The following is a 56,726-nucleotide window of genomic DNA, read 5'->3' as shown; positions in this document are numbered from 1 at the left end:
CTCCACCACGGAACTGCGGTCATCAATGACGAGCCAAGGGGCCAAACCATCGGCTTTCATCTCCGCCAGAGCCCGGCGTTTGACCTCCGGATCACTGGCCTCGTCCTGATCCTCGGCCCGCAGGTAAATGCCATCAAACGGCAGGTCATGTTTGCGCAGCCAAGCCATCGTATGCTCGGCCCAACCCGCCGGTCGGCCGGAACAGATCACAATGGTCTCGCCGCTGCCTTTCAACCGGCGCAACAGCGTGGCGACAGGCGCAATCAACGGCGCGTCGGCCATGGCGTCATGAAACTCATCCCATTGCTTCTCAATCCCGTGCACGAGATGCCCGAGTTTCCCGGCATCGAACTCCGCCAAAGTCCCATCCACATCGAAAACCACACAGGGTTTGCCGAGGTTCGTCATAGCTCTGTCTCCTTGAAAATTTGACCCGACCGCGTGAACAACAGCGGCGTAGCATTGGGCGGCCGCGAGCCGACATGCCCTGTGGTCCAAAGCACCCGCGCGGCACGGATGACGCCGGAGTGACAGACCAGAACGGGCAAGGCGCCCTCGCTCGTGTCACAAATCTCGACAATCGCCTGCGCCACACGCGACAGCATATCGGGCCAGCTTTCGCCGCCTTCGGGCGTGGCCTCGCGATCCGGCTGCTCGCTCAAGGGCTGCCCCTCAAAAAGACCCCAATCCCGCTCACGCAAGCCGTCATGCAGGTCATAAGGCTGGTTGGGAAAGGCCAACTCACAGGTCTCGCGCGCCCGCGACATCGGACTAGTGTAGAGTACGATGCGCTCCGGCCACATGCGTTTGGACAGATCACGCGCCTGATCTCGCCCCCGTTCTGTCAGCAACACATCCGTGCGCCCGGCGATGATCTCATCGGCATTGGCCGTGGTCTCGCCATGGCGGATCAGGCAGAAACTTTTGGCGGGCAGAACACTCATAGTCGCACCGGATCGTGAAGGAAAATCTCCACGTCAAGATCCTCGACCAGATAGTCCTCTGGCTGGGCACAAAAGGCCGGCGCAAAGCGTTTTGCGCCCAATCGGTCAAGCATCTTGATCTGATCGCGCAGCGGTGGATGTACGTTCCAACGCTGAAAATACCCGCCAGGCACGGCACAAATTCCTCGGGCATGGGCGGTCATATGGCCGGTGAAAACGACATGCGCATCGCGTCCCAAACGCCCGCTTTCATTCCACGCCCGCACATAGCCCCAAGCCGCGCCGCCATCGGCATTCGGCGTGTCGCAAATGAGAAACCGCGCCTGTTCCATCGGGCCACGGTTCAGAAGCGGCGCGATCTCTTGCACCTCTGGGCTCAGGGTCTGACTGGCCAGCGCAGCACGCAAAGCGGACTGACACTCCGGGTCAAGCATGACGCTTTCCGTGCCATAGCGCCGGATCAGATGCAGCGCCATTTCACCGGCGCGTCCCGATGGCGGCACAGGCAAAAGCACTTGGCCATGCAGCCCATCAAGCAAAGCATCCAACGCCGCGAAACGCTCAGATTGAGGCACATCATCGAGGTGATAGGAGCAATCCAAAATGGCCGTCGCGGCGGGCGGCGGCAGATCGAGCGGGAACCAATCGGATTCTTCCGACCAATCGCCGGAATAGAACAGCCCCTCGCCCAGATCGAAATGCATCCAAACCCCGCCCATCGCATGACCATTACGCCCGGTGGTGAGTTTGACGCCGTGGATGAGGCTTTCACCGTGTTCGGGCAGCAGATGCACCTTGGCGGCGGGCGGCAGAGCCTTAGCAGTCTGCGCCGTCGCGTAGATCGGCAAGCCCGCCTCCACCGCATAGGACGCACCCCCGATATGATCGATGTGGTCATGAGTGATGAACACCGCCTCAGCGCCCTTGAGCCACTCGGGGTTGAAATGCGCATTCGCCTCGGGACCAAACCCGCAATCCAAAAGCCAGATCCGGTCGTCGATGGTGAGTTGCATGCAAGCGGGGCCCTTGTCCCCGATGCCGGAAAGAAGTCTTACGCTTTGCATTTAATCCTCGGAGAACGCCCAGGGGGTGGTGATGGTGAGCCCAAGCTGCGCGCCCACATCGAATTTCGCCCGCGTCTCGGCCAGCAGCCGAGTACCGCAGGCGGACACGGTTTCGAGGAGGTATTTGCCGCCCAGATAGGTGACCCGCGCCACCTTGGCGCGCAGATCGCCGGTCTCGGAAATCGATAGATTTTCAGGACGAAGACAGACATGGCTGACTTGGGACTGCGCATCGCTTTTGACGGCGATGCGTGTGCCCAGAATATGCGCGTGCAGTTGGATTTCATCGTGTTCAATCGCCTTCACAGGCACCACGGTGCCACGCCCGACAAATTCGGCGACAAAGCGGTTTTTCGGACGTTCATAGAGCGTCTGCGGTGTATCAAATTGCTGGATTAGACCCTGATTCATCACCGCGATACGATCCGCCATTGCCATGGCTTCGGCCTGATCATGAGTCACATAAACCATGGTCGCGCCGGTGCGTTTGTGGAAATCGGTGAACACCTCCTGCATTGACGCGCGCAGCGCGACGTCGAGATTGGCGAGCGGCTCATCCAGCAACACCGCGTCCGGCGCGGAGACCAGACAGCGCGCCAGAGCCACCCTTTGGCGCTGACCGCCAGACAGATCGGAGGGCATGCGATCTGCGTACTCGGTCAATCCGGTGGCGGCCAATGCGGCGTCCGTTTGCGCGGCGATCTCAGGTTTCGTCAGTTTGCGGATTTCGAGCGGATAGGACACGTTACGACGCACCGGCATATGCGGCCAGAGCGCGTAAGACTGGAACACAAAGCCAATGTTGCGCTCTTCGGGCGGGACCATTTTCGTTGCCGTCGCTACTTCCCGCGCGCCGATACGGATCGTGCCCGAACTGGGCATGTCGAAGCCCGCAAGCAGACGCAAAAGCGTTGTCTTTCCACACCCCGATGGACCCAGAAGGGCGATGAATTCGCCGTCTTCGAACCGGGTTGTGATGTCCTGAAGCGCAGGGGTGCCTGCGAAAACCTTCCCCAGAGACGTGATGTCTATGTCTGCCATGGAACCACTCCTTTCGGAAAACGACGCGAAAACAGCTGGATTAGGGTCATAAGAGCGATGACCACAAAGACGATGGTCATCGCCAGAGCGCTTGCCATCGCGGTTTCGCCGCTGTCGTCGAGATTGAAAATCACCACGCCCAGGGTCTCGGTGCCCGAAGACCACAACAGCGCGGAGACGGTGAGTTCATTGAACGCAGTGAGAAACACGAGGATTGCTCCGGCTGCTGCGGCGGGTGCCGAAAGCGGCAGGATCACATCACGCAGGCGCTGAAACAGACCCGCTCCCACCGATTGCGCGGCCTCGGCCATGGCCGGGTCGAGCTGTTTCAGGCTGGCTTGAACCGGGCGGAACATCACCGCGAAGAAGCGCGCGAGATAGGCAAGGAAAATGATCCAGATTGTGCCGTAGAGTGTCGCCTCGGTGAAAGGCAGCTTGATCAGAAGAAGGATCATCGCGATCGAGAGGACCACGCCGGGAAGCGCGTAAGGCAGGTCGAGCAGGCTGTCGAAAAGGCGCGAAAGGCGCGTGGGATGGCGCTCCATGAGCCACGCAAGCGGCAGGCAGATGATCATCAAAACGACAGCGGCCCCCAGCGCAAGGCTGAACGAATTGGCAAAGGCGCGCGCCGTCACGGGTTGGCGAAACAGAACTTCGCCCCATGAGGCAAACGTCATCGTGTCGAAGCGCAAAGGCACGCCGTAGGCGGGCACCAGTGAGGTCGCCAAGAGGCCAAACATCGGCAGGACCAGGATGACAAAGACCACAGCCCAGAGCAGGATTTCTACCGGCAAACGTGCCGAACCCAGCGGAATAGCCAGCGGACGGGAGGTCGAACCGACGAGATACACGTTCTGCCGACCTTGGAAAAATCGTTGCAGGAGAATGCCGACAATCGCCACCGCACCAATCAGCATCGCCAGCACGGAAACCTCGGCCAGCACTGTCGTGCCCATGCCCGCGAGCTTTTGATAGACCAGCGTCGGCAGCGTCACATAGCCCGCCGGAATGCCCAGCATCGCAGGGATGCCGAAATTGCCAAGCGCTGTGACAAAGGTGATGGCGGTGCCCGCGGCGAGACTCGGCAACGTCAGTGGCATAACCACCTGCCACCACGTCCGAAAGCCCCGCGCGCCGCTGATCCGAGCGGCTTCGACCACCTCTTGCGGAATGGCGCGCAGCCCCGCACGAAGCGTCAGAAAGATGATCGACATATGCTGAATGCCGAGCAGCAGAATGATGCCTTCGGGCGAATAAAGTGGCTGCGGCGCGCCCAAGGGCGGGGCAATGCCGAGGGTCTTCAACAGGACCGAAGACGGTCCCATGATTTGTGTCCAGGACAGCGCCGTGATCTGCGGCGGGATCATCATCGGGATCATCAGGCAAAAAACCAAAGCCGCCTTGGCGCGCAAATCGGTGAGCGCGACAAGAAAGGCAAAAGCCGCTCCCAAAACCACGGAGACCAAGGTGCCAAGACCCGCTGTGATCAGCGAATGTTTGAGCGCGTTTAGGGTCGAATCCTGCGCAAGAACGGATTTTACGAGCGACAGAGAGGGCGCGCCCTGATCCGTGACGCCCTCTATAAAAAGCCGCAGAACGGGTGCGAGCGTCAGGCAAAGCGCGAGGATCAGAATGGCGGAAAGCAGCCGGTATTCGGACCGGCTGCCTCCTTTTTGTAGGGCGGATTGCATTATTCTGCGCCGAACAGTTCGGTAAATTTCGCCTTGTTCTCTTCGGCATTGGCAAGCGCGTCAGCCGGGTCGAAGGCCATCAGCTTGATGTCTTCGCGCGCCGGGAAGCCAGCGGGGACGCCCATGCCATCACGCGCCGGGATGTAGCCCATGTCGAGAACCAGTTCCTGACCTTCTTGGCTCAGCACGAAGTCGACGAATTTCTCGGCGCCCTCGACGTTTTTGGCAGAGGACAGGATCGCGACCGGCTCGGTCACATAGGACACACCTTCCTCGGGGAAGACGAATTCAACCGGGGAGCCGTCCGCTTTGTTGCGGATTGCAAGGTAGTCAACGACCATGCCATAGGGCTTCTCGCCAGCGGCGACGGCTTTGAAGATGCCGCCATTGCCGCCCTGAGCGCGGGCCTCGTTGGCGGCGAGTTTGCCGTAGTAGTCCCAGCCGAGGTCCTGATCGCCCGTGAGCGTGGCAAGATGGATCAGCGCAGCGCCGGAATAGAGCGGCGACGGCATGGCGATCTGACCTTTGATCGACGCATCTTCGAGGTCTTTCCAAGAGGTCGGAGCGGTTTCAATACCGGTGTTGTAAACGATGCCGGTGGTGATCAGCTTCGTGGAGTAATAGTAGCCCTCCGGCGAGTAGAGCGCCGCGTCATAGTTGGTGGCTTCGGGCGATTGATAGGCGTGCAACAGACCCTCTTGCGCCATGCCCTCGAGCGTCACGGTGTCGGCGATCAAAAGCACGTCGGGTTGCGGATTGCCCGCTTCGATCTCGGCGAGCAGGCGGGCCATCAGTTTGGTGGTGCCGTCGCGCACCCACTCGACTTCGGTGCCGGGATTGGCGGCCATGAACGCATCGACAGTCTGCTGTGCATCGGCGTTCGGTTGCGAGGTATAGATGGTGATCGTGTCTGCCATGGCCGTGCTGGCCATAAGGGCAAAAGCGGTTGTGGTGAGGACGGTCTTCATGGGGCTCTCCTACGGTTTGGCCTGAAGATTTCGCTTTCGTTCGAAAGCATTGGACAGGGGTCTTATTTCCGCACCGAGCAACAATTTTGTGACAAAAACTTAACTTTTTTAATGATATTGCGCGAAAAAACGAAGCCGCCTAACCTTGATAAAACTCAAAGTCATTTTCGAAGGAAAATCATGAGACGTTTGGATTTGGGGGATCGGCGCGATCGTATCATCGCGCTTCTGTCGGAACACAGGGAGCTCTCTGCGGCGGAATTGTCCGACCGTCTGGGCGTGTCGGTTCAAACCATTCGCACGGATTTGCGCGATCTAGATGAGGCGGGATTGGTCCAGCGCCGCAACGGTGCCGCACGCCTCAGACAGCAAAGCGAAAACATCGGCTACCTGCCGCGTGAAAGCCTCTCACGCCAGGAAAAACAACGCATCGCCTTGGCCGCAAAGAACCTGATCCCGGATGGCAGCCGCGTGGCCTTGGGCACAGGAACCACGGTGGAACAGTGCGCACGGATGCTGGCCTCGCGCGAGAACCTGTTCATCGCCACCAATAGCATCCACGCCGTCTGCGCCCTGCAATCCGCGCCGGGGGTTTCGGTGGAAATGGCGGGCGGCACGGTGCGGATGCGGGACCTCGATTTGATCGGCGTGGCATCGCTTGAGTTTTTTGCAAACTACCGTGTGGATTTTGCGATTTTCAGCTGTGGCGGGCTGTCCCCAACGGGGGCCGTCATGGATTACAATTCCGAGGAAGTGACCGCCCGCAAAGCCATTTCCAAATGCGCCAAAACGACGATTCTAGTGGTGGATCGCGAGAAATATGATCTGGATTTGGCCTGTCAGCACGGGCGTCTTTGGGACTACAACATCGTCGTAACCGGTGCCCAGATCTCAGAGGATGTAAGACAAGCCTGCGACGCGCATCAGTGCCGGATCATTCAAGTTTGAAGGCCCTCCCCGAAGCACATCGGAAAGGGCCCTTTTTACTCAATGCTTGTGAGCCGCTTCGGCAAGCTCCGCCTCGACAGCTTCGTCGATATGCATGTCATCTTCGGAAATCTGACCTGCATTTGGATCGTTAAAGACTGTCATATCGACCTTGCCCTCACCTTTGGCGACGATGGTCGTGACAACCGCATCACCCGTGATGTTCACGGCGGTCCGGATCATATCCATGAGACGATCGACGCCCAAAATGAGTGCGATGCCCTCGATCGGAAGGCCCACCTGACCCAACACCATAGTAAGCATGACAAGGCCCACACCCGGGACACCAGCGGTGCCGATAGAGGCCAAGACGGCCATGGCGATTACGGTCAGATAGCCCGTCACGCCGAGATCAATGCCGTAGACATTGGCAAGGAAAACGGTCGCAACACCCTGCATGATCGCCGTGCCGTCCATGTTGATCGTCGCGCCGAAAGGCACACAGAAGGAGGCCACAGAGTTATCGACCCCCATGCGCTCCGTCACGGAGCGCAAAGTGACGGGAATCGTCGCGTTTGAAGACGCCGTGGAAAATGCGAAAAGCTGCGCCGGACGAATCTTGGCCATGAAGGTGAAGGGGCTCATTCCTGTGAACAGTTTGAGCATGATCATCAGGGTGACGAAAAGATGCAGGAACAGCGCGCCCGTCAGAGTCAGAACATAGGCCAAAACCGGAACGAACAATTCGATGCCTTGCTCGGTAAAGGTCTTGGCGATCAACACGAAGACACCGATGGGGGCAAAGCTCATGACGATGGTCACGACCTTCATCATCACCTCGTTCATATATTCGCAGCCCTCGACAAAGCCTTTCGAGCGATGCCCGAGCATCAGAACGGCAATGCCCAGAATGATCGTATAAAAGATGATCTGAAGCATCTCCCCGCTGGCGAAAGCTGCAACCGGGTTGGTCGGCACGATGGCGGCGAACACATCCCACACGGTGGGCGCCTCGCGGCCCGTGATGCCACCAGTATCGACGCCGGTCATATCAAAACCGTTCCCCGGCCCGATAATCAGCGCAAGGATAATGGCGATCCCGATCGCCAGAGCCGTGGTCATCAGGTAAAGTCCAAAGCTTTTGCCACCGACGCGCCCCAAAAGACGAATGTCTCCAATGCCCGTAACACCGGTCAAAAGCGAAAAGAAGACCAACGGTACGACGAGCATCTTGAGCGCGTTAACGAACATCTTGCCGATCATCGCGAACAACCCGCCGATGATATGCGTGTTGATAAACGCGTTATCGACCATGTTCAAAATCACGCCGAGGATCACCCCGGCGATCATCCCGATCATAATTTTGGCCGTAAGTGACAGCTTTTTGCCATCCCCTCCCGCGCCTTGATGTGTGTCTGTAGAAGTCATTTTTGTCCCCTTACAAAGTAAGCTATGACCAAGCGTCCCATAAAAACCCGTATTTTCCAAAGACCTTCGCAGGGAAAAATCAGATCGACATCCCCCTCATCGCATTGATTGCCCAAAGAAGTGACATCGGCTAAAGCAAGGGCAACGTGAGGAGCCCGCCATGAGCATGAACACATTCGGACATCTTTTCCGCTTCACCACCTGGGGTGAAAGCCACGGACCCGCTTTGGGCGCCACGGTCGATGGTTGCCCTCCGGGCATTGAGGTCAGTGAGGAGATGCTTCAGGTCTGGCTCGACAAACGCAAACCCGGCACGTCGAAGTTCACCACCCAGCGGCGCGAGCCCGATCAGGTGGAAATCCTCTCTGGTGTGTTCGAGGGCAAGACCACCGGCACGCCGATTCAGTTGATGATCCGCAACACGGACCAGCGTTCGAAAGACTACGGCGAGATTGCGCAGGCGTTTCGTCCCGGTCACGCCGACATCACCTATTTCCAGAAATACGGCATCCGCGATTATCGCGGCGGCGGGCGGTCTTCGGCGCGGGAAACTGCGGCGCGCGTTGCCGCTGGCGGGGTCGCTCGGGCAGTTTTGGCCGAGTTGGTGCCTGATCTGGAGATCAAAGGCTATATGACTCAGATCGGCCCGCATGGCATCGAGGGTCCGCGCGACATGGCCGAGATCGACAACAACCCGTTCTGGGTGCCCTCTGCCGCGACCGCGGACACATGGGCCGACTACCTCGGCGAAATTCGCAAAAACGGCTCCTCCGTCGGCGCAGTGGTCGAAGTGGTGGCCAAGGGCCTGCCAGCGGGCCTCGGTGCGCCGATTTATGCCAAGTTAGACACTGATTTGGCCGCCTCGATGATGTCGATCAACGCCGTCAAAGGGGTGGAAATTGGCGAGGGGATGAACTCCGCCTGTCTCACCGGCGAAGAAAATGCCGATGAAATCCGAATGGGGCCGAACGGGCCTGAGTACGGGTCTAATCACGCGGGGGGGATTCTTGGTGGGATTTCCACGGGTCAGGATGTCGTCGTGCGCTTCGCCGTTAAACCGACATCTTCTATCCTGACGCCGCGCAAAACAGTGACGAAGGCTGGCGAAGACACCGATCTGATCACCAAGGGCCGCCACGATCCTTGCGTCGGTATCCGTGCTGTGCCTGTGGGCGAGGCGATGATGGCCTGTGTGCTCCTCGATCATCTGCTGCTGCATCGCGGTCAAGTCGGCGAGGGGCTCCGCGGTCACATTGGCTGAGCTTCTCGCAATCTTAGGCATCACATTCCCGATCTTCGCCATGGTCGCCATCGGCTATGCGACGGTCACAAAGGGCGTTTTTCGCCCGCAAGACATGAGCATTCTCGGCGGCTGGGTGATGAATTTTGCCCTGCCCGCCTTGGTTTTCGGCGCCATAGCATCGCGTCCGATTTCAGAAGTCGTCCACTTCGATTACATCTCCGTCTACCTGTTTTCCGGCCTTTTGACCGCAGGGCTGATGTTTCTCTGGTTCTCCATTGCCACCGATCCGGGACGGCGCGGTGTGGTGATGATGATTTCCTATTGCCCGAACACAGGCTTTATCGGCTATCCGATGTTTCTCATGCTGGTCCCCGACCATGCCGGGATCATTCTGGCGATGAACTTCCTCGTCGAAAACATCATCTTTGTCCCCCTTGCGCTGATGGCCATCGAAGCCGGCAAGCCGCGTGAAGATCGCAAAGGCAACGCTCTTCAACAATTCGGGCAAGTCCTGAGAAACCTGATCAAACGCCCGCTGATCATCGCCATTATCCTTGGCTTTGTCATTTCCGCACTTGGCCTGTCCCTACCCGGCCCGGTTCACAAACTCATCGATCTGGTGGCGGGCTCCGCCTCCGCCGTCGCACTTTTTGTCATTGGTGGCTCGCTTGTGGGACTGTCTTTTGAAGGCAACCTGCGTCTGGCCGGTCAGGCCGCCGTGGGCAAGCTGGTCGTCATGCCCCTTTGCACTGCGCTTGTGATCTTTCTGGTCGCGCGTTTTGGCATCACTCTGGACCCGGACCTGCGAACAGCTGCACTAATCTCCGCGGCGCTTCCGACCATGGCCATCGCCGCCCTGTTTGCCCAAGAGGTCGGACGCGGCGCGCTGGCCTCTCTGTCAATCCTCGTCAACACGCTTGCGGCATTCATCACGCTCAACATCGTGCTGTTTCTGGTGGTTTAGGGTCTGTTTCCACTTCGCAATACAGGACCCGCCAGAAACGAACCGGAAACGAAAAAGGGCCGCGACCAGCGCGACCCTTTTGAACAATCAGTCAGAAAGACTTAGCCGTTCACGCTGTCTTTCAGCGCTTTTGCGATGGTCATTTTCACGACCTTGTCGGCTTCTTTCTTCATCTGCGCACCGGTCTGCGGGTTACGCACCATGCGCTCCGGACGCTCACGGCAATAGATTTTGCCAACGCCGGGAAGAGTCACAGCGCCACCGGCGGAGACTTCTTTGGTGATGAGGGAGGTGATCGCCTCGAGCGCAGCGCCAGCGGATTTCTTGTCAGAACCCATTTCTTCGGCGAGTGCAGCCACGAGCTGGGTTTTGGTCATCGGTTTCGTCATGTCTGTATACTCCTCGTACGCCCCCCTTCGATTTGGGGGTTATTGCGCATTTCTAAGCGAATATTGAGGGTGCGCACAACGCCTAGTGTACTGATCTGAAGCTTTTTCCCGGATTTTGAGCGAAAAAACCCTCATTAAAGGAAGGCTGTCTCCTCGAAAGAGCGCAATTTCCGGCTATGAATGCGTTCAATCGGCATTTCGCGCAACAGTTCCATGGAGCGAATGCCAATCAAAAGGTGCCGGGAGACCTGCGATTTATAGAAATCCGACGCCATCCCGGGCAATTTCAGCTCACCGTGGAGCGGCTTGTCCGACACACACAGAAGTGTCCCATAAGGCACGCGGAACCGGAACCCATTCGCTGCGATCGTCGCACTTTCCATATCGAGCGCAATGGCCCGCGATTGCGACAGGCGCTGCACCGGACCGGATTGATCGCGCAGCTCCCAGTTGCGGTTGTCGATCGTCGCCACAGTGCCCGTCCGCATGATGCGCTTGAGTTCATAGCCTTCGAGTTCGGTCACCTGCTCCACCGCGTCTTCGAGAGAGGTCTGAATCTCTGCCAGAGCCGGGATCGGCACCCAGACCGGCAAGTCGTCATCCAGCACGTGGTCTTCCCGAAGATAAGCATGGGCAAGCACAAAATCCCCGAGCCGCTGTGAATTGCGCAGACCGGCGCAGTGCCCGACCATGATCCAGGCATGCGGTCGCAAGACAGCGATGTGATCCGTCGCGGTTTTCGCATTCGACGGCCCAACGCCAATATTCACAAGCGTGACCCCCGATCCATCCGCCCGTTTAAGGTGATAGGTCGGCATCTGCGGCATCTTGGACGTCGGCGGGATCTCTTCACCAGCCGAAGTGATCTCGACATTTCCGGTGGAAACAAAGCTGGTGTAACCGCTCTCCGGATCGGCAAGTTGCGCGCGCGCATAGGCCTCAAATTCGGAGACGTAGAACTGGTAGTTGGTGAACAGCACATGGTTCTGGAAATGGCAGGCATCCGTCGCCGTGTAATGCGACAAGCGAGCCAGAGAATAATCAATGCGCTGCGCCATGAACGGCGCCAAGGCCCCCGAACCATCCGTATGGGTATAGTCAAAACCGTTGACAATATCATCGTGGGTCGTCGTCAAATCCGGCACATCGAAAATATCGCGTAGCGGATAAGCCATCGCGCCCTCCTGCGGCACGGTGATGTTCTCGTCATTTGCCACCGCGAAATGCACCGGCATCGGCGTGTCCGAAATGCCGATCTGCACCATCACGCCATGGTTGCGCAGGATTTGGGAAATCTGCTGTTCGAGATAATTGCGAAACAAATCCGGCCGCGTGATCGTCGTCGAATATTCGCCCGGCTTGGCCACGTGCCCGAAAGACAGGCGGCTGTCCATCGTCGCATAAGAGGTCGTAACCACGCGAATTTCCGGATAATAGGCTCGATACCGCGCCTCAGGCTCCGCGCCACCGGCGATGAGCGAAAATTTCTCCGTCAGGAACGAACAGGCCTCTGAATAAAGCTCCTCAAGATAAGCAACCGCAGCGACCGGATCGCCAAAACTCCGGGTTTCTCGCGCGGGCGCTGTTTCGAGGATCAGGCTTTTCAAACTGCTGTTCATTTTTATATCCTTTTCGCAACAAACGGTGCTCAACGCCCCAGACGACCCCATTATCGCCTTCCGCTTGCAATCTTGTGTCAGCCCCCTCACTTGAGACCAACTCCGACAGAGACGCAAGGCCCGGCATCAGGCCGAGAAAGAGATCACATGACCCGCCCCAAACTGTTTTCCTTTGGACATGGCTATAGCGCGCAAGCACTCGCACGACGTCTGATCCCGCAAGGCTGGGACATCATTGGCACCACGCGTAACCCGGCAAAGGCACAGCAGTTTGACACTGACGGCGTCGAGCCACTTTTGCTTGAAATAGACCCTATTCCAGCCCAACTCGGTCACGCGACCCATCTTTTGATTTCTGCGGGCCCCGATACCGAGGGCGATCCGTTTTTGCGTGACTATCGTGAACAGTTGATTGAAGCCGCGCCCAATCTACAGTGGGTTGGCTACCTGTCGACCACGGGGGTCTATGGCGACCACGGCGGCGATTGGGTCGATGAGACCACGCCGCTTACCCCTGGCACCAAACGTGGCAAAGCGCGAATGCAAGCCGAAGCCGATTGGCAGGCGATTGCGCAGGATTTGGGTCTCAATCTCTCTATTTTTCGCCTCGCGGGCATCTATGGCCCGGGCCGCGGCCCATTTGCCAAAGTCCGCAACGGCACCGCGCGCCGGATTGTGAAACCGGGTCAGATTTTCTCGCGCATCCATGTCGAGGACATCGCGCAGGTACTTGAAGCCTCATTAGAAAGACCCCAATCCAGCGGAATTTATAACGTCTGCGACGATCTCCCCGTGCCACCCCAAGAGGTCATTGGCTATGCCGCCAAACTTTTGGGCCTGCCTCTGCCGCCCGAGGAAGACTTTGAAACCGCCGAGATGACATCTATGGCCCGCAGCTTTTATGCCGAAAGCAAAAAGGTGCGAAACGACCGGATGAAACAGGAGCTGGGCGTTCAGCTCATATATCCGGACTATAAAACCGGGCTAAAGGCGCTTTTGGCGCAGGATGAATAGCTGAATCAGTGACTGTCCTGCCAAGACCGCCGGTGATCCAGAACCGTGATGGCATAAAGTACAACACCGCCAAAGGTCAAAGCCGCCCCGACATAGCCCGCCGAGGGAAATCCATAGCCCTTGGCAATGTAGATCGAGGCAACATAGGGCCCCAAAGCATTGGCCGCATTGAACGCCGCATGGTGCAACGTCGCTGCCAGCGCCTGCGCATCGCGGGCGACGTCCATGAGCCGGGTTTGAAGTAGGATCGGATAGCCATTCGCCACCCCCATCGCCAAAACCATCGCGACCATGGCATAGGGCATATCAGCGATCCGCGGGAACAGTGACAGCAAGGCGATATTCACGATCAGCGTCGCAAAAACCGCAAAGTTCAGCGCCCGGTCCGCCGCCCATCCGGCAACAAGAGTACCAAGCGTCATGCCAAACCCCATGAGACCCAAATACAGCGGAATTGAGGCTTCCTTAACCTGCGTCACTTCAATCAGCGTAGAGGCGAGATAGGTGTAAAAGGCGAAGAAACCACCAAATCCGATGGCACCGCTCAACAGCGTCAATAGCACCTGCCGGTTCTTGAGCGCGCTGAGTTCGCGCAATGCGTTCGAATTCGTGTCACGCGCGGTTTCCGGCGCGAAGATCAGGATCATGACCCCGGTCACAGCCGCCAAAACACCGACCAGAGCGAAGGCCCAACGCCACCCGATGGTCTGCCCCAACACATTGGCGACAGGCACGCCGACGATGGTCGCAATGGTGAGGCCAAGCATCAACCGCGCCACCGCCTTGCCACGCTGGTTCGGCCCCTCAAGAGAAGCGGCCATCAAAGCCGCAACACCGAAATAGGCGCCGTGCGGCATACCACTCAAGAATCGCGCCAAAAGCATGATCTGATAGGTCGGTGCCAATGCGGAGAGAATATGGGTGAGGCAAAACATCACCATCAACCCGATGAGCAAGACCCGCCGTTCAATCCGCGCCGCCGCCACCGCAATAAGCGGCGCGCCGACGACAACCCCCAGAGCATAGGCGGAAATCAAACGACTGGCCGTCGCCTCATCAATGCCGAGCCCCTCTGCCATGAAGGGCAACAGGCTCATGCTGGCAAATTCGGTCGTGCCAATCGCGAACCCGCCCATGGCGAGCGCAAAGAGAACGATCCCCGGACGGGTGCCGGACGAGACGGAGGTGGTGGAAACCATCGGATATACCTTGAAAGGAAGTCACCGAAGACTTCCTTTATTCTCGCACAGGGATCAAGGCTGCGGGCGGCCCACTGTGCTCATACCCGCTTTGCACAAACGTGCGAGGCCTTAGGCCCGTTTGCTCGACAGATCGGCAATGCCGAGCACGGAGAGGACCTTTGCCTCGATGTCCGGCGTGTTCAGCCCGGCGATGGCATACATCGCCTCCGGGCTGGCCTGATCGATGAAAGTGTCCGGCAAGGTCATCGAGCGGAATTTAAAACCCCGATCAAACACGCCCTCTTCGGCCAGGAAATCGGCTACATGTGACCCAAATCCACCAATAGCGCCCTCTTCAAGCGTGATCAGCGCCTCATGATTGGCTGCCAGATCGCGGATCAAATCGTGATCCAGAGGCTTGGCGAAGCGTGCGTCTGCGACGGTACAAGAGATGCCTTTGGCCGCGAGGTTTTCGGCGGCTTTCAAGGCAGGCTCCAAACGTGTGCCAAAGGACAAAAGCGCCACCCGCGTGCCTTCGCGCACGATGCGGCCTTTGCCGATCTGAAGCACTTCGCCACGTTCCGGCATCTGAACGCCGACACCTTCACCACGCGGATAGCGGAAGGCGATGGGCCCCTCATCATGTGCCACGGCCGTGGCCACCATATGTTTCAACTCCGCCTCATCGGCAGCGGCCATCACCACCATGCCCGGCAGGTTCGCCATAAAGGCAATATCGAAAGACCCGGCATGCGTCGCGCCATCGGCACCAACAAGCCCCGCACGGTCAATCGCGAAACGCACGGGCAAACGCTGAATCGCCACGTCATGAACGACCTGATCGTAGCCGCGCTGAAGGAAGGTCGAATACATCGCACAGAACGGCTTCATCCCACCGGCGGCAAGACCTGCCGCAAAGGTCACGCCATGCTGCTCCGCAATGCCAACATCAAAACAGCGGCTCGGGTAGCGTTCGGCAAAAAGATCGAGGCCCGTTCCATCCGGCATGGCGGCAGTCACGGCGACGATCTTGTCATCCTGCGCGGCCTCTTGAAGGAGCGCTTCGGCGAAAACCTTTGTGTAGGACGGCGCGTTGGATTTGGCTTTCTTTTGCTCACCGGTGACCACGTCGAATTTAGCGGTCGCGTGGCCTTTGTCGGGGCGACCTTCGGCAGGCGCGTAACCTTTGCCCTTTTTCGTGATCGCATGGATCAGGATCGGCCCCGTCGCGCGGGTTTTGACCGTGCGCAACACGCTCAAAAGCTGGTCCATATCGTGGCCATCGACCGGACCGATGTAGGAAAAGCCCAGTTCTTCGAACAGCGTGCCACCGATGGTCATGCCCTTGAGCATTTCCTTGGCCCGTTTGGCGCCCTCTTGGAACGGATGCGGCAGGAGCGAGACTGCGCCTTTGGCCGCGGCTTTGAGATCCTGGAACGGCTCACCCGCATAGAGGCGCGTGAGATATGAGGACAGCGCACCGGTCGGCGGCGCGATGGACATTTCGTTGTCGTTCAAGATGACGATCAAGCGTTTGCCCAAATGGCCCGCGTTGTTCATCGCCTCAAAGGCCATGCCTGCAGACATCGACCCGTCGCCGATCACCGCAATCGCATCGCCGATGCCATGCTCTGTCGCGCCACCCAGATCGCGCGCCACGGCAAAGCCCAAAGCGGCAGAGATCGAAGTCGAACTATGCGCCGCGCCAAAGGGGTCATAGGGACTTTCGGAACGTTTGGTGAATCCAGAGAGTCCACCCTCGGTCCGCAGGGTCCGGATACGATCACGACGCCCGGTCAGGATTTTATGCGGATAACATTGGTGCGACACGTCCCAGATCAAGCGATCTTTCGGCGTATCGAACACGGCATGCAGCGCCACAGTCAGCTCAACAACCCCAAGACCCGCGCCCAGATGCCCGCCCGTCACGGAAACCGCAGAAATGGTTTCCTGCCGCAACTCATGCGCCACGCGCTTGAGCTCTGCATCAGAGAGCGATTTCAGATCGGCGGGGACATTCACGCGATCGAGGGTCGGAGTGGCTGGGCGGTCGGACATGGCGTCTCGCTTTCTCAGGTTTCCCGCGAAATAACGAAGCGGGCGACGTCTCGCAAGGGCTCGGCCCGCGATCCATAGGGGCTCAATGCCGCACAGGCCTCATCGACCAATGAGCTAGCGCGGGCCTTGGCGCCCTCAAGCCCCAGAAGCGACACGAAAGTCGCCTTGCCCGCCTCCGCATCCTTGCCGACGGCCTTGCCGGTTTTCTCGACATCGCCTTCGACGTCGAGAATGTCGTCTTGAATTTGAAACGCGAGGCCCAGTGCCTTGGCATAGGTGCCCAGATGGGTGGGATCGGCACCGCCCAACATGGCGCCTGCGCGGGCGGACCACTCGATCAGCGCGCCGGTTTTGTTGCCTTGCAGCACAGTGATCTCTTGCAGATCGAGCGGGGTCGCAGAGGTTTCCGCCGCGATGTCCTGTGCCTGCCCCAAAACCATGCCTTGTGCGCCCGAGGCCTTCGCCAGAGAGGCGATCAAATCGACCCTAATCTGGCTCGAAACCTCCATTTCAGGGCGCGTCAAAAGTTCAAAAGCCAGGGTCTGAAGCGCGTCCCCTACGAGCACAGCCGTCGCCTCGTCCCAGCGTTTGTGCACGGTCGGCTGGCCGCGACGCAGATCGTCGTCATCCATACAGGGCAGATCGTCATGCACGAGGCTATAGGCATGAACCGCTTCGATCGCAGCGGCGGCCCAGACGGAGCGTTCAGCAGGCACACCATGAAGCGCAGCACCCTCCATCACAAGATAAGCCCGCAAGCGCTTGCCGCCATTGAGGGCATAGCGCATCCCCTCCTCGACCGGCATGGTCCCCAGAGGCGCCAAAACAGTGTCGAAACAGGCGGAAACGGCCGCCTTACACCGCGCCAACCCGTCTTGCATCAGACACCTTCGGCCTTTGTCGTCCCGGTGGCTGCGCCATCCGGCCCCACGGTGATCTTCTCGACCTTCTCTTCGGCATCCTTGAGCTTGGCCTCGCAATGCGCCTTGAGCGCCGCACCACGTTCATAGAGCGCGATGCTGTCTTCTAACGCCACATCGCCACGTTCGAGCTTGCTCACAACCTCATTCAACTCCGCCATGGCGGTTTCAAAGGACATTTCGCTGACCGGCGTATCGCTCATTGGACTCTCCCGAATGTTTCCCCCACTGCATATAGGAAAACCGCCGGGGAAGGCCAGTTTGAGTTTTGCATTCCGGCCCGGTGTTTGGGGCGCTTACTCAGGCGTCAGCATATAGCCCGCACCGCGCACGGTTTGCAGGTAACGCGGTTGGCGCGGGTCGTCTTCGAGCTTGCGCCGCAGACGCGTGATTTGCACATCCACAGCACGCTCCTGCGCCTGTCCGCCATCGCGGCCCAGCCGCTCGACCAATTCGGTGCGCGTCACAGGTTCGCCAGTCGAGGCGACAAAGATTTTCATCAGCTGCGCTTCGGTGCCGGTCAGGCGCACAATCTGATCGCCTTCCCAAAGCTCGCCCCGCTCCACATCGTAGCGGAATCGACCCAAATGCAGGTATTTCGGCCCCGCTTCGGCCTCTTCCATCTGCGGCATCCGGCGCAGAACCGCGTTGATGCGCAGCAACAACTCCTTTGGCTCAAACGGCTTCGCGAGATAGTCATCAGCCCCGGCTTCGAGCCCGGCGATGCGGTCCTCTGTCTCGCCCTTGGCCGTCAGCAACATGATCGGCGTGCTGATCGACTGGCGCAGATCGCGTGTCAGGCTGATGCCATCTTCGCCCGGCATCATCACATCGAGCACGATGAGATCGAACTCCAACCCCGCCAAAAGCCGTCGCGCATGGGCTGCATCACGGGCCGCCGTCACGCAAAACCCGTGACGGATCAGGAATTTTTGCAACAAGCCGCGAATTCGCTCGTCATCATCAACGATCAGAAGGTGAATTTCCCCGCTCACTTCACTCCTCCTTTTTCGATCCGGTTTTGGACATAGCGTTGAAATAGGCCGCCTGATCCGGGTCCATCATGGCCTCAAGCACCCGACGAAATCCCGCAACAGCCTCGTGACCGGCATCGCGATAAGCGACCCGCATTCTGGCCCGTTGCGCCTCCGACAATTCCGCCTCAAGCGATTGGCCGGTTTCAGTAAGATACAGATGACGCTCGCGTTTGTCCTGCACACCGACGCGACTTTCGACCAGTCCGTCTTCAATGAGGGTCCTAAGCACCCGGTTCAGCGACTGTTTCGTCACGCCCAGAATGGCCAAAAGATTATTCACATTCGTCCCCGGCGCGCGGGCGATGAAATGGACCGCCCTGTGATGCGCCCGACCGTAGCCGTATTTCTCCAAAATGCGATCCGGGTCCGCCGTAAAACCGCGGTAGGCAAAGAACATGGCCTCGATCCCCTTGCGGAGCTGTTCGTCCGTCAGGAACAGAAGAGCCTCACCGCTTTGCGTGCCGCCTGCCTTACCGTCCGCCATAGTCTGCCTCGTTCTCAAATCGCATAATTTCCGCTCACTTTAAGTCAGCGTTGTTGACATTCCAAGATCGAATTGATAGCGAAATCGGGATTTGGCGCAATAATAATCCCAAAATGAAGCGCATCACGCAACTTCACGAAAGCGCGTGATGCGAGACAGACACGAAAAGGAGACCCCCATGGCGGGCAGCTACGAAGATCGCGACGGATATATCTGGATGGACGGCGCCCTTGTCGATTGGCGTGACGCGAAGGTGCATATCCTGACCCACGCCATGCATTACGCCTCCTCCGTCTTCGAGGGCGAGCGCTGCTACAACGGCAAGATTTTCAAATCCGTCGAACACTCCGAACGTCTTCTGGCGTCCGGCCAAGCGCTCGACATGCCGATCCCCTACACAGTCGAAGAGATCGAGAAGGCAAAATACGAGGTGCTCAAAGCCAACGGTTGGGACAACGCCTATGTGCGCGTTGTGGCCTGGCGTGGCGCGGGCGACGATATGGGGGTTGCCGCCAACAGAAACCCTGTGCGTATGGCGGTCGCTGCCTGGGAATGGGGCGCCTATTATGGCGACGCGAAAATGCAGGGCGCCAAGCTCGACATCGCGAAATGGAAACGCCCTTCGCCGGAAACCATCCCGACCGCCGCGAAAGCCGCCGGTCTCTACATGATCTGCACCATGTCGAAACATGCCGCCGAGGCGAAAGGCTGTTCCGACGCTCTGTTCATGGACTATCGCGGCTATGTGGCCGAAGCGACCGGCGCGAATATCTTTTTCGTCAAAGACGGTGAAGTGCACACGCCGATCCCCGACGCGATCCTGAACGGCATCACCCGCCAGACGGTGATCGGCATGCTCAAAGACAAGGGCATCACGGTGCATGAACGCCGCATCATGCCCGAGGAACTCGACGGGTTCGAACAATGCTTCCTCACCGGCACCGCCGCCGAAGTGACCCCTGTGGGCCAGATCGGGGACTATATGTTCGAGGTCGGCGCGCTCACGCGTGAGATCTCCGAAGACTACGAAAAGCTCGTGCGCAGCTGACGCACCTGCACTTTTTCATAAGGCTTTAACCCGAAACTAAGAGCTTTCTGCCAGTCTGGCGCGATCAGATTGGCAGGAGGAATGACGTGGTCAGCCGCAAAGACAGTATTGTTATCGTTCTTATCACGGTCTTCATCGTGACGCCTGCGGTCCTTGCTTTGACCGCTTACATGATCACGAAAAATCCATCTCTGCGCCCTTTAGGCATCACTGTCGAACGCCTGACCGAAGCGGGGCAAATTGAGAACAAAAGCCTCATTCTAGCCGTCGTCGATATTGGCACGCGCGCGACAAACGCCGCCAGCGCGGCGCAATACCAATTCAGTCTCGAAACCGCTTTCGCCCGCCTTGAAACCGACATTCAGGTGAAGTTTCGCAGCATTCCCAATAGTTCTGAAGTCAACATCACCTATCTCGTCGGTGAAAGTCAGATCGGGCCCTTCCCGGCGAACCGCGCCGCCGAGGGCATTCTTCCTGCGACACAGGCTGCGCGTCTCGTCATTGCACAGCGAAAAGCCGTCTCGAAGGAACAAGAACGTCGTGACAGGCTTGGCCAAAACGGATTTTGGAACCGGGTGCTGGACTAAAGCGCATCCGCCTTTTTCCGACGCGAGGCACTGAGGCCAAGCGCTCTCTCGCGCCAGATGATCGCAACACCCGCTGCGATCACGATCAAGGCACCGGCCAGCATTGCCATAGTCGGCACTTCGTCGAAAAAGACATAGCCGATGACCAGAGCGAAGACCATCGACGCATAATCGAACGGCGCGAGCATCGAGGCGTCGCCATAGCGATAGCACGATGTCAGACAAACCTGCGCCAAGCCGCCGATCAAGCCAGACAGGATAAGGAACACACAGGCCAACGCGCTCGGTATAACCCATTGCGAAAACGGCAGGGTCATAAGCGCGGCCACGGTGCAGGAGATCGAGAACCAAAACACGATGGATGTCGTGCTCTCGCTTCTCACCATATTGCGCACATGTAGTTGAACGATGGCCGCCAAACAGGCCCCGCCGAGGGCCACCATCGCCCCAAGCTGTTCAAGAGGGTCAGGCGCACCGTTGAACACGGTGATTCGTGGCATCATCACAATCACGACGCCGACGAGACCCGCAAATACAGCCGAAAACCGGAACAGCCGAACATCCTCACCTGCGAACATCGCGGCAAACACCACCAGCAACAGCGGCGAGGCATAGCCAATGACCGTCGCCTCCGGCAAAGGCAGCAGGGCGAGAGCGTAAAAGTTCAAAAACATCGCACTGGCCCCGATCATCCCGCGCCAGACATGCCCCATCGGAGATTTGACCCTCAGGCCCGCGAGAAATTCCCCGCGCCGCACCAACCACACAAAGATCACGGGAAGCGCGAAGAGCGACCGAAAAAAGACCGCTTCACCGGGAGGCACCTCCCCACTCGCCGCCTTGATCAGCGCCGCCATCACCACAAAACAGATGACGGACGCGAGTTTGAGGGCAATGCCCCGAAACGGGTCCATCGTGTATCTCCTAATCGATTGGGAACACGCCTAAAATCTCACGTGTCCGCCAAGCGTGCAACGGCCCATTGGGCGGCATCGCGCACCGTGGGGTCGGCATCATCGCACAGGCACGCAGCCACAGAGCGCAACTCCGGCGATCCGGAATTTCCAATGGCATAGAGGACATTGCGCACGAACCGATCCCGCCCGATGCGCTTGATCGGTGAGCCTGAGAATTTCTCTCGAAACGTCTCATCATCCAACTGCGCCAACTCAGCAAGCGGCGGTGCGATCAAATCCTCTCGTGCCGCAAACCGAATGTCTTTCGCAGCAACTGCAAATTTATTCCACGGACAGGCCGCCAGACAATCGTCACAGCCGTAAATCCGATTGCCCAGTTTGCCGCGCAGCTCCTCATTCACCGGACCGTGATGCTCGATGGTCAGATAGGACACGCACCGGCGTGCATCGATCTGAAACGGCGCCGGAAAGGCGTCTGTCGGACAGGCATCGAGACAAGCCCGACACGACCCACAATGGTCTTTCTCCGCAGGATCAGGGTCGAATTCATGAGTCGTGAAAATCGCCCCGAGGAAGAACCAATTGCCCAGATCTCGCGACAAAAGATTGGTGTGTTTTCCCTGCCAGCCAAGCCCTGCCTTTTGCGCCAAAGGCTTTTCCATAACCGGCGCGGTGTCGACGAACACTTTGATTTCTGTCTCCGGTCCCGCCTGTTCAATCAGCCATCGCCCCAGCCGCTTGAGCCGTTTCTTGACGATATCATGGTAATCCCGATTGCGGGCATAAACCGAAATTGCGCCGGATTCGGGTCTATTGATGAGCGCCAAAGGGTCTTCATCCGGCGTGTAGGCCTCCGCCAGCATGATCACGGATTTCGCCTCTGGCCAGAGCGCCGCAGGGTCTCCGCGCCAGTTCATCCGCTCTTCCATCCAGCCCATCTGACCGTGTCGGCCTTCGGCGACAAAAGCTTTGAGCCGCTCCATGGCTTCGGGAATATCAGGTCGCCCAAAAGAGGCCTTGGAGAATCCTTCCTCCAGAGCCCGCGCGCGCACGATTTCCTTATCCAAACTGGGCACAGATCACGCCTTCTTTTGTCCGGAAATATCCTCGGGGGGAATTGCCCAAAGGGCAAGGGGGGCAGACAGCCCCCATAACACTGTTCAGAAATCGAGATCGGTGTAATGCGCCGGAGGTGGGAAGCTCGACACCTGATCCGCCAGCAAAGACCGGAACGCCGGACGCGATTTGATCTTGGCGTACCAATCCTTCACGACGTCATGCCGGTTCCAATCCACATCCGAGATATAGTCCAGAGAGGACAGATGCGCCGCCGCCGCGAAATCCGCCAGCGTCATCGCATCCCCCGCCAGCCACCTCCGGCGATCCAAAAGCCAAGCCATATAGTCGAGGTGATATTTGATCGCCTTCGACCCCGACTTGACGTTGGCCGCGACCGGATAGCCCGATTTCATCAGTTTGCGATTGACGCGCTCGTACAAAAGTTTCGAGGTCACCTCATTGTGGAACTTATCATCGAACCACGCAACAAGGCGCCGCACCTCGTAGCGCCCTTCGGCGTCTTTCGGCATCAGGGTCGGCGTGGGATAGCGCTCTTCAAGATACTCGCAAATCGGTGTGCTTTCCGACAGGTTCATATCGTCGATGCGTAGCACAGGCACCTTACCCGCCGGGTTGCGGCGCATGAAATCCGGATCCTGCTCCCAGTAGCGCTCCTCAATCAACTCCACCTCAAGCTTCTTTTCCGCAAGCACAAGACGGACTTTGCGGCAAAAGGGTGAAAGGGGGACGTGATACAGACGGATCATGATTTCTACTCGCGTTTTTTCCCTACTTGCCGCAGGACAGAAGGCAGTTCAATCCTCGAAACAGGCTGCGCGGCCATCTCGCGCGATTGTGGCCGCGCCATCGACGATCTGCGCGGCTCTCCGCCGAACAAAGGGCCCGGGGTTCCCGGCATTTCGGTCTTTCGGGGCAGGCAAAACGGCTGCAAGCTGGGCCGCTTGTTGTGCCGTGACATTTTCAGGGCCTACACCGAAATAGTGCCGAGAGGCGGCTTCGACGCCGAAAATCCCTGCGTCGAACTCGGCGATGTTCAAATAGACCTCGAGAATGCGCTGTTTGCTCCAGGTCAGTTCTACCACTGGCGTGATTATCGCTTCCAAAGCTTTGCGCGGCCAGCTCCTCCCATGCCAGAGGAAGGTGTTTTTGACGGTCTGCTGACTGATGGTCGAGGCACCACGGTTGCCCCCTTCGGCAATGGCAGACCGGATTGCGGTGAGATCAAACCCCCAATGCTCGCAAAAATTCGCGTCCTCTGCGGCGACGACTGCGCGTGCCAAATTGGGCGACATCCTCTCCATCGGCACCCATTGGTAATCGACCCGCTCCCCTTGGCGACCGCCCTCGGCCAGCATGTAAAAAGTTCCGGGCACGGGTAGGACGGAATACGCGACAATCCAAAGTAAAATGAGGGCAAAGACCACCAAAGCCCCGCGCAAGACACGGCGGCGTAGACGCCGGAAAAAACCGAGGCCTGTGCTCTGTGCCTTGGATTTTGTCTTTTTCTTGCTCTTTCGTGCCATGGTCTGAAAAAGCATGGCCAGTGATCCTAGGTCAAGCCCAACTCTCACCGCAAACAAAAAGCCCCCTTAAAGGGGGCTTTTAAGCTGCATTTGGGTCGATTTACTCTCGACTTACTCGGCCGGGATCGCGCCCTTTTCCAAGGTCAGCGGCACCGGCAGATGCACCAGCATCTCTTTCGGGCAAACCTGAAGGAAGTTGGCTTTCTCTTCATCCCAATGATCGAGGATCGCCTTCGCTTTCAAAGAATGGGTCTCTTTCGCGTGACGCTCGACGAGACCTTTCAGCTGATCTTCCCAGTGATCCACCGTGACCGGGCAGGTCACCAGCGTCTCGAGGTTCATCAGATCAAGCGCTTTGCCCTCTGGGTCGTAGAGATAGGCCATGCCGCCCGTCATCCCGGCACCAAAGTTCGCACCGATAGAGCCGAGGATCACGGCGATCCCGCCGGTCATGTATTCACAACCGTTGGAACCACAGCCCTCAATCACCACACTCGCACCGGAGTTGCGCACCGCGAAACGCTCGCCCGCACGACCGGCGGCAAAGAGGTAGCCGTCCGTCGCACCGTAAAGCACGGTGTTGCCGATGATCGTGTTCTGATCAGCGACGAGCGGCGAATGCATCGGCGGACGCACCACAACGGTACCGCCCGACAGGCCTTTTGCCACATAGTCGTTGGCGTCGCCCGACACTTCGATCTTCAGACCCGGCGCCGCAAAGGCCCCGAGAGACTGACCGGCAGAGCCCGTGAGTTTCACGGTCAAATGGTCCGGCTGAAGATTGTTGCGCATGCCGAATTTCGACACGATATGCGACGAGGTTCGCGTCCCGATGGTGCGGAGCGTGTTCTGCACCGCGTAGGAGAGCTGCATCTTTTCGCCATCGTTGAGGAAACGTGCGGCATCCGACACGATCTGCGCATCGAGCGTATCCGGCACCGCGTTGCGCGGTTTGGAACGGTCATACACGATACGATCAGAACCATCGACGGAGATCAGAAGCGGGTTCAGATCGAGATCGTCGAGATGCGCCGAGCCACGCGAGGTCTGGGCCAAAAGATCGGCACGACCGATCACCTCGTCCAGAGAGCGCGCGCCCAGAGAGGCCAGCAATTCGCGAACTTCCTGAGCGTAGAAGGTGATCAGGTTGACGACTTTGTCGGCGTTGCCAGTGAACTTGCCACGCAGCATTTCGTCTTGGGTACAGACGCCCACCGGACAGGTGTTCGACTGACACTGACGCACCATGATACAGCCCATCGCGATCAAAGCGGCGGTGCCGATGCCGTATTCCTCGGCGCCAAGCATCGCGGCCATGACGATGTCACGACCGGTGCGCAGACCACCGTCGGTGCGCAGCGTCACGCGGTCGCGCAGGTTGTTCATCGCGAGCACTTGGTGTGCCTCGGTCAGACCCATTTCCCACGGCAAGCCAGCGAATTTGATCGAGGTCGCCGGAGACGCACCCGTGCCACCGTTGTGGCCGGAGATCAGGATGATGTCCGCTTTCGCTTTCGCCACACCGGCGGCGATGGTGCCGACGCCGGAGGAGGCCACGAGTTTCACCGTCACCTTGGCCTTCGGGTTGATCTGTTTCAGGTCATAGATGAGCTGAGCGAGATCCTCGATGGAATAGATGTCGTGGTGCGGCGGCGGCGAGATCAGGGTCACGCCTTTGGTGGAGTGACGCAGCTTGGCAATCAGGTCAGTGACCTTCATCCCCGGAAGCTGACCACCCTCGCCCGGCTTCGCGCCTTGAGCAACTTTGATCTCCAGCTCTTCACAGTGCAGCAGATATTCCGCCGTCACACCGAAGCGACCGGAGGCCACCTGTTTGATCTTCGCCGAGGCGTTGTCGCCATTGGGTTCCGGCGTGAAATCGTCGGGGGACTCGCCACCCTCACCGGAGTCGGATTTCGCGCCGATGCGGTTCATCGCGATGGACAGTGTGCGGTGTGCCTCAGGCGACAGAGCCCCCAAGGACATGCCCGGCGTCACGAAGCGTTTGCGGATCGAAGTGATCGATTCCACCTCTTCGATCGGCACCGGTTTGCCCAGCGGCTTGAAGTCCAACAAATCGCGCAGATGGATCGGCGGCATGGCCTGCATCTTGGCGGAATACTGTTTCCACATCTCGTAAGACGCACGATCACAGGCCGATTGCAGCATGTGCATCGACTGCGCTTCCCACGCGTGGGTCTCGCCGGATTTGCGGGACTTGTAGAAACCGCCGATGGGAAGCGTGTTGCCACCCAGCCAACCCTGTTTGTGCACGGCTTCCAGCTTGTGCTGGATACCGCCGACACCGATGCCGGAAATGCGCGAATGCATGCCCGGGAAGAACTCGTTGACCATTGCACGGGACAGGCCCACAGCCTCGAAGTTCAGACCACCGCGATAGGAGGAAATCACCGAGATGCCCATCTTCGCCATGATCTTCAGCAGACCGGCGTCAACGGCGGCACGATAGCGTGAGACGGCCTCGGTCAGAGTGCAGTCCAACAGACCACGCTCGATCCGATCCGCGAGGGAATCCTCGGCCAGATAAGCGTTCACGATGGTCGCACCACAGGCGATCAGCACCGCAAAGTAATGCGGGTCGATACATTCCGCGGAGCGCACGCCCAGCGAACAGAAAGTCCGCAGACCCTTGCGCGTCAGCCAGCTGTGCACCGCAGAGGTCGCAAGAATCATCGGCATCGCGATCTTGTCTTCGCTCTGCCCTTGATCGGTCAGGATGATGTGACCACCACCAGAGCGCACAGCCTCTTCAGCCTCGGCGCGGATGCGGTCCAGCCCGGCGCGCAGCGCGTTGGGGCCTCCATCGACCGGGAAGGTACAGTCGATCTCAGTCATCGGCGCGTTGAAATGACCTTTCAACGCCTCGAATTGCGCGTTTCCGACAAAGGGGCTTTCCAGCACGAGAATCTCGGTCTGGGAGCTGTCTTCATCCAGCACGTTCTTGAGGTTGCCAAACCGCGTTTTGAGCGACATCACACGGAATTCGCGCAAGCTGTCGATCGGCGGGTTGGTCACCTGAGAGAAGTTCTGACGGAAGAAGTGGCTGAGCGGACGATATTTGTTCGACAGCACCGCAGACGGAGTGTCGTCGCCCATAGAGGCAAGCGCCTCTTTGCCATCCTCGCCCATCGGCGCAAGGACTTGCTCCAGCTCTTCGATGGTGTAGCCAGCAGCGATCTGACGTTTCTTCAGCTCGGCACCGGTGAAGATCGCGGTCTCATTCAGGCCAGCCAGCTCTTCTTCGAGATCGACGATTTTGCCGACCCATTCGCCAAACGGCTGGGAATTTGCCAGACGGTCTTTGATGTCGACATCGTGGTAGAGCTTGCCCGCGGCCATATCGACCGCCAGCAATTGCCCCGGACCCAGAGCGCCTTTTTCCACCACGGTCGCCTCGTCGGTCGGCACCATGCCCACCTCGGAACCCGCGATGACAAGGCCATCACCGGTGACAACATAGCGCATCGGACGCAGGCCGTTGCGGTCGAGACCGGCACAGACCCAGCGACCATCGGTCATCGCCAAAGCGGCCGGACCGTCCCAAGGCTCCATCACGGAGTTCACATAGGAATACATGTCGCGCCAGGCTTTCGGCAGCTCTTCAGCGTTTTTCGACCAGGCTTCGGGCACCAGCATGGTTTTTGCCATCGGCGCGGAACGACCGGCACGCACCAGCACCTCAAACACGGAGTCGAGGGCGGCAGAGTCAGACGAGCCTTGCGGGATGATCGGCTTGATGTCCTCGGCCATCTCACCAAAGGTCGACGAGGCCATACGGATCTCGTGCGATTTCATCCAGTTGGTGTTGCCTTTGATCGTGTTGATCTCACCGTTGTGCGCCAGCATGCGGAACGGCTGTGCCAGCCACCACTGCGGGAAGGTGTTGGTGGAATAGCGCTGGTGATAGATCGCAAAAGCGGATTCGAAACGCTCGTCCATGAGGTCCGGGTAGAACACCGCGACCTGTTCGGCGAGCATCATGCCTTTGTAGATGATCGACCGGCAGGACAGCGAGCAGATGTAAAGCTCGCGCACACCGGCGGTCTGTGCGGCCTTTTCGATGCGGCGACGGATGACGTAAAGCTCGCGCTCAAACGTCTCTTCATCCACGCCTTTCGAGTTGGAGATCAGGATTTGCTCGATCTCAGGGCGCGTCGCATTGGCTTTCTCGCCCAGGCAGGACGTGTCCACCGGAACGTGGCGCCATCCGTAGATGTAATACCCCATGCGGAGCACTTCTGTTTCAACGATGGTCCGGCAGGTCTCCTGCGCGGAGAAATCCGTGCGCGGCAGGAACACCTGACCCACGGCGAGTAACTCGCCGTGACGGGCCTCATGGCCGGTGCGGCGGATTTGGTCGCCAAAGAAATGGTGCGGGATTTGCACGTGGATACCCGCGCCGTCGCCGGTTTTGCCGTCGGCGTCCACGGCACCGCGGTGCCAGATCGCTTTCAGCGCAGAGATGCCGTTTTCCACGACTTTGCGGGATTTCGACCCATCGACGGAGACGACAAGACCCACACCGCAGGAGGAATGTTCATCATCCTCACGGAACAGAGAGTTTTCCGCCATCCATTCGCGTTTTGCGGCTTCTTGAACCGCCCAGCTTTGGTCAAACTTGGTCATAGCAGTACCTTTCAGATCAAAGGCGGAGGAGACCTCTCCCCTCCTTTTGAATTCGAATTACTCGGCGGCCACAGCGGCGGACTGGTCGATATACTCGATCATCGCATCGGCAGCTTCGCGGCCGTCGCGGATCGCCCAGACGACCAAGGACGCGCCACGCTGGATGTCGCCACAGGCGTAGACACCCTCAAGCGAGCTGGCGTGGGTTTTGAAATCGGCCAGAACAGTGCCCCAACGGGTCACTTCCAGACCATCCACGCCCCAAAGCTTAGGAAGCTCTTCCGGCTCGAAACCAAGCGCCTTGATCACCAGATCGGCCTCTTCGACATAGTCGGCACCCTCGATCACTTCGGGGGACTGACGGCCGGAGGCATCCGGCGCACCGAGGCGCATTTTCTGCACCATCACGCCCGAAACTGGATCGCCCGCAAAGCCTTTCGGCGCGGAGAGCCATACGAATTCGACGCCTTCTTCCTCGGCGTTTTGGGTCTCACGCTGCGAACCCGGCATGTTGGCCCGGTCACGACGGTAGAGACATTTGACCGAGGTCGCACCCTGACGGATCGCGGTGCGAACACAGTCCATCGCGGTATCGCCGCCACCGATCACGACGACCTTCTTGCCATTCGCATTCAGCTCACCGCTTTCATATTCCTCGACCTCGTCACCAAAGGAGACTTTGTTCGAGGCGGTAAGGTAATCAATAGCCTTGACGATGCCGTCGGCACCCGAACCGGGACCTTGGAGATCACGGGATTTGTAGACACCCGTCGCGATCAGCACGGCGTCGTGTTTGCCACGGATCGCGTCAAAGGAAATGTCTTCGCCGACGTTACAGTTAAGCACGAATTCGACGCCCGACTTTTCGAGCTGTTCTACACGGCGCAGCACAACGTCTTTCTCAAGCTTGAAGCCCGGAATGCCGTACATCATCAACCCGCCAGCACGGTCGGACCGTTCGTAAACGGTGACCTTGATGCCTGCGCGACGCAAACGGTCGGCCGCGGCCAGACCACCCGGGCCGGAGCCGATGATGCCAACGCTTTCCTCGCGCTCGACAGCCGGCGTGATCACCTCGACCCAGCCGTTTTCCCAAGCCGTGTCGGTGATGTATTTCTCGACGGAGCCGATCGTCACCGTGCCGTGGCCGGAGTTCTCAATGACACAGTTGCCTTCGCAGAGACGGTCCTGCGGGCAGATGCGGCCACAGATTTCCGGGAAGGTGTTGGTCGCCTGAGAAATCTCATAGGCCTCTTTCAACCGTCCGGTTGCGGTCAGGCGCAGCCAGTCGGGGATGTTATTGTGCAGCGGGCAATGCGACTGGCAATACGGCACGCCGCATTGCGAACAGCGCGACGCCTGTTCTTCCGCTTTCGCTTCGACGAACTCGCCATAGATTTCCAGAAAATCGTCCTTACGATCTTCCGCGTCCCGCTTGGTGGGCATGTCCCTGCCTACCGTCACGAATTTGAGCATCGGCTCTTTCGCCATGACACCACATCTCCGAAGGTTGGTTGTGAGTTGAAGTTTCATTATAAGGACTCTGAGAAAAAGAAAAGTCAGAAGTGCTGTCTTATTTTTCGTTTTTCTCTCGCCGCAGCGCAGGAATTTGCGTCGCAACCCATAAATTTATGTCAGCACTTATGACCTACAAATGGTCTTCTTATTGATTCCACGTAGGTTTATGCTGTCGGCACTCAGGATCGCCACGGAGTCGTTATGAGTCTTTTCTATCTTCTAATCGTCGCGATCGTGCAGGGTATTACCGAGTTTCTTCCGGTTTCATCCTCAGGTCACCTGATTCTTTTGCCCTTTTTCATGGGCACCCAAGACCAAGGCCAGGCCATCGACGTGGCGGTGCATGTCGGCACTCTGGGCGCAGTGATCTTTTACTTTTGGCGCGATGTTAGCGTCGGCCTGGCGGGCCTGCCCCGCATGATGACCGGAAAAATCGACACACCCGGCTCAAAACTGGCCTTCCTTTTACTGATCGCAACGATCCCGGTGGTCATTTTGGGTCTCATCCTGAAAGTGACCGGCCTGTCCGATGCGATGCGTAGCCCGACCGTGATCGGTTGGACCATGCTGATTTTCGGCCTTGTGCTCTATTGGTTCGACCAAAAGGGTGCCGAGGTCAAAACCGAGGGCGATTGGTCCCTTAAAGACGCGATCAAGCTTGGCCTCTGGCAAGCTGTCGCGCTCATCCCCGGCACCTCGCGCTCGGGCATCACCATCACCGGCGCGCGCGCCATGGGCTATACCCGCCACGACGGCGCCAAGATTGCCATGCTGATGTCGATCCCGACGATCATGGCCTCCGGCATTCTCCTGGGCGCCGAAGTGGTTGGCGATGCCGATTGGGCAATGCTCAAAGATGCGGCCATCGGCGCCGTCTTTGCCTTCATCGCCGCACTTTTGGCCCTGACCCTAATGATGCGCCTACTCAAATCCATCAGCTTTACACCCTATGTGATCTACCGCGTGATCCTCGGCGTCGTACTGCTGGTGATTTCCTACACATGAAAAAAGCGCGTCCGGTGGAGGACGCGCTTTGAATTTTCAAAGATAAGCGAAATCAGATTTTGCGCAGGTTCTTCGCGCTTTCGCGAATCGCGTCATACTGACCCGACGGGCGATAAACCCACATGTAATCCGGCAGAACCGCCTGAAGCGCCGTCGGCTTAATCCCGAGGTCAGCAAAGCTCTTGGCGCCTTCAGAGACAACATTGTCCACTTTCAGGTTTTTCACCTGATCGCGGGTCAGAATGCCATTGTGGAACAGACCGGCGGTGAGGAATTGCGCCACGGAGAAACCGGTCGCCATCAGATTGCCAACCCAGAACGGCAGGTTCAGGATCAGACGATTGCGGTGAATCGCCTCAAGCATATCGGCCATGAGACCTTTCAGCGTGTCCACATCCGGACCGCCCAGCTCATAGATGCCCGGCTCAGCATGGCCCAGAATGCCGCTGACGGCCGCCTGCGCGACATCATCGACGTAAACGGGTTGGAACTTGGTGTTTCCACCCACCAGCGGCAGGATCACATTCTTTTCGGCCATCTTGCCGAAGCGATTAAAGAACTCATCTTCCTGACCGAAAATCACAGAAGGACGCAGGATCATTGCGTTCGGGAAGGCCTCGAGCACCTTGGCCTCGCCTTCCGCTTTGGTGCGGGAATATTCAGATGCAGAATTCGCATCGGCGCCCAGAGCGGAGAGATGCACCAGACGTGCGATGCCTTGGGCCTCGGCGATTCGAGCGATCCGGGCAGCACCCTCGGATTGCACCGCAGAGAAGGAATTCTTACCGCGTTCCGTCAGAACGCCAACGCAGTTCACGACGGCATCCGCGCCGATCATCGCCGCGCGCACCGACTCATCGTCGCGAATGTTGCAGAACACCGGCTCGACCTGACCGACCGCGCCGTAGGGTTTCACATGAAGCGACTCATTCGGGCGACGCACTGCAACACGGACACGCCAGCCCTCCTTTGCCATACGCCGAGCGATATACCGCCCGACAAAGCCAGCGCCGCCATAGATGGTGACCAGTTTCGTCATCTGCATCTCCAATGCCAAATTGTCGCTTTTGCTTAGCTTTTAGCGCGGAAATGAACAAGACGCTATTGCTGCTATAAAAAACCTTTCAAATGGCCGTTGACACTTCCACGCAACCTCATTACATCGCGGCCTCACGACATCTGTGCCCAGATGGCGGAATTGGTAGACGCGCTAGCTTCAGGTGCTAGTGTCCGTATGGACGTGGAGGTTCGAGTCCTCTTCTGGGCACCAAAAACATTTTCAAACGAAAATGTTTGATCGCATCCTCATACATCTCAGGCGACAGTCGTTTTTGCTCAAATGCGATGAGAGCTTTTGTGCTTCGGCCCTACGACTCCACCAAAGGCTCCGGCGCGATCTGGTGTAGAGCGAAGGGATGACCACCCACAGTCTCCACCGCAATGTCCAGTTCGAATACATCGCGCAGGCAAGGTCTGTTGACGATTTCTTCTGGCGTACCGAGGGAATGCAACCGCCCGTCTTTGAGCGCCACGATCAGATCGGCGTAGGCGGCAGCAAAATTGATGTCATGGACGACAATCACAAAGCTCTTGCCACTCACCCGCGCCGCCTCTTTCAGACGCTCCATCATCTGGCGCGCGTGCTTCATGTCGAGGTTGTTGAGCGGCTCATCCAAAAGCACGTAATCCGTGTCCTGCGCCAAGACCATGGCGACAAAGGCTCTCTGACGCTGCCCGCCAGACAGCTCATCGAGGAATCGCCCACTCAGAGGGTGCAGCCCCATCATCTCTAGGGCCTTCTCCACATGCGCGTGATCCTCGGCAGTCGGGCGACCTTTGTGATGCGGGTAGCGGCCAAAGCCCACCAGATCGGCGACCGTCAAACGCGCAGCCACAGAATTGTCCTGACGCAGAATCGACAGACGCCGCGCCAGTGCATCGGTCGGCGTCGTCGTCACATCCGCACCATCCACTGTGATTTGTCCGCCTTGCAGCGGCGTCAAACGCGCAATCAGGGACAAGAGCGTGGATTTCCCTGCCCCATTCGGCCCGATCAAGGCCGTGATACCACCCCGAGGAATCATCAAAGACACATCGTTCAGGATCGAAGCGCCGGCAATCTGATGGCTCACATGCGAAATCTTGATCATCGTCTGACCCCTTTGAGAAGCAGGTAAAGAAAGGTGATGCCGCCCAGCGCATCGATCACCACGGAAAGCGTGCCTTGGAGGCCCAGCACATGCTCATAGATCGCCTGCCCGCCCACCAAGGTGATGATGGCAATCAGGGAACTAGCCAAAAGCGTCGGCGCGAACCGCGCGCCGGGCAGGATGCGATAGGCCAGATGGACGACGAGCAAGCCAAAGAAAGTGACAGGGCCCACAAGCGCGGTGGAGACCGAGACCAACAGGCCGATCATCCCAAAGGCCGCAAACATCACGCGCCGATAGCGGAGGCCCAATCCAATCGCGGTTTCGCGACCCAGCGCCAGCACATCGAACTGATGCCGCATATGCCAAAGCACTGGTAGCGTGAGAGCCGTAAGACCGATCGAGATCCACAAGAGGTCGATATTCACCGCATTGAAACGTGCAAACATGGCGCCCTGCACGACCACAAATTCATTCGGGTCGATCATGCGGGAGATGAAATTCGACAGGCTGCGAAACAGCGTGCCGAAAATGATACCGACCAGAACGAGGAGATGCAGATCGCGGGACCGGGCGGTGAAAAGCCACAGGAAAAGCGCAGTCGAGAACCCCATCATGACCAGAACTTCAGCGGTGAATTTCACCACCGGATCAATGTCGAGCGTGGCCATGGCGCCCATACCGAACACCAGACTGGTCTGGATCATCAGATAGAGCGCATCAAAGCCCATGATTGAGGGAGTCAGGATTTGATTGCGCGTGGCGGCGTGGAAAAGCTGCGTCGAGGTGGCAATGGCAAAGGCCACGAGAATCAGCCCGGCCAGCTTTCCGGCGCGAAAGCTGAGCGCAAACTCCCACGCGCCCGCAGGCACACCTAGCGTCAGAAACAGCCCCACCGCAATCACGGCCAGCAAAGCCAGAAGGACCAGCGGCTTAACCTGCATTCTGCGCTGAGCGGGGAAAGGGAGGAACGCGGCACTATCGGACGGCATGACTCTGACGTCCCAGCAAAAGATAGAGGAAGATCATCGAGCCGATCACACCAAAGATCGTGCCGATGGGAATCTCATAGGGCTGGCGAATGACCCGCCCGATGATGTCGCACAGCAATAGCGCCCCTGCCCCAAGGCTCGCCGCCCAAGGCACCGCCGCACGCAGGTTGTCACCCATGATACGGCTGACGATATTGGGCACGATCAGCCCCAGAAACGGGATCGCCCCCACGGTGACCACGACGACAGCCGTGGTGACAGAGACGATGATCAGACCCGTCCACATCACGGTGCGATAATTGAGCCCCAAGGTGATCGAGACATCGCGACCCATCCCCATGATGGAAAACCGATCCGCAAAGAGATAGCCGATCACAGCCAAGCCACCCGTGAGCCACAAAAGCTCATACCTCCCGCGCAAAACGCCGGAAAACTCACCCGTCGTCCAGATGCCGAGATATTGCAAAAGATCGAGCTGATAGGCGAAAAACGTCCCGATCGCGCCAATCACACCGCCCAGCATCAGCCCCACCAGGGGCACCAGCAAAGGCTCGCGCGGCGGCAGCCGGTCGAGAATTTTGAGAAACAAAAGCGTACCTGCAATGGCACAGAGAGCGGCGATCACCATCTTGACCATCAAAGACGTGGTCGGAAACAGGGCAACCGCAATCAACAGCCCAAGCCCCGCGCTTTCCGCCGTTCCCGCCGTCGAAGGCTCGACGAATTTATTGCGCGTGAGCATCTGAAAAATCAGCCCGGAAATCGCCATCGACGCCCCGGTGAGAATGATCGCCAGCGTGCGCGGGATGCGACTGGCCAGAAGGATCAGCGCATCATCGCCCTCGCCTCGGAACACCGCGCCGAGGTTCATATCGGAGGCACCGATCATAAGGCTGAGCCCGGCCATTAAGACCAGGCTCCCCAAGGCGAGCAGCATATGAAGCGCTGGCAATCTCATCGGTCTTTACTGAGCGCCCTTATAGGCCGCGATAAATTGATCGACCGTGTCCTGAAGCGACCGCACACCGGTGGTCGCGATGTAGAAATCGGCCGGGTGGACGTAGATCACCTGACCTTTTTGCCAAGCCGTGGTCTGCGCGATCAACTCGTTGTCGAGCGTTTCTTCGGCTTTCGGCCCATCGCCATTCGTCGCGCGCGTGCGGTCGAAAACGATCATCCAATCGGGGTTTGCCTCATGCAGGAACTCAAAGCTGACGGCTTCGCCATGAGTTTGCTCATCGACATTCTCCATGAGCGGCTCGATCCCCAAAGTGTCATGCACCCAGCCAAAGCGCGACCCCGGACCAAAAACTGAAAGCTTCGGCCCGTTCGTCATCACGATAAGGCCCTTGCCGGCTCCGTCAGTCAGCCCGCGGACCTCTTCGAGGGACGCCTCCAGATGAGCGAGCAACGCCGCCGCTTCGTCTTCTTTGCCGAACAACTCGCCCAATTCCCGCGTCTGGGTCAGAACTACCTCACCGATGTCCTCTGAGAACGGGCTAAGATCGACGGTGGGCGCGATTTTCGACAGGGCGTCGATTTGGTCTCGCGTGCGCGGCCCGGCGATGATCAAGTCAGGTTTCAGTGCAAACACCTGTTCGAAATCAGGCTCGAACAACGTCCCGATATTGGCGCGCGAGCCGTCATCCAGACCGGTCAGCGCCGGGACCAGCATCGGCTGCGTGATCCCCGCCACATCGACGCCCAGCGCGGTGAGGGTATCGAGCGCGCCAACATCATAGCTGATGACGGTTTGCGGCGTCTCATCAATGGTAACCGGCCCCAAAAGCGTTGTGAGTTCGGCAGCACTTGCAGCCGTCGAGAACGAAAGAACGAGGGCGACGCCCCTCATGAAATGTGCGTACATGGCGGATCTCTTATCTATGAAAGACCGGCCACTGGCGGCGGCTGGGAGCGCGGTCGCATTTGCTCGGCGTTGTTAGCAATAGATTTAACCGACAAAAAGCCTAAAGTTTTCTGGCGCTGTTCAATTTTTTGCGCGCGGGGCTATATTTGCCGACTTTATCGGCACCTTGCGCACAGTTGAACCGGGCTGATACCCACCTGTCTCGACCTGCTCTCTTGCCCCACCACGTGCAAAGGATTAAGACCCTGTTCCAACATATTGGTCAGAACTTTGGCCAATTCATTGGACAGCGCAAAGGCACGACGATGGCAAATTTTCTCTATAAAAACGACCTCCCGGACGATCTCGACCTCGGTCCGGTCGTCGCCATCGATTGCGAAACCATGGGGCTCAACCCGCATCGCGATCGCCTGTGCCTCGTGCAAATGTCCGGTGGCGACGGCAACGCACATCTGGTTCAGGTCGAGCGCGGCCAGACCGATGCGCCGAACCTGTGCAAAATGCTCGCGGACCCGAATGTGCTGAAGCTGTTCCACTTTGGCCGCTTCGACATCGCCGCCATGCACCACACCTTTGGAACGCTGGCGGCGCCGGTCTATTGCACCAAAATCGCCTCGAAGCTCGTGCGCACCTTCACGGATCGCCATGGGCTCAAGAACCTGCTCGATCAGCTGTTGAAAGTGGACATTTCCAAGTATCAGCAAATGAGCGACTGGGGCGCGCGCGACCTGACCAATGCCCAGCTCGATTACGCCGCCTCCGACGTGCTTTACCTGCACCAGCTGCGCGACAAGCTGAACGAAATGCTGGAGCGCGAAGGCCGGATGAAACTCGCGCAATCCTGTTTCGACTTCCTGCCGACCCGCGCACAGCTTGATCTCGAGGGCTGGCCCGAGATCGACATTTTCTCTCACTGACATCTCTTTTGAGGTTCGGCACATGACCCAATCCGACGCATTCCTGTCCACCGCCAAACGTGTGATCGCGCAGGAGGCCGAAGCACTCGGGCTTTTGTCCGATAGCCTCGGTGTGGAATTCACCACCGCCGTGGAAACCATCCTGCGTGCCAAAGGCCGCACGATTGTGACGGGCATGGGAAAATCCGGCCATATCGCGCGCAAGATCGCGGCGACGCTGGCCTCCACCGGCACGCCCGCGCATTTCGTGCACCCGGCCGAAGCGAGCCATGGCGATCTGGGCATGATCGGCGATGGCGATGTCTGCCTCGTGCTGTCCAACTCCGGCGAGACCCCGGAACTGGCCGATGTGATTGCCTACACGCGCCGCTTTAAAATCCCGATGATCGGCGTGGCCTCGAACCCCGACAGCTCGCTTATTCGCGCGTGTGATGTGGCTCTGATCCTGCCGAAAGCCGCCGAGGCCTGTGGGCATGGCATCGTGCCGACCACCTCGACCACGATGACTTTGGCTCTGGGCGATGCCTTGGCTGTCGCGCTCATGGAACACCGCGCCTTTACCGCCGACAATTTCCGCGTGCTGCACCCTGGCGGTAAGCTTGGCTCTCGCCTCACCAAAGTGCGCGATCTCATGCATGTGGATATGCCTCTGGTCAGCGCCGAAACTCCCATGCGTGAGGCTTTGTCGGTGATTTCCGACAAAGGCTTTGGCGTGGTCGGTGTGATCGACGCCGAGGGCCAGCTGAGCGGCATCATCACCGACGGTGACCTGCGGCGTCATATCGACGGGCTGCTGGACAAAACGGCCGGTGACATCATGACCCGGAACCCGATGACGATCTCCTCTGACGCTTTGGCCGAAAAAGCCGTCGCGCGCATGGATGAGCGCGCAATCACCTGTCTGTTTGTGCGGGATTCTGCCGAAGATGGGCGGCCTTGCGGGATTTTGAAAATTCAGGACTGCCTTCGCGCCGGTGTCGTGTAAGACGTCCTTATGGCGCGGTTCGACAACCCTTATTCCAAATTCGTGGCATTCGCGAAGATTGCCCTGCCGCTGGCGAGCCTCGTGCTTTTGGCCACGCTCTTTTTGTTTGCCCGCGACCGCGAGGTCGGCCTGTCGATCCCCTATGCCGATGTCGACATCGAAACGCTTGCACGCGAACAGCGGGTCGAAGGCCCGTCCTTTGCGACCGTGACCCGCGATGGCTCGGAATTGGAGATCTCCGCCGAAGTGGTGCGTCCTGATCTATCAACTGAAGACGTGGTAAATTCCAATGCCGTGCGCGGCGCGCTTCGGATCCCGGACAATGGCTCCGTGACTCTCAAGGCAGATGATGGCGTGATCGATGGCCCCAGCCAGATCGCCGAACTCTCCGGTCATGTCGAGATCGAGACCTCCACTGGCTACACGATCACCTCGAACCGGATCGCCACCATGTTGGACGTCTCGCGGATCGAAAGCCCCGGAAGCGTCGAGGCAAACGGTCCCGCGGGCAATTTGACGGCAGGCTCCATGGTGATTTCACAAGATGCCGAATCTGACGCCTACCTTCTTGTTTTCAAGGGCGGCGTAAAGCTGGTATATCAGCCCTGACATTTGAGGACTTTGCCGTGACGATCATCCGTACCCTTTCCCTGACAACCGCGCTGATGCTCACGCTTGGTTTGAGCCACCCCGCACAGGCACAAGGCACGCAGATCGCCTTCGGCGGCCTCAAACATGACAGCAGCCTGCCGATTGAGGTCACATCCGACCAGCTCAGCGTCGATCAGGGCACAGGGAAAGCCCTGTTTTCCGGCAATGTCGTGATCGGCCAAGGCCCGATGCGCCTGACCGCTCAGACGGTCGAGGTTGTCTACGCCAGCGAAGGCGGCGCGATTGCGCGGCTTTTGGCCTCTGGCGGCGTCACCATGACCAATGCCGGTGAAGCCGCAGAGGCCCAGCGCGCGGAATACGACCTCGAATCAGCGACCGTTGTGCTCACCGGAAATGTACTTTTGACCCAAGCCAACAGCGCGTTGTCGGGCGAGCGGATGGTGATCGATCTGGACACCGGCACAGGGCGCATGGACGGTCGGGTGAAAACGATCCTGCAATCTGGGAACGACTGATGAGCGACACCACCGGGCTGAAGGTGCGCAACCTGCGCAAAGGCTATCGCAAACGCACCGTGATACGGGACGTCTCTCTCGATCTCGAGCGCGGCGAGGTGGTTGCCCTGCTCGGTCCTAACGGCTCCGGCAAAACCACCTGTTTCTATTCCATCGCAGGCCTCGTCATGCCCGAAGGCGGAGAGGTGATTGTGGATGGCCGCGACATTACGCTTTTGCCGATGTATCGCCGCGCCAAGTTGGGGGTTGGCTACCTTCCGCAGGAGGCCTCCGTGTTCCGCGGCCTCTGTGTCGAGGACAACATCCTCGCCATTCTCGAGGTGTCTGAGAGCGACCCGCTTTTGCGCCGTGAAAAGCTCGAAGATCTGCTGTCCGAATTCTCCATTTCGCACCTTCGCCGCGCGCCGGCATTGTCGCTGTCAGGCGGGGAACGCAGGCGAGTCGAGATCGCAAGATGCCTCGCCTCCGATCCGTCTTACGTTCTGCTCGATGAGCCCTTCGCAGGCGTCGACCCGATTGCTGTGGCTGAGATTCGCGGGCTGGTTTCCGATCTCAAGACCCGCGGCATCGGCGTGTTGATCACAGACCATAACGTACAGGAAACATTGGGAATTATTGACCGCGCCTATATCCTCCACGACGGTCATGTCCTGATGTCCGGAACCAAGGAAGATATCGTCGCCGATGAGACCGTTCGGCGTGTGTATCTTGGTGACAATTTCCGCATTTGAACGCGGGTTTTGATTGACAATTCACCGCATTCTGGCGCCTTATAATGGTCCAATGCGTGACGTACGAATGACAGGATGCGCCATGGCACAACAGGGCCACAGAGCGTCAGAACACACCCCGACACAGCGTGCCGGTTTTGTCTCCGTCGCATGTATTGAATTCCCGCTTTCGACAAAAACCCACGACCTCGAAGACACGCCGAAAAGCGTTCGGGCATAGGTCATATTAAGAAGGAGGTATCTATGCGGTACCAAATCAGCGGCAAACAAATCGACATCGGTGCAGCGCTTCAGACGCATGTCAAAACCGAGCTCGGCTCCGTGCTTGAAAAATACGCGCAACGTCCGACCGATGCGAATGTCGTGTTCTCCAAAAGTGGGGCAGAATATGTTTGCGAGGCCGTGGTGCACCTGTCGACCGGTCTGACGGCCCAGGCCAGCGCCCGCGCGCATGAGATTTACGCCGCTTTTGACGCCTGCGCGGAAAAAATGGACAAGCAACTGCGTCGCTACAAGCGCCGGTTGAAAGATCACCATAAGGAGCGCGCAGAGCCTGTTGAACTCTTCGGCGGTTCCCAGTATATCCTCGCCGCATCGGAGCATGACGAGGATCAGGAACCCGACAGCTTGCAGCCGATGATCATCGCCGAAATGGAGGCGTCGATTCCGACCCTCACGGTGGGTGAAGCTGTGATGCAGATGGAACTTGCCGGAGCTCCGGTCCTTGTGTTCCACAAGGAAGGGAAAGCTGGTGTAAACGTGGTCTACCGCCGCCCGGATGGGAACATCGGCTGGATTGACCCCAACAACGCGACATAAAGAAACCGACCCGCCTCGACGGGTCGGGGCGGGTAGTTTTCGAATGGATATCGCAAAGATTTTGGACCCACAGGCTGTTAAGGTCGTGGGCAAAATGACCAGCAAGAAACGTTTGTTTCAGGATCTCGGTGAGATCGCGGCAAGCGTCTATGGTCTGACTTTGAACGACACTGTCGATGCACTTCAGGAACGCGAAAGCCTTGGCCCCACTGGTGTGGGCCACGGCGTCGCCCTGCCGCATGCGCGGATCGAGGGGCTCGACCGCGTGGTTGGCACCTTCTTGCGTCTTGAAAGCCCGATGGATTTCGATGCGGTGGACCGTCAGCCGGTCGATCTGATCTTCGCGCTCTTCGCCCCCGCCGAATCCGGCGTCGATCACCTCAAGGCACTGGCACTCGTGTCCCGCACCATGCGCAATGGCGACATTTGCGCCAAGCTGCGCGCGAACAACGAGGCCGCCACGCTGCACGCGATCCTGACCGAAGGACCGGCGACTAAGGCCGCCTGATCCTTTATCCCTGTTACTGACCCCAGGGCTTGAACCCGAACATCATGTAATCGCGCTGATAGGCCGCTTTGACGGCCTCTTCGACCTCTGCGTCATAGATCTCGGCGAGCGTGTAGGGCGCATCTTCCGGCTCATCTTTAAGAAGCGCGGGCTTGATCCCAAGGCTCGCGGCCAGATGTGACAGGTCCTCCGCCAGACTTTCTTCCCGGATCACGATGTCCGGCAGAGAGAAATCGGCAAAACCTTTGATCACCTCAGATTGCGAAGCCCAAGTGCCATCGACCCGCACCGAGGTCTGGCCATTCAGATTGCCCTGCACAAAGCCCGCAAATTTGAGAAACGCCTCACGATGCTGATCGCGGGTGTAGCTCTCCGTTGGCTCAGCCGCAGGCAGGGGAAGCTTATAGGTCGCACGCAGGGTCTCACGAATTTCGCCGTAGGTCTTGCCGCTGATGTTCAGGATGTAATCGCAGAACACACGATGCAAACGCTGCGCCGGATGCGAAATCACAGTAAAGCTGCGGTGCCCCTTATGCTGGCGCTTCCACTGGCGCAGGGTCTTTTGTGAAAACCCATGCTGCAACGCCTCCGGGTCGACCTTGTCCAGTGCAGACATCCATTCTGCCACGGCGGCCTCAGGTCCACCGCGCACCGGCATATAGAGCAACGACGTCTCTGCCGCCGCCACATAGGTCGGAACGGCGGGTTTGCGGCGCGGCTCGAAATTCGGGGTGCTCGAAAGGTTAAAGTGATCCACGCTCGAAAGGTCTGACATCATGTCTGCGTAGTTCAGCACCTTGTCCTCAAGACGCGACGGGTTCTGCACCTTGGTCTTTTGCGAGGTCTTGTTACGCTCCGCAGTGACACCGAGAAAGCGCGCCAGACCGTTCAGAACCTCGACGTCCTGAATGTCCTCGTAATTGATGTAAAACGCCGTCTGGCCGCTCATCTGAAGCTGACGCTGAAGGAAAATTTGAAACGCCTTCAGCTCGTCCAGCATCGTTTGGAATTCGCGCTTGTCGAAGGTGACCTTCGCTGATTTCGCATCCTTGAGATCACCCAAACGCCACTGACCGGTCACGCCCGCAATCTTACGCGATACGTAACTGTCCAGTGGATTGCGCGTCAGAATGATTTTGGCGCATTTGGGGTCGTGAAGCACATGGTCCAAAATGCGAGGGTCGTGATCGTGAAAGAACCGAAACCCCGCCAAACCCTCTGTCGATTTACACAGCTTTTGCAAAAGCGCGGTCGGATCGGATTCACGCTCCAACATGGAAATACCAAGCATCTCTTTTTGCTGCGACTTGCCGATGAAGCCCGGATTGAACACCTCCCCCCAACATTTCAGCCCCGGATAGGCATTGACGTTTTCTTCCAGAAAATTGGAACCGGTCCGCATCTCTGCAAAAATCACGAAATAGTCGAAGGGCTGGGCCATGAATTATTTTACCAAGTAAGGACGCTTGTTTGAGCGCGGACGCGTATCGGGTTCGTTGCCCATGGGGAAATCGCCCATGAGATGAGGCTTCATACCTTGGTTTTTCAGGTTCTGCAGGAATTGTCCAAAGCCAGTGAGGTCTCGCATGCGCGGCGCCTCGGTCAGGCGGCGGATATTGCGCGGACCGATCTCGTCGATGATCGCCTGCAAAGGCTCCATTTGGCTTTCGATGAAATCCGCCATGGTCCAGATTCTGATCCGCGCCTTGACGTGTTGCGAACGCAAAATGTCGATGTGCTGTGTCTCGATCTTTTGCAAGCGGGCGGCCTCACGGCGAATTTCGGAAAAGCTCAGGTTAGAGCGGAACAGCGTCACAGCCCAGGCCCCGGAAATCACCGAGATCTGCGCATTCGGGTCCGTCGCCACAAGCCAGGTGATGTCCTGAGTGTCGCGCGGTCCGAACATGAAACACTGCCGCTCACCGCGGGTGTTCCAAATCAGCGAGGTCAGAAAGCCGCAGGGGTTGTAGTCCCGCAGCGCCGCATGATCTGACAAAGCTCCGGAAAATACCTTTTGCCCGCTTGAAAACTCGGCCCGTTCCGGCGCGAAAAGATGTCCATGTACTCGCGCTCCGACAGATCGCGCCAGCCATTCGTCGAAGTCCTCGAAGAGATCGGAGAAGCCTTCGAAAATCGAATAGGGCGCGCTGGTCTTGCCATGGCCCTTGCCATGTCCGGGCTGACGGCTTTGCATATAAAGCCCTTCGCGGCCCATGACCCGCCGCTCGACCGCCTTAGCAAAGATACGATCTATTTTGCCTGGATTGGGTTCTGTTCCCTTCATCGGATTAACATCCGGATTGAGGAACGTTGCATAAAGCCGCTCCGCCTTTGGCCACATTTTGCGCGCCACAAAACAGTCGGAGCGCCGCAAAAGCTGAAGGTGATCGTCGTAGAAAATATGCGGTTTGCCCTGATAGTCGAATTTCGACAAGGTCAGGGACCGGCTTTCGATATTGTTGGAATAGAGCCGCACGAGGGTCTGATAATAGCTCTCGTCCGGAATCCACACGCGTTTGAAATAAGCGTCATAGGCCTTGCGATCCGGGTCCTCAAGAATCGCCGATAGAGTCTGACGCGTCAGGCACCACCATTGCGACCCCAGATGCGGCACAAGCCCGTCAGGGATTTTTCGTTTGTACCCGATCTTGCGTTGCAGATGGACATAGCGATCAAACAGCCGCCTCTGCTTTTTCCACGAGAATGGAAAGCGCAGAGTGAATCGCTCCGAGTCCAGCCCGCCAACGGTCCAGGGCACATCCTCCGTCGTCACACTCTCGATGAAATTCGTCATCGGACGCGCCGCGAGATAGTGTTTCAGATCCTCGACGGGGCGCAGTGGCAGACAGGCGCCCGAGGAGAGATAAACATGTCGCGCCTCGGGAAAACGCGACAGCATAAGCTCTGAAGCATCTTGCGACGCGCGCACCAAAGACCACGTGCCCCAGTCACAGGCATATCTTTTCGAGAACACCACGTTGTCGAGATCGGACAGGCTGTCGACAAAAGGCTGATAGACCTCTTTCTTCACCCTCCGGTCGACATGGATCACCACGGGACAGCCATGGGTCGCCCAGTGGCGTGCCACCTGTTCGGCCCGGTGCAGAGCGGTGTGGACCAACATCACGAAACCGACCGTCATGCCCAGTTCCCCTTGGACATGAGGCCCAAAATCTCAAGCTGACGCCAGTTGATGTATTTCTCAGACCAGTTGCACCACAGGTCCGGGTCATCGTTGATCCGGCTGTGATAGGCAAGGTATTCACGCGAGCCTGCGTAATGCTGACGCCGCTCCAACTCTTCGCGGGTTTTCTCCACAAAAGTGTTGAGGAATTTGGCGTGCAGCAGCGCGCCGGAGGCCTTTTCACCACCCTCGGTCTCATACACGAGGTTGAGCCCCCGCGGCAAAAGCATATGCGTCGACTGCATGTAGGCGTAATCGCGATGCCATTTGACCAGCGGGATTTTGTTCAAAGACGGCGCACTTTTCGGATCGTCCTTGAAAAAAAGCCGCGCTCGCGGGCCGCCCTGAATCCAGAGATTGTAATACTCCGGATTCATTGAAATCATATAGTTGCCGCTGTCGAACCATTCCGCGATCTCGAACGGGTTTTGCCCTTCGCGGTAAGGCTGCGCATCAATCGGCCCTTTCGGATACATGTCGATCAGCATGGCCGAAAAGCTTCTAATCCCGGAGTTGTCGAGCCAATCGGTGAGCGCCGGGATAGGGCGCGTGTCACAAAACGGAAAGACGAGGAATTCATCCACATCGACTGTGAGCGTCCAATGCTCGTGGCAGTATTTCCGGGCGATCCAGTTCATCCAATGCACGCCGAACATCGAGGTGCGATAGCTCGCCGTCGTGTGCCAGATCGACACGTCCTCTTGCCCCAAAAGCAACTTGCGCGAGCCATCGTCGCTATCGTTGTCGATGAAAAGAAAATGGCGAACGCCCATATCCCGATAATACTTCAGGAAAAATGGGAGGCGCACATATTCGTTGCGCAGGGTGCAGATCAACAGAATGTCGTCGGGACGAATGCGTGAGGTATTGTCCTGAATAAGAGTCAGCTCCCGGCGCGCCCGAAAGGCTCGCCAGAGCGCGCGTTTGCGCCTCAGCCGCATCTTATATTGCCCGAACCTGCTCACCAGTTTGCCCTTATGTCCCCGGGTCAAGATGATAGGTCAATTCGCGCCTTCTTCCAGAACCCTTAAAAGTAATTTACGTATTTCGATCAAATCGTAAACAATTCAGATTAGATCGCATAATTGTTTATATCTATTTACCAAAGCTACCCGTCTCGCCCACTACTCCCGCCAACTTCCGCGACTCATCAAACCAAGTGCCTCTAGCTGCTCCGCCCCCTCATAGGCTATGGATGCTTCATGCCACAGGTCAGGCCCTTTGATCACCGCATCATAGTAATCACCGAAGGCGTCAGGTTGCGCAAAGTGCTGCTTTCGGGTCTTTTCTTCGCGGGATTTCTCAATCGCCACAGGCAAAAATTTGGTGTGCAAAAGCACACCACTCAGACACGCGCCACCCGGCCCGTCATAGGCATGATTTAGAACAGACGGCAGCATGGCGTGGGTCGAATTGATATACACATAACGCCAATGCCACTTCACCAAGGGCAGCTTATTCAGTGTCGGCCCGCGCCGCGGATCATCGGCGAAAAAGACCCGCTCACGCGCACCTCCTTGGACCCAAAGATTGTCTTTCGGCACCTGTCGCACCGCGCGATAGGGAGCCGGGTCGAAATAGGGTGTGACCTCTAAAGGGTCCTGCCCGGCATGATAGCGAACCTGATCAATCGGCCCTTTCGGGTAGAGATCAAGCATCAAGGCGCCCAACGCTTGCTGGCCGGTCTCATCCATAAAAAGGGTCAAATCCCGCAGAGTTTGGGTCTTATCACCGGGAAAAACCAAAAGCTCGTCAGCATCCAACGTCAAACACCATTTGCCGCGCGCATATTTCATCTGAAGCCATGTGGTCCAGTCGAGCCCAAAGCGAGCGTCCTTGTAGCTCGCCGACGTGGACCAGAGCGACACGTCCGGCTCACCCGTCAAAAGCGTGCGCGCGCCGTCGTTGCTGTCGTTGTCGACAAAAAGGAAATGCGTCACGCCAAGGCGACGATAATACTCCAAGAAGTAAGGCAAACGCGGCACCTCATTGCGCAAGCAGGCAACGCACAGGATTGAAGCGTCATCCATCCCTGAGGTCCGGTTCTGCACAAGGCGAAGCTTGTGACGAGCGCGGAAGGCTCGCCACAACAGATGGCGTCGCAAAACCCGCAACTTATACCTTTGCCAAAGCCGGCCCAAACCTGTCCCCTTCTACATACCGGGCCAGACTAGAGCCTTTTTTAAGAAAGCTGAATCACTGTTTTCGCGCTGTGCGCCTCACTTGTCGTAATGCCCGGTTTGATGCCATTTCCAGGCATCGCCAATCATCTCGGCAAGGTTCGATCGATCCGGCGACCAACCAAGTTCCTGGATCGCGCGCTCAGAGCCAGACACCAGCTTGGTGCAATCTCCGGGTCGACGATCGCCCTCGACATAGGGCACATCCATATTGGTCACGGCGCGAGAGTGGTCGATGACCTCACGCACGGAAAAGCCCTTGCCCGTGCCAAGGTTGAACACCCGGCTGCCTTTACCCTCTTCGAGCCATTTCAGACCCAAAACATGCGCATCGACCAGATCGCAGACATGCACATAGTCGCGGATGCAGGTCCCGTCGGGCGTGTCGTAATCCGTGCCGAAAATGGTCAAAGCGTCGCGTTTGCCAGCAATCGCGTCGAGCATCAGCGGGATGAGATGGGTTTCGGGCTGGTGGAATTCGCCCACTTCCGCCTCCGGGTCACCACCCGCTACGTTAAAATAGCGGAAAATCACGGAGTTCAGGCCAAACCCCTGTTCGAAATTCTCAAGAATGTCCTCGATGGCGCGCTTCGAGGCCCCGTAGGAGTTGATCGGCAATTGCACCGAGTCCTCGTCCAGCACCACGTTGTCCTGATCGCCATAAGTCGCGCAGGTCGAGGAAAACACGAAATTCATGCAACCCGCCGCAACAGCCGCCTCGATCAGCGTCAGAGAACCGATGACGTTGTTGCGCCAGTATTTTCCGGGGTCCTTCATGCTTTCGCCGACCTGAGAGAAGGCGGCGAAATGCATCACGGCAACGGGATCGTATTTGGCGAAAACCTCATCGAGACGTGCGCGATCCAAGAGATCGCCTTTCTCGAACGGGCCGAATTTTACGGCATCTTCCCAACCCGTAGACAGGTTGTCGAAGGTGACGGGCTCATAGCCCGCTGCGCGCAGAGCTTTACAGGCGTGCGAACCGATATAGCCCGCACCCCCGGTCACAATGACGGATTTTGCCATGTAAGGTCCTTACTGAGCGGCAGCACGAACTGCGGAGAGTTCATCCAAATACTCCTGAAGCTCATCGCGAAGATCGTCACGCGACAGGCCGAAGGAGATCGTTGCCTGAAGGAAACCAGCTTTCGAGCCGCAGTCAAAACGCTGACCCGCGAAGCGATAGCCATAAACGCCACGCTCCGTCCCGATTTCATCCGCGATCGCATCGGTGAGCTGAATCTCACCACCAGCACCGGCTTTCATCTGGTTCAGGTTCTGCATCACGGCCGGGTCAAGAATGTAGCGACCGATCACGGCGAGGTTCGACGGCTCGGTGCCCGGCGCAGGTTTTTCGACCATGCCTTTGACCGAGACGGTGCTGCCCATGTCCTCTTTCACGTCCAGAACACCGTAGGCAGACACTTTATCCGCAGGCACTTCCATAGAGGCGACCATGGAGCCAGATGCACCAAGTTCTTCGTAGGCTTCGACCATCTGTTGCAGACAGGGTTTCTCTGCCGCGATGACGTCATCCGGCAGGATCACGGCAAAGGGTTCTTTCGGGTCCAAAAGACGACGCGCGCACCACACAGCGTGACCAAGACCAAGCGCCTTGTGCTGACGGATATAGGCGATGGCACCGCTGTCCATATTCGTGGTTTTCAGAACTTCGAGAAGTTTGTCTTTGCCCTTCTTGCGAAGCTCCTGCTCCAACACCGGCGAGTGATCAAAGTAATCCTCAAGCGCGCCTTTGCCGCGCGAGGTCACGAAGATGAACTCTTTGATCCCTGCCGCCCGCGCTTCGTCGATGGCATATTGGATCAGCGGGCGGTCGACCAAGGTCATGATCTCTTTCGGGATGGATTTGGTTGCGGGCAAGAACCGCGTGCCAAGACCCGCCACAGGGAAAATCGCTTTGGTCACTTTCTTCATCTTCTACTCCTTCGGCTCGCACTCATGAGCCCATTAATTTTGTACGCTTGCCCCAACCATACGAACAATACGCCCGAAGATCAGCAACAGGCGTATCTATTCACATAGGAAAGGCACAGTTTTACAACTCTGTCTGGTCTTGCCTAGCATCCGCACAAAAAACAGGCAAAGAGTTAAAATCTGACGCGTTATTTGACGCACATTTCCGCCAACATCGACTCAATGCGCGGCACGTCCTCGGGGTTGTTCAACTCCCAGAACTGCCGCCCCCGAGATTCGACCTCAACGCAGAGAACCGGGCGCTCTTGTTCGAGGAATCGGAGTTGCTCCAGACCTTCGAGACGCTCCAGCGGCCCCATAGGCCATTTCGGATAGGCGCCCAGCGCGGAGGGACGGTAGGCGTAGACCCCGACGTGATGAAACACTGGCGTTTCGTCCGTATCGGCATAGGTTTCAGAGGTGTAGGGAATCACCTCTTTCGAAAAATAGAGACCTTTATGGTCCGACCCGAAGACAGCGGTGGTGCCGCCGACGCGGCCGGCCTTGCGATCTTCGAGAAACCCGTTCAGCGCGCGACCGTCACAGCGCAGCACGGGCGTCGCCACCTCTGCCGTCGGATGAGCGCGCAGACCTGCGACCAGATCTTCGACGAACCACGCAGGTGTCAGAGGCGCATCGCCTTGCAAGTTGACAATGATGTCATAGCCACCGCCCAACGTCTCAAGCGCCTCGGCGCAGCGTTCGGTCCCGTTGGCACAGGTCTCGGACGTCATCACGACCTCCGCGCCAAAGGCCTCGGACGCCGCACGAATGCGGTCGTCGTCGGTGGCCACCACCACGCGATCCACACCTTTTGCGGCCACAGCGGCCTCCCAGCTGCGCTGGATCAGGGATTTCTTTTCGCCCGTGGCGCCAGTCAGCTCCACAAGCGGCTTACCCGGGTAGCGCGTCGATGCGAACCGGGCCGGAATAACGATCAAAACGGACATCTTCAGGCGTCTTTCAGCTCAACGCCCGGCGCATAGGCGATAAAGAACGGGTTGGCGTATTCTTCTTTGCCATAGGTCAGCGGGCTGTGATCGTCGAAACGCACGACTTCGCCACCCGCGCCCAGAAGCACAGCGTGACCCGCTGCCGTGTCCCACTCCATCGTGCGTCCAACACGCGGATAGAGATCGGCTTCGCCTGTCGCCACGAGACAGAATTTCAGCGAAGACCCCGCCGATTTGCTATCTTTGGCTTTGTATTTCGAAAGGTAATCTTCGGTCGCCTGATCGCGGTGAGATTTCGATGCGACAATCATCAACGCCTCATTGTCCGGCTTGGACACGGAAATTTCCTTCATCTCGCCCGGAGTTGCGGCATCGAAAGGACCGAGTTCCTCATAGGACTGACCCGAAGCATCGGTGATGAACAGCCGGTCCTTGGCGGGCGCATAGACTACACCACGCAGCGGCACACCTTTTTCGACATAGGCGATGTTGACGGTGAAATCGCCGCGCCGTTTCACGAATTCCTTCGTGCCGTCCAGTGGGTCAACGATCAGGAAAGTGTCGGATTTCAGGTCGTGAGAATCGGCCTGTTCCTCGGTGATCAGCGTCACATCCGGAAAGGCCGCGCGTAGACCTGCGGAGATCAAGGCATCCGCTGCCTCATCCGCTTCGGTCACCGGGCTTTCGTCAGACTTTGTTTTGACCTCGAAATCATCCGAATTGTAGATCTCAAGGATCTTCTCCCCGGCCTCGATCGCAAGGCGTCGCATCACCGGGATGAGTTGATCAAAATCCATTACTACGCTCCTAAATCGCCACATCGATGCGTTTTCATTGAAAGAAAACCTCAACAACCTTATGCTACGCCTCACAGGGAACAGCAAGAAATCCCTCGCCCGTATCCAATATCGGCAGGCATTATTCTCAGGACAGGACAACAGGATGTTCCACTACACCAGAACCCAAAGCGGTCTGTCGGCCGCCCTGACGGTCCTGCGGCTGATTTTCGTCAACACGGTCAGACATGTGCGCAAATCGAACGGCAATCCCCTCATCGGGTTGCTTGTCAGCATTTCGCAAACACTGATCCTCGTCGCTATTTTCAGCTTTATGTACACAATTCTGGGCGTGCGCGGCTCAGCCATTCGTGGCGATTTCATCCTTTTTATTCTGTCCGGCATTTTCTTGTTTCTGACACACAACAAATCCCTCACCGCCGTTGCCTCCTCGGAAGGCGCCACTTCCCCGATGATGCAACACGCACCGATGAACACGGCCATCGCGATCACCTCAGCAGCTCTGAGCACACTCTATACTCAGACCCTTTCGGTGGCCGTCATCCTCTTTGGGTATTCACTTGGCTGGGGCACCGCGCATTTCCAGAACATCTCAGGTGCTTTCGGAATGTTCCTATTGTCTTGGGCCTCAGGGTCGGCCATCGGAATGGTGTTTCTCGCAGCAAAACCTTGGGCTCCTGGCTTTGTTAATCTTCTGCAGACGATCTACACACGCGCGAACATGTTCACCTCTGGCAAGATGTTCGTTGCCAACCAGACCCCCAGCTACATGATCGCCATGTTCACCTGGAACCCTCTGTTTCACACCATCGACCAAGCCCGCGGTTTTACCTTTGTGAATTACAACCCGCACAAAAGTTCGATCATGTATCCGGTGGTCTTTACGCTCGTCTGCCTGACCATCGGGCTGTTGGCAGAGTTTTTCACTCGCAAACGTGTGTCGCTGAGCTGGGGCGCGCGGTAAGTCTCAGGTCACAACCCTAAGCGTGATATTGATCCGTCCACCTTTCGGCAAAAGACTGCTGCTGCCTGCCTTCACGCGGTCGATGCCATGATACAAAAGCCGAGACACTCCGCCCATCACCACAACATCGCCGGAGCTGAGCCAAAGACTCTCAGTCTTGCCGCCGCGTGTCTCGTTGCCAACCCGAAACAGGGCCTCGTCTCCCAAAGAGATCGACACCACAGGTTGTGAGAAATCCTCTTCGTCGCGATCCTGATGCAGACCCATTTTGGCCTCCGCGTCGTAGAAATTGATCAGACAGGACTCCGGCGCACGCGTCGCACCTGACACCTCCGCCCAGACTTTCAATACAGACTCGGGCATATCCGGCCAGGCCTGCCCATCCGGATGCATCGGACTGTAGCGATAGCCCTTGGCATCCGTGATCCAGCCGAACCGCCCGGCAGAGGTCATCCGCACCGACATCCGCTTGCCCGACGGCGTCATCGGATGAAACAAAGGCGCCTCGCGCACCACATCGCGCAGTGCCGCGACAAGGCGTTTTTGCTCCTCAAGGCCTAAAAGGCCCTTGAACACCTGCATCCCCCGCAAATCCAACGGCACAGATTTTTGCATTTTTTAATAACCTCTGACGGTTTCTTACGGAAATGACTCCATTTTTCCATGCATAGACCCCCTCGCACAACTTGCAGGGGCCAAAACCCGTCCTTATATACGCCCAGAAGCCTTGATCGGCCCGAACTTCAAACCGGATTTCAGGTCGGTCAATAACATTGGGATCGACGGCGGACGCCGCAATGGGTCCAACGTCACAACATCGCCTAAGAGAGGATTTTGAGCATGGCCAAAGTCATCGGTATCGACCTCGGGACCACCAACTCCTGCGTTGCCATCATGGATGGTTCGCAGCCGCGTGTGATCGAGAACTCCGAAGGGGCGCGTACCACGCCCTCCATCGTCGGTTTCACCGACAGTGAACGCCTCGTGGGTCAGGCAGCCAAACGTCAGGCTGTGACCAACCCCGAGAACACGGTTTTCGCCGTGAAACGCCTGATCGGCCGTCGCATGGGCGACGAAGCCGTGGAAAAAGATAAGAAACTCGTGCCCTACTCCATCGTTGACGGTGGGAATGGTGATGCGTGGGTCGAGGTGCGCGGCGACAAATATTCGCCCTCGCAAATCTCCGCCTTCATCCTGGGCAAGATGAAAGAAACCGCTGAATCCTACCTCGGCGAAGAAGTGACCCAAGCGGTGATCACCGTTCCGGCCTACTTCAACGACGCCCAGCGTCAGGCGACCAAAGACGCCGGCAAAATCGCCGGTCTCGAAGTGCTGCGGATCATCAACGAACCCACCGCTGCGGCTCTGGCCTACGGTCTCGACAAAGACGACACCAAAACCATCGCGGTCTATGACCTTGGCGGCGGTACCTTCGACGTGACCATCCTTGAACTGGGTGATGGCGTCTTCGAAGTGCAGGCCACCAACGGCGACACCTTCTTGGGTGGTGAAGACTTCGACATGCGCATCGTGAACTACCTCGCCGAGGAGTTCAAAAAAGAGCATGGCGTCGATCTAACCAAAGACAAGATGGCCCTGCAGCGTCTCAAAGAAGCCGCCGAGAAAGCCAAGATTGAGCTGTCGTCTTCGACCCAGACCGAGATCAACCAGCCGTTCATCTCTATGGACCCGTCCTCCGGTACGCCTTTGCACCTCGTGGTCAAACTGACCCGTGCAAAGCTCGAAAGCCTCGTGTCCGATCTGATCAAACGCTCGATGGACCCGTGTAAAGCGGCTCTGAAAGACGCAGGCCTCTCCACCTCCGACATCGACGAGGTTGTGCTCGTTGGCGGTATGACCCGTATGCCGAAGGTCATCGAAGAAGTAACCAAATTCTTCGGTAAAGAGGCGCACAAAGGCGTGAACCCGGACGAAGTGGTTGCCATGGGTGCCGCCATTCAGGCCGGCGTTCTTCAAGGTGACGTCAAAGACGTGCTTCTGCTCGACGTGACCCCGCTGTCCATCGGTATCGAAACGCTGGGTGGCGTGTTCACCCGCCTGATCGACCGCAACACGACGATCCCGACCAAGAAGTCGCAGATCTTCTCAACGGCTGAAGACAACCAGTCCGCCGTGACGCTCCGCGTTTTCCAAGGTGAGCGCGAAATGGCCGCCGACAACAAAATCCTCGGCCAGTTCAACCTCGAAGGGATCCCGCCGGCACCGCGCGGCATGCCGCAGATCGAAGTGACCTTCGACATCAATGCCGACGGTATCGTCGAAGTTGGCGCCAAAGACAAAGGCACCGGCAAAGAGCAGAAGATCACGATCCAAGCCTCCGGCGGTCTGTCCGATGAGGACATCGAAAAGATGGTCAAGGACGCCGAAGAAAACGCGGAAGCCGACAAAAAGCGCAAGGATCTCGTCGAAGCCAAGAACCAGGCCGAGAGCCTCATCCACTCCACGGAGAAATCCATGGAAGAGCACGGCGACAAGGTCGACCCGACCACGATCGAAGCCATCGAGCTTGCGATCGCCGCGCTCAAGGATCAGTTCGAAACCGAAGACCCGGACAAAATCCGTTCCGGCATCCAGAACGTGACCGATGCGGCCATGAAACTGGGTGAGGCCATCTACAAGGCCGAACAAGCCTCTTCGGGTCAGGCCGATGACGTCGATGTGGACGAAGGTCCGTCCTCCGTCGATGACGACATCGTGGATGCCGACTTTGAGGATCTTGACGACAACAAGCGCTCGTAAGCGCATGTAAGGACCGTTTGAGCCGGCCCGTTTTGGGCCGGTTCGATTTTGCGGTTCTGTTAAAGGAATAGATCCATGGCAAAACGCGATTATTACGAAGTGCTTGGCGTCGAAAAAGGCGCGGATGCCGCGGAGCTCAAAAAAGCTTATCGCAAGAAAGCGATGGAGTTTCACCCCGACCGCAACAAGGACAACCCCGATGCGGAGGCCAAGTTCAAGGAAGTGAACGAGGCCTATGACACGCTCAAGGATGCCGACAAGAAAGCCGCATATGACCGCTTCGGTCACGCTGCTTTCGAGCAAGGCGGAATGGGCGGCGGGCGTGGCGGCTTCGGCGGCGGTGCAGGTCAGGGCGACTTTGCCTCAGCCTTCTCCGATGTCTTTGACGACCTGTTCGGCGACTTCATGGGCGGTCAGCGCGGTGGCGGCGGCCGGTCTCGGGCTCAACGCGGCTCGGACCTTCGCTACGACATGCGTGTCACCTTGGAAGAAGCCTACAAAGGCGCGCAGAAAACCATCAACGTGCCCACCTCCGTCGCCTGCACTAGCTGTAGCGGCACGGGCGCTGCGAACGGAGCAGAGCCGCAAACCTGCCCGTCGTGCTCCGGCATGGGCAAAGTCCGCGCGCAGCAGGGCTTCTTCACGGTCGAACGCACCTGTCCGGCCTGTGGCGGACTTGGTCAGACGATCAAGGATCCCTGCCACGATTGCCACGGCGCAGGTCGTGTTGAAAAAGAGCGCTCGCTCTCCGTCAACATCCCCGCGGGCGTCGAAACCGGCACGCGCATTCGCCTCGCAGGTGAAGGTGAGGCGGGGCTTCGCGGTGGGCCGACCGGAGATTTGTATATCTTCATCGAAGTCCGTCCTCATGCGATTTTCGAGCGCGAAGGTGTGAACCTGCATTGCTCCGTGCCAGTCTCGATGGCGACGGCGGCGCTCGGCGGCGACATCGAAGTGCCGACCATCGACGGTGGTCGTTCGCGGGTGAAAATCCCTGCGGGCAGCCAATCCGGTCGCCAGATGCGCCTGCGCGCGAAAGGCATGCCAGCGCTCAGAGGCGGTGGTCAGGGCGATATGTTCATCGAGCTCGCGGTGGAGACACCGGTGAACCTGACGGCCAAGCAAAAAGAACTTCTCCAAGAGTTCGACAAGCTGGGCGAAGACAACAACAACCCGGAAAGCTCATCTTTCTTCAAGAAAGTCAAAAGCTTCTGGGATGGGATGAAACACACCTGAATGATGTGAGAGGGCGCTGAGGCGCCCTTTCTTAATTCGCGTTAACTCCTTTTTCAGCGAATCGGGCCATGGATTATTTCATGAACACGCCCTCGCCCCCTTCCGCATTTCGGGAAATGCCCGACTGGCTCTTCGACCTAGACGAGGCCCGCCCGGTCGTCCTCCCGTCGCGCCCGCCAAGCTATCTGCGCAATCATCGCAAGCATTTGCAGGACCGTTTCATCGACGGCGGCGCGCAAGCGATGCCGGATTACGAGCTGTTGGAGCTCGTGCTCTACCGCGCCCTGCCCCGTGCCGATGTGAAACCGATTGCCGCCGCCTTGATCGCGGCCTTCGGCGACTACAACCGGGTCATCTCCGCTCCGATCCCGCGTCTTCTGGAAGTCGAGGGGATGGATATTGCAGCCGCCCAAGACCTCAAAATTGTCGAGGCCGCCGCGCACCGTCTGGCCCGCGCCCGCGTGATGCAGCGGCCCGTGATATCGAGCTGGGATGCGGTTCTGGACTATTGTCACACGACGATGGCCCATCGCGAGACCGAACAGTTCCGCGTGCTCTACCTCGACCGCAAAAACATCCTTATTGCCGATGAAGAACAGGCCCGCGGCACGGTCGATCACGTGCCGGTCTACCCACGCGAGGTGGTGAAACGTGCTCTGGAGCTAAATGCCTCCGCGCTGATCCTCGTGCACAACCATCCGTCCGGTGATCCAACCCCCTCAGGCGCGGACATCGGCATGACGAACCAGATCAGGGATGCCGCAGAGGCCTTGGACATCCAGTTGCACGATCATTTGATCATCGGAAAATCGACGGAGCTGAGCTTCCGTGGATCAGGCTATCTTTGATTTAGCTCTGAGATTTGACCCAAACCTCGACGCGTCGGTTGAGAGAGCGTCCCCATTCGACGTCATCGCAGGCCAAAGGCATCGCCTCACCAAAACCCGTCGCGCGCAAGGTCACTCGGTCGGCCTCAAAGGCATCGCCCAGCGCCTGCCGGACCGCTTTCAAAACCGCCTCCGCCCGGCGCTTGGACAGTGCCGCGTTGATCGACGCACGACCCTGACCATCCGAGAACCCGGCAAAAGTCAGCGCCTGCCCGTCATAAACCCCGGCCTCCAAAAGTTCCGCCAAGAGATGCACGTTCGAGCGCGATTGCGCATCGAGTGTCGTGGAGCCACCTTCGAACCGGAAGCCGAGCGTCAATCGCTTGGCCCCCTGAAGCGTGCCCGTCACGGATTGCAGATCCTCGAGTGTGATTTCCTCGCCCGCATGGCTGATCGCG

Annotated in this window: 54 protein-coding genes and 1 tRNA gene (2 of these 55 running past the window's edge); 19 read left to right on the top strand and 36 right to left on the bottom strand. The window is 58.1% G+C overall.

Translation table 11 applies throughout. The features are described 5' to 3' along the window. The 6 genes in view from J5Y17_RS01370 to J5Y17_RS01345 are tightly spaced (at most 51 nt apart) and all read right to left on the bottom strand, a layout consistent with a single transcriptional unit that may run on beyond the window. Nucleotides 1-408 carry the 5' portion of an HAD family acid phosphatase gene (locus J5Y17_RS01370; protein WP_219783410.1) on the bottom strand. Its footprint begins 54 nt before the window's first position, so only the first 408 of its 462 coding nucleotides appear in the window; it begins with the start codon at nt 406-408; its stop codon lies off the left edge, out of view. Continuing rightward, complete coding sequence (locus J5Y17_RS01365; RefSeq protein WP_219783409.1) at nt 405-944, bottom strand: histidine phosphatase family protein; 540 nt, start codon at nt 942-944, stop codon at nt 405-407. The genes J5Y17_RS01370 and J5Y17_RS01365 overlap by 4 nt, the downstream gene beginning before the upstream one ends. Beyond that, the gene (locus J5Y17_RS01360; RefSeq protein WP_255571777.1) at nt 941-1,957 is read right to left on the bottom strand and encodes an MBL fold metallo-hydrolase; all 1,017 of its coding nucleotides are present in this window, start codon (nt 1,955-1,957) and stop codon (nt 941-943) included. Before J5Y17_RS01360 ends, J5Y17_RS01365 begins: the two co-directional genes overlap by 4 nt. Nucleotides 1,958-2,008: 51 nt before the next feature. Continuing rightward, nucleotides 2,009-3,049, bottom strand: coding sequence for an ABC transporter ATP-binding protein (locus J5Y17_RS01355; protein ID WP_219783407.1), 1,041 nt, complete (start codon nt 3,047-3,049; stop codon nt 2,009-2,011). Next, nucleotides 3,037-4,740, bottom strand: coding sequence for an iron ABC transporter permease (locus J5Y17_RS01350; RefSeq protein ID WP_219783406.1), 1,704 nt, complete (start codon nt 4,738-4,740; stop codon nt 3,037-3,039). The genes J5Y17_RS01355 and J5Y17_RS01350 overlap by 13 nt, the downstream gene beginning before the upstream one ends. Next, entirely contained in the window at nt 4,740-5,708 is a 969-nt protein-coding gene (locus J5Y17_RS01345; RefSeq protein ID WP_219783405.1) for an ABC transporter substrate-binding protein, read from the bottom strand. Before J5Y17_RS01345 ends, J5Y17_RS01350 begins: the two co-directional genes overlap by 1 nt. Nucleotides 5,709-5,888: 180 nt before the next feature. On the opposite strand from J5Y17_RS01345, the gene J5Y17_RS01340 reads away from it, so the two are divergent. Further along, the gene (locus J5Y17_RS01340) at nt 5,889-6,656 is read left to right on the top strand and encodes a DeoR/GlpR family DNA-binding transcription regulator (protein ID WP_219783404.1); all 768 of its coding nucleotides are present in this window, start codon (nt 5,889-5,891) and stop codon (nt 6,654-6,656) included. A gap of 39 nt (nt 6,657-6,695) precedes the next feature. Here the strand turns inward: J5Y17_RS01340 and J5Y17_RS01335 are convergent, their stop codons facing one another. Further along, complete coding sequence (locus tag J5Y17_RS01335; RefSeq protein WP_219783403.1) at nt 6,696-8,063, bottom strand: dicarboxylate/amino acid:cation symporter; 1,368 nt, start codon at nt 8,061-8,063, stop codon at nt 6,696-6,698. A gap of 160 nt (nt 8,064-8,223) precedes the next feature. Here J5Y17_RS01335 and aroC point away from each other — a divergent pair, with 160 nt between their 5' ends. Both aroC and J5Y17_RS01325 read left to right on the top strand, forming a co-directional pair. Beyond that, entirely contained in the window at nt 8,224-9,324 is a 1,101-nt protein-coding gene (aroC, locus tag J5Y17_RS01330; RefSeq protein WP_219783402.1) for a chorismate synthase, read from the top strand. Continuing rightward, nucleotides 9,317-10,270, top strand: coding sequence for an AEC family transporter (locus tag J5Y17_RS01325; RefSeq protein ID WP_219783401.1), 954 nt, complete (start codon nt 9,317-9,319; stop codon nt 10,268-10,270). The genes aroC and J5Y17_RS01325 overlap by 8 nt, the downstream gene beginning before the upstream one ends. A 101-nt stretch (nt 10,271-10,371) precedes the next feature. Here the strand turns inward: J5Y17_RS01325 and J5Y17_RS01320 are convergent, their stop codons facing one another. Both J5Y17_RS01320 and J5Y17_RS01315 read right to left on the bottom strand, forming a co-directional pair. Beyond that, nucleotides 10,372-10,659: an HU family DNA-binding protein gene (locus tag J5Y17_RS01320; RefSeq protein ID WP_167601248.1), complete on the bottom strand. Its 288-nt coding sequence runs from the start codon at nt 10,657-10,659 to the stop codon at nt 10,372-10,374. Between the two features lie 134 nt (nt 10,660-10,793). Beyond that, on the bottom strand, nt 10,794-12,278 hold the full coding sequence (locus J5Y17_RS01315) for an AMP nucleosidase (RefSeq protein ID WP_219783400.1): 1,485 nt from the start codon (nt 12,276-12,278) through the stop codon (nt 10,794-10,796). Between the two features lie 147 nt (nt 12,279-12,425). Between J5Y17_RS01315 and J5Y17_RS01310 the strand changes: the two genes are divergently transcribed. Continuing rightward, on the top strand, nt 12,426-13,292 hold the full coding sequence (locus J5Y17_RS01310; protein ID WP_219783399.1) for an SDR family oxidoreductase: 867 nt from the start codon (nt 12,426-12,428) through the stop codon (nt 13,290-13,292). A 5-nt stretch (nt 13,293-13,297) separates the two neighbouring features. Here the strand turns inward: J5Y17_RS01310 and J5Y17_RS01305 are convergent, their stop codons facing one another. From J5Y17_RS01305 to J5Y17_RS01280, 6 genes are all read right to left on the bottom strand, one after another. Beyond that, nucleotides 13,298-14,491 carry an MFS transporter gene (locus J5Y17_RS01305; protein WP_219783398.1) on the bottom strand — a complete coding sequence of 398 codons (1,194 nt, stop codon included), beginning with the start codon at nt 14,489-14,491 and terminating at the stop codon, nt 13,298-13,300. Between the two features lie 111 nt (nt 14,492-14,602). Beyond that, complete coding sequence (gene dxs / locus J5Y17_RS01300) at nt 14,603-16,531, bottom strand: 1-deoxy-D-xylulose-5-phosphate synthase (protein WP_219783397.1); 1,929 nt, start codon at nt 16,529-16,531, stop codon at nt 14,603-14,605. A gap of 14 nt (nt 16,532-16,545) precedes the next feature. After that, nucleotides 16,546-17,412 carry a polyprenyl synthetase family protein gene (locus J5Y17_RS01295; RefSeq protein ID WP_219783396.1) on the bottom strand — a complete coding sequence of 289 codons (867 nt, stop codon included), beginning with the start codon at nt 17,410-17,412 and terminating at the stop codon, nt 16,546-16,548. Further along, entirely contained in the window at nt 17,412-17,654 is a 243-nt protein-coding gene (locus J5Y17_RS01290) for an exodeoxyribonuclease VII small subunit (RefSeq protein ID WP_219783395.1), read from the bottom strand. The genes J5Y17_RS01295 and J5Y17_RS01290 overlap by 1 nt, the downstream gene beginning before the upstream one ends. A gap of 93 nt (nt 17,655-17,747) precedes the next feature. Further along, on the bottom strand, nt 17,748-18,446 hold the full coding sequence (locus J5Y17_RS01285) for a response regulator (RefSeq protein ID WP_219783394.1): 699 nt from the start codon (nt 18,444-18,446) through the stop codon (nt 17,748-17,750). Nucleotide 18,447: 1 nt separating this feature from the next. Next, complete coding sequence (locus J5Y17_RS01280) at nt 18,448-18,972, bottom strand: MarR family winged helix-turn-helix transcriptional regulator (RefSeq protein ID WP_219783393.1); 525 nt, start codon at nt 18,970-18,972, stop codon at nt 18,448-18,450. A 178-nt stretch (nt 18,973-19,150) separates the two neighbouring features. Between J5Y17_RS01280 and J5Y17_RS01275 the strand changes: the two genes are divergently transcribed. Continuing rightward, nucleotides 19,151-20,020, top strand: a complete 870-nt coding sequence (locus J5Y17_RS01275) for a branched-chain amino acid aminotransferase (protein WP_219783392.1) — start codon at nt 19,151-19,153, stop codon at nt 20,018-20,020. Between the two features lie 86 nt (nt 20,021-20,106). Then, on the top strand, nt 20,107-20,607 hold the full coding sequence (locus J5Y17_RS01270) for a hypothetical protein (protein ID WP_219783391.1): 501 nt from the start codon (nt 20,107-20,109) through the stop codon (nt 20,605-20,607). Here J5Y17_RS01270 and J5Y17_RS01265 read toward each other — a convergent pair. The 6 genes from J5Y17_RS01265 to J5Y17_RS01240 form a co-directional block, all read right to left on the bottom strand. Next, nucleotides 20,604-21,521, bottom strand: a complete 918-nt coding sequence (locus J5Y17_RS01265) for a DMT family transporter (RefSeq protein WP_219783390.1) — start codon at nt 21,519-21,521, stop codon at nt 20,604-20,606. The genes J5Y17_RS01270 and J5Y17_RS01265 overlap by 4 nt on opposite strands. Nucleotides 21,522-21,559: 38 nt before the next feature. Then, nucleotides 21,560-22,600 (bottom strand): tRNA epoxyqueuosine(34) reductase QueG, encoded by a 1,041-nt coding sequence (gene queG, locus J5Y17_RS01260; protein WP_219783389.1) that lies wholly within the window; start codon nt 22,598-22,600, stop codon nt 21,560-21,562. Between the two features lie 84 nt (nt 22,601-22,684). Beyond that, on the bottom strand, nt 22,685-23,350 hold the full coding sequence (locus tag J5Y17_RS01255; RefSeq protein ID WP_219783388.1) for a glutathione S-transferase family protein: 666 nt from the start codon (nt 23,348-23,350) through the stop codon (nt 22,685-22,687). 48 nt (nt 23,351-23,398) lie between these two features. Beyond that, nucleotides 23,399-24,142, bottom strand: a complete 744-nt coding sequence (gene mtgA / locus J5Y17_RS01250; protein ID WP_255571776.1) for a monofunctional biosynthetic peptidoglycan transglycosylase — start codon at nt 24,140-24,142, stop codon at nt 23,399-23,401. A gap of 96 nt (nt 24,143-24,238) precedes the next feature. After that, on the bottom strand, nt 24,239-28,774 hold the full coding sequence (gene gltB, locus J5Y17_RS01245) for a glutamate synthase large subunit (protein WP_219783387.1): 4,536 nt from the start codon (nt 28,772-28,774) through the stop codon (nt 24,239-24,241). A 57-nt stretch (nt 28,775-28,831) separates the two neighbouring features. Then, complete coding sequence (locus J5Y17_RS01240) at nt 28,832-30,265, bottom strand: NAD(P)-dependent oxidoreductase (protein WP_219783633.1); 1,434 nt, start codon at nt 30,263-30,265, stop codon at nt 28,832-28,834. A 228-nt stretch (nt 30,266-30,493) separates the two neighbouring features. On the opposite strand from J5Y17_RS01240, the gene J5Y17_RS01235 reads away from it, so the two are divergent. Continuing rightward, nucleotides 30,494-31,297 (top strand): undecaprenyl-diphosphate phosphatase, encoded by an 804-nt coding sequence (locus J5Y17_RS01235; RefSeq protein ID WP_219783386.1) that lies wholly within the window; start codon nt 30,494-30,496, stop codon nt 31,295-31,297. A gap of 52 nt (nt 31,298-31,349) precedes the next feature. Here the strand turns inward: J5Y17_RS01235 and J5Y17_RS01230 are convergent, their stop codons facing one another. Beyond that, a complete protein-coding gene (locus tag J5Y17_RS01230; RefSeq protein ID WP_219783385.1) occupies nt 31,350-32,336 on the bottom strand; it encodes a complex I NDUFA9 subunit family protein in 987 nt (328 codons plus the stop codon). 144 nt (nt 32,337-32,480) lie between these two features. Here J5Y17_RS01230 and J5Y17_RS01225 point away from each other — a divergent pair. After that, nucleotides 32,481-32,567 (top strand) — tRNA-Leu (locus tag J5Y17_RS01225). 97 nt (nt 32,568-32,664) lie between these two features. Here J5Y17_RS01225 and J5Y17_RS01220 read toward each other — a convergent pair. From J5Y17_RS01220 to J5Y17_RS01205, 4 genes are read right to left on the bottom strand one after another with little or no spacing between them, the layout of a single operon-like run. Then, the gene (locus tag J5Y17_RS01220) at nt 32,665-33,447 is read right to left on the bottom strand and encodes an ABC transporter ATP-binding protein (RefSeq protein ID WP_219783384.1); all 783 of its coding nucleotides are present in this window, start codon (nt 33,445-33,447) and stop codon (nt 32,665-32,667) included. Next, entirely contained in the window at nt 33,444-34,439 is a 996-nt protein-coding gene (locus J5Y17_RS01215) for an iron chelate uptake ABC transporter family permease subunit (RefSeq protein WP_219783383.1), read from the bottom strand. Before J5Y17_RS01215 ends, J5Y17_RS01220 begins: the two co-directional genes overlap by 4 nt. Continuing rightward, on the bottom strand, nt 34,426-35,346 hold the full coding sequence (locus tag J5Y17_RS01210) for an ABC transporter permease (RefSeq protein ID WP_255571775.1): 921 nt from the start codon (nt 35,344-35,346) through the stop codon (nt 34,426-34,428). The genes J5Y17_RS01215 and J5Y17_RS01210 overlap by 14 nt, the downstream gene beginning before the upstream one ends. 57 nt (nt 35,347-35,403) lie before the next feature. Then, entirely contained in the window at nt 35,404-36,306 is a 903-nt protein-coding gene (locus tag J5Y17_RS01205; RefSeq protein ID WP_219783382.1) for a siderophore ABC transporter substrate-binding protein, read from the bottom strand. Between the two features lie 305 nt (nt 36,307-36,611). Between J5Y17_RS01205 and J5Y17_RS01200 the strand changes: the two genes are divergently transcribed. The 7 genes from J5Y17_RS01200 to J5Y17_RS01170 all read left to right on the top strand — a co-directional run bounded on the left by J5Y17_RS01200 (nt 36,612) and on the right by J5Y17_RS01170 (nt 41,393). Beyond that, a complete protein-coding gene (locus J5Y17_RS01200; protein WP_219783381.1) occupies nt 36,612-37,223 on the top strand; it encodes a ribonuclease D in 612 nt (203 codons plus the stop codon). A gap of 22 nt (nt 37,224-37,245) precedes the next feature. After that, nucleotides 37,246-38,208: a KpsF/GutQ family sugar-phosphate isomerase gene (locus J5Y17_RS01195; RefSeq protein ID WP_219783380.1), complete on the top strand. Its 963-nt coding sequence runs from the start codon at nt 37,246-37,248 to the stop codon at nt 38,206-38,208. Nucleotides 38,209-38,217: 9 nt separating this feature from the next. Next, the gene (gene lptC / locus J5Y17_RS01190) at nt 38,218-38,817 is read left to right on the top strand and encodes an LPS export ABC transporter periplasmic protein LptC (RefSeq protein ID WP_219783379.1); all 600 of its coding nucleotides are present in this window, start codon (nt 38,218-38,220) and stop codon (nt 38,815-38,817) included. 17 nt (nt 38,818-38,834) lie between these two features. Further along, complete coding sequence (lptA, locus tag J5Y17_RS01185; RefSeq protein WP_370628808.1) at nt 38,835-39,335, top strand: lipopolysaccharide transport periplasmic protein LptA; 501 nt, start codon at nt 38,835-38,837, stop codon at nt 39,333-39,335. Next, a complete protein-coding gene (gene lptB, locus J5Y17_RS01180; protein WP_219783378.1) occupies nt 39,335-40,066 on the top strand; it encodes an LPS export ABC transporter ATP-binding protein in 732 nt (243 codons plus the stop codon). Before lptA ends, lptB begins: the two co-directional genes overlap by 1 nt. Before the next feature lie 243 nt (nt 40,067-40,309). Continuing rightward, nucleotides 40,310-40,885 (top strand): ribosome hibernation-promoting factor, HPF/YfiA family, encoded by a 576-nt coding sequence (gene hpf / locus J5Y17_RS01175; protein ID WP_219783377.1) that lies wholly within the window; start codon nt 40,310-40,312, stop codon nt 40,883-40,885. Between the two features lie 43 nt (nt 40,886-40,928). After that, nucleotides 40,929-41,393, top strand: a complete 465-nt coding sequence (locus J5Y17_RS01170; RefSeq protein WP_219783376.1) for a PTS sugar transporter subunit IIA — start codon at nt 40,929-40,931, stop codon at nt 41,391-41,393. A gap of 13 nt (nt 41,394-41,406) precedes the next feature. On the opposite strand, the gene J5Y17_RS01165 is transcribed toward J5Y17_RS01170, so the two are convergent. The 8 genes from J5Y17_RS01165 to cysQ form a co-directional block, all read right to left on the bottom strand. Continuing rightward, nucleotides 41,407-42,834 (bottom strand): nodulation protein NodH, encoded by a 1,428-nt coding sequence (locus J5Y17_RS01165; RefSeq protein WP_219783375.1) that lies wholly within the window; start codon nt 42,832-42,834, stop codon nt 41,407-41,409. Between the two features lie 3 nt (nt 42,835-42,837). After that, nucleotides 42,838-44,535: a beta-1,6-N-acetylglucosaminyltransferase gene (locus J5Y17_RS01160; protein WP_219783374.1), complete on the bottom strand. Its 1,698-nt coding sequence runs from the start codon at nt 44,533-44,535 to the stop codon at nt 42,838-42,840. Beyond that, on the bottom strand, nt 44,532-45,518 hold the full coding sequence (locus J5Y17_RS01155) for a glycosyltransferase family 2 protein (protein ID WP_219783630.1): 987 nt from the start codon (nt 45,516-45,518) through the stop codon (nt 44,532-44,534). Before J5Y17_RS01155 ends, J5Y17_RS01160 begins: the two co-directional genes overlap by 4 nt. A gap of 183 nt (nt 45,519-45,701) precedes the next feature. Beyond that, nucleotides 45,702-46,607 carry a glycosyltransferase family 2 protein gene (locus J5Y17_RS01150; protein ID WP_219783373.1) on the bottom strand — a complete coding sequence of 302 codons (906 nt, stop codon included), beginning with the start codon at nt 46,605-46,607 and terminating at the stop codon, nt 45,702-45,704. 189 nt (nt 46,608-46,796) lie between these two features. After that, nucleotides 46,797-47,783 carry a UDP-glucose 4-epimerase GalE gene (gene galE / locus J5Y17_RS01145; protein WP_219783372.1) on the bottom strand — a complete coding sequence of 329 codons (987 nt, stop codon included), beginning with the start codon at nt 47,781-47,783 and terminating at the stop codon, nt 46,797-46,799. A gap of 9 nt (nt 47,784-47,792) precedes the next feature. Then, complete coding sequence (locus J5Y17_RS01140) at nt 47,793-48,692, bottom strand: UTP--glucose-1-phosphate uridylyltransferase (protein ID WP_219783371.1); 900 nt, start codon at nt 48,690-48,692, stop codon at nt 47,793-47,795. A 188-nt stretch (nt 48,693-48,880) separates the two neighbouring features. Beyond that, nucleotides 48,881-49,681, bottom strand: coding sequence for a 3-deoxy-manno-octulosonate cytidylyltransferase (locus J5Y17_RS01135; RefSeq protein ID WP_219783370.1), 801 nt, complete (start codon nt 49,679-49,681; stop codon nt 48,881-48,883). 2 nt (nt 49,682-49,683) lie between these two features. Beyond that, entirely contained in the window at nt 49,684-50,481 is a 798-nt protein-coding gene (gene cysQ, locus J5Y17_RS01130; RefSeq protein ID WP_219783369.1) for a 3'(2'),5'-bisphosphate nucleotidase CysQ, read from the bottom strand. A gap of 145 nt (nt 50,482-50,626) precedes the next feature. On the opposite strand from cysQ, the gene J5Y17_RS01125 reads away from it, so the two are divergent. After that, on the top strand, nt 50,627-51,445 hold the full coding sequence (locus J5Y17_RS01125) for an ABC transporter permease (protein ID WP_219783368.1): 819 nt from the start codon (nt 50,627-50,629) through the stop codon (nt 51,443-51,445). A gap of 3 nt (nt 51,446-51,448) precedes the next feature. Here J5Y17_RS01125 and J5Y17_RS01120 read toward each other — a convergent pair whose 3' ends face one another. Continuing rightward, nucleotides 51,449-52,060 carry an alpha-ketoglutarate-dependent dioxygenase AlkB gene (locus J5Y17_RS01120; RefSeq protein WP_219783367.1) on the bottom strand — a complete coding sequence of 204 codons (612 nt, stop codon included), beginning with the start codon at nt 52,058-52,060 and terminating at the stop codon, nt 51,449-51,451. 225 nt (nt 52,061-52,285) lie between these two features. On the opposite strand from J5Y17_RS01120, the gene dnaK reads away from it, so the two are divergent. From dnaK to radC, 3 genes are all read left to right on the top strand, one after another. Continuing rightward, a complete protein-coding gene (dnaK, locus tag J5Y17_RS01115; RefSeq protein ID WP_219783366.1) occupies nt 52,286-54,205 on the top strand; it encodes a molecular chaperone DnaK in 1,920 nt (639 codons plus the stop codon). Nucleotides 54,206-54,280: 75 nt separating this feature from the next. Further along, entirely contained in the window at nt 54,281-55,441 is a 1,161-nt protein-coding gene (dnaJ, locus tag J5Y17_RS01110; RefSeq protein WP_219783365.1) for a molecular chaperone DnaJ, read from the top strand. 80 nt (nt 55,442-55,521) lie between these two features. After that, nucleotides 55,522-56,289 (top strand): DNA repair protein RadC, encoded by a 768-nt coding sequence (gene radC, locus J5Y17_RS01105; RefSeq protein WP_370628807.1) that lies wholly within the window; start codon nt 55,522-55,524, stop codon nt 56,287-56,289. Nucleotide 56,290: 1 nt separating this feature from the next. On the opposite strand, the gene J5Y17_RS01100 is transcribed toward radC, so the two are convergent. Next, nucleotides 56,291-56,726 carry the 3' end of a phosphate ABC transporter substrate-binding/OmpA family protein gene (locus J5Y17_RS01100; protein WP_219783364.1) on the bottom strand. Its footprint extends 1,136 nt past the window's final position, so the window shows 436 of its 1,572 coding nt (coding positions 1,137-1,572); the start codon falls outside the window, past its right edge — the gene reads right to left on this strand; it ends in the stop codon at nt 56,291-56,293.

Source organism: Celeribacter sp. PS-C1 (assembly GCF_019429625.1).
Classification (GTDB): Bacteria; Pseudomonadota; Alphaproteobacteria; order Rhodobacterales; family Rhodobacteraceae; genus Celeribacter.
The sequence above is the reverse complement of the archived record's forward strand: the minus strand, read 5'-3'. Positions and strand labels throughout refer to the sequence as shown.

Coding starts and splice junctions, on each gene's coding strand:
- J5Y17_RS01160 (WP_219783374.1), bottom strand. CDS start 44,535: ATGACGGTCGGTTTCGTGATGTTGGTCCACACCGCTCTGCACCGGGCC.
- aroC (WP_219783402.1), top strand. CDS start 8,224: ATGAGCATGAACACATTCGGACATCTTTTCCGCTTCACCACCTGGGGT.
- lptC (WP_219783379.1), top strand. CDS start 38,218: ATGGCGCGGTTCGACAACCCTTATTCCAAATTCGTGGCATTCGCGAAG.
- J5Y17_RS01165 (WP_219783375.1), bottom strand. CDS start 42,834: ATGGCCCAGCCCTTCGACTATTTCGTGATTTTTGCAGAGATGCGGACC.
- radC (WP_370628807.1), top strand. CDS start 55,522: ATGAACACGCCCTCGCCCCCTTCCGCATTTCGGGAAATGCCCGACTGG.
- dxs (WP_219783397.1), bottom strand. CDS start 16,531: ATGTCCGACCGCCCAGCCACTCCGACCCTCGATCGCGTGAATGTCCCC.
- J5Y17_RS01305 (WP_219783398.1), bottom strand. CDS start 14,491: ATGGTTTCCACCACCTCCGTCTCGTCCGGCACCCGTCCGGGGATCGTT.
- J5Y17_RS01310 (WP_219783399.1), top strand. CDS start 12,426: ATGACCCGCCCCAAACTGTTTTCCTTTGGACATGGCTATAGCGCGCAA.
- hpf (WP_219783377.1), top strand. CDS start 40,310: ATGCGGTACCAAATCAGCGGCAAACAAATCGACATCGGTGCAGCGCTT.
- galE (WP_219783372.1), bottom strand. CDS start 47,783: ATGGCAAAATCCGTCATTGTGACCGGGGGTGCGGGCTATATCGGTTCG.
- J5Y17_RS01215 (WP_219783383.1), bottom strand. CDS start 34,439: ATGCCGTCCGATAGTGCCGCGTTCCTCCCTTTCCCCGCTCAGCGCAGA.
- gltB (WP_219783387.1), bottom strand. CDS start 28,774: ATGACCAAGTTTGACCAAAGCTGGGCGGTTCAAGAAGCCGCAAAACGC.
- dnaJ (WP_219783365.1), top strand. CDS start 54,281: ATGGCAAAACGCGATTATTACGAAGTGCTTGGCGTCGAAAAAGGCGCG.
- J5Y17_RS01125 (WP_219783368.1), top strand. CDS start 50,627: ATGTTCCACTACACCAGAACCCAAAGCGGTCTGTCGGCCGCCCTGACG.
- J5Y17_RS01240 (WP_219783633.1), bottom strand. CDS start 30,265: ATGGCGAAAGAGCCGATGCTCAAATTCGTGACGGTAGGCAGGGACATG.
- J5Y17_RS01340 (WP_219783404.1), top strand. CDS start 5,889: ATGAGACGTTTGGATTTGGGGGATCGGCGCGATCGTATCATCGCGCTT.
- J5Y17_RS01275 (WP_219783392.1), top strand. CDS start 19,151: ATGGCGGGCAGCTACGAAGATCGCGACGGATATATCTGGATGGACGGC.
- J5Y17_RS01170 (WP_219783376.1), top strand. CDS start 40,929: ATGGATATCGCAAAGATTTTGGACCCACAGGCTGTTAAGGTCGTGGGC.
- J5Y17_RS01235 (WP_219783386.1), top strand. CDS start 30,494: ATGAGTCTTTTCTATCTTCTAATCGTCGCGATCGTGCAGGGTATTACC.
- J5Y17_RS01335 (WP_219783403.1), bottom strand. CDS start 8,063: ATGACTTCTACAGACACACATCAAGGCGCGGGAGGGGATGGCAAAAAG.
- cysQ (WP_219783369.1), bottom strand. CDS start 50,481: ATGGATTTTGATCAACTCATCCCGGTGATGCGACGCCTTGCGATCGAG.
- J5Y17_RS01155 (WP_219783630.1), bottom strand. CDS start 45,518: ATGCGGCTGAGGCGCAAACGCGCGCTCTGGCGAGCCTTTCGGGCGCGC.
- dnaK (WP_219783366.1), top strand. CDS start 52,286: ATGGCCAAAGTCATCGGTATCGACCTCGGGACCACCAACTCCTGCGTT.
- J5Y17_RS01355 (WP_219783407.1), bottom strand. CDS start 3,049: ATGGCAGACATAGACATCACGTCTCTGGGGAAGGTTTTCGCAGGCACC.
- J5Y17_RS01290 (WP_219783395.1), bottom strand. CDS start 17,654: ATGAGCGATACGCCGGTCAGCGAAATGTCCTTTGAAACCGCCATGGCG.
- J5Y17_RS01205 (WP_219783382.1), bottom strand. CDS start 36,306: ATGTACGCACATTTCATGAGGGGCGTCGCCCTCGTTCTTTCGTTCTCG.
- J5Y17_RS01350 (WP_219783406.1), bottom strand. CDS start 4,740: ATGCAATCCGCCCTACAAAAAGGAGGCAGCCGGTCCGAATACCGGCTG.
- J5Y17_RS01295 (WP_219783396.1), bottom strand. CDS start 17,412: ATGCAAGACGGGTTGGCGCGGTGTAAGGCGGCCGTTTCCGCCTGTTTC.
- J5Y17_RS01230 (WP_219783385.1), bottom strand. CDS start 32,336: ATGACGAAACTGGTCACCATCTATGGCGGCGCTGGCTTTGTCGGGCGG.
- J5Y17_RS01320 (WP_167601248.1), bottom strand. CDS start 10,659: ATGACGAAACCGATGACCAAAACCCAGCTCGTGGCTGCACTCGCCGAA.
- mtgA (WP_255571776.1), bottom strand. CDS start 24,142: ATGCTTTTTCAGACCATGGCACGAAAGAGCAAGAAAAAGACAAAATCC.
- lptB (WP_219783378.1), top strand. CDS start 39,335: ATGAGCGACACCACCGGGCTGAAGGTGCGCAACCTGCGCAAAGGCTAT.
- J5Y17_RS01120 (WP_219783367.1), bottom strand. CDS start 52,060: ATGCAAAAATCTGTGCCGTTGGATTTGCGGGGGATGCAGGTGTTCAAG.
- J5Y17_RS01345 (WP_219783405.1), bottom strand. CDS start 5,708: ATGAAGACCGTCCTCACCACAACCGCTTTTGCCCTTATGGCCAGCACG.
- J5Y17_RS01255 (WP_219783388.1), bottom strand. CDS start 23,350: ATGATCCGTCTGTATCACGTCCCCCTTTCACCCTTTTGCCGCAAAGTC.
- J5Y17_RS01135 (WP_219783370.1), bottom strand. CDS start 49,681: ATGTCCGTTTTGATCGTTATTCCGGCCCGGTTCGCATCGACGCGCTAC.
- J5Y17_RS01360 (WP_255571777.1), bottom strand. CDS start 1,957: ATGCAACTCACCATCGACGACCGGATCTGGCTTTTGGATTGCGGGTTT.
- J5Y17_RS01280 (WP_219783393.1), bottom strand. CDS start 18,972: ATGGCGGACGGTAAGGCAGGCGGCACGCAAAGCGGTGAGGCTCTTCTG.
- J5Y17_RS01265 (WP_219783390.1), bottom strand. CDS start 21,521: ATGGACCCGTTTCGGGGCATTGCCCTCAAACTCGCGTCCGTCATCTGT.
- J5Y17_RS01315 (WP_219783400.1), bottom strand. CDS start 12,278: ATGAACAGCAGTTTGAAAAGCCTGATCCTCGAAACAGCGCCCGCGCGA.
- J5Y17_RS01195 (WP_219783380.1), top strand. CDS start 37,246: ATGACCCAATCCGACGCATTCCTGTCCACCGCCAAACGTGTGATCGCG.
- J5Y17_RS01220 (WP_219783384.1), bottom strand. CDS start 33,447: ATGATCAAGATTTCGCATGTGAGCCATCAGATTGCCGGCGCTTCGATC.
- J5Y17_RS01150 (WP_219783373.1), bottom strand. CDS start 46,607: ATGGATGACGCTTCAATCCTGTGCGTTGCCTGCTTGCGCAATGAGGTG.
- J5Y17_RS01210 (WP_255571775.1), bottom strand. CDS start 35,346: ATGGCCGGGCTCAGCCTTATGATCGGTGCCTCCGATATGAACCTCGGC.
- J5Y17_RS01140 (WP_219783371.1), bottom strand. CDS start 48,692: ATGAAGAAAGTGACCAAAGCGATTTTCCCTGTGGCGGGTCTTGGCACG.
- J5Y17_RS01365 (WP_219783409.1), bottom strand. CDS start 944: ATGAGTGTTCTGCCCGCCAAAAGTTTCTGCCTGATCCGCCATGGCGAG.
- J5Y17_RS01200 (WP_219783381.1), top strand. CDS start 36,612: ATGGCAAATTTTCTCTATAAAAACGACCTCCCGGACGATCTCGACCTC.